Source organism: Streptomyces sp. NPDC079141 (genome assembly GCF_040686775.1).
In the GTDB taxonomy this organism is placed as follows: Bacteria; Actinomycetota; Actinomycetes; order Streptomycetales; family Streptomycetaceae; genus Streptomyces.
In genome coordinates this window covers 1-55,868 of the sequence record NZ_JBFBLP010000009.1, presented here as the reverse complement: position 1 = coordinate 55,868, position 55,868 = coordinate 1, and the positions used below count along the sequence as shown (strand labels likewise).

Genomic DNA, 55,868 nt, shown 5'->3' with positions numbered 1-55,868 from the left:
CCGCCGAGGTGTACTTCGGCCACGCCGACCAGGACCCGGCACTCCCCCGGGAACAGATCGACCGCCTCGACGACGCCCTGACCGCGGCGGGCGTACGCCACCGCTGCGAGGTCTATGCGGGAGCACCCCACGGCTTCACCCAGGCCGACACCGCCGCGTACGACCGGGAGGCGGACGAGCGGCACTGGGTGGCGCTGCTGGATCTGCTCAAGCGCACGTTCTGACGTCAACAGTGCAGAATGTCCCCCTGAGGGCAGATCCGTTGGGGGGTCTTTGTGCTGTTGCTCGATCTGGAAAGCGTGCCGCCACGTGAGCGGCCGGAGGCGTTTCGCCATGCGCTCACGGACAAGTCGGTGCCCAACGACGTCACCGTGGAGGAGCCGGAGACGGGTGTCCACGCGCGCGTGGAGCGCTGGCAGGTGAGTGATCTTGATCTCTTCGCCATCCGCAACTCGGGTCTTGAGGTGCGGCGCACCGAGCGTCATGTGCACCACCACCGCAGCCGTCCGGTGGTCTCCGTCTCGCTCCAGACGGAGGGCGTGCACCGGGCCGAGGTCGCGGACCGGCGCACGCTCCTGGGCGCCGAGGACATCTGTGTCTTCCACGAGTTGTCGCCCCGCACCTACGGCTGGTCCGGGGACGGGGCCTCGCAGTCCGTCCTGTTCGACATCGGCCGTCTCGGCGTTCCCGTGGACACGGTGGTGAAGGCCTCCCTGCAACTGCGCGCCAGCCCGATGCACGACCTGGTGCTGGGCCATCTGCGGGGCATGTTCCGCGATCCGGAGCGCATGGCGGACGATCCCGGCGCGCAGGCCCTGGCGAACGCGACCACCGAACTCGTACGGGCGCTGCTGCTGTCCGCGGCGCACGCCGTAGAGTCCGACACGGTCCGGTCGGTCATGGACGACACCCTGCTGACCCGGGTCCTGGCGCACGCCCGACGGCATCTCGCGGACCGCGACCTGACCCCCGAGCGGATCGCGGCTGAGCACGCCGTCTCGGTCCGCAGGCTCTACCTTCTGCTGAGCGAGGCGGGCATCAGCCTGGAACAGTGGCTCATCACCGAACGCCTGGCGAAGGCACGGAAGATGCTGGCCTCCCCGCGCTACGACCGCCTCACCGTCGCGGCCGTCGCGGCCCGGTGCGGGTTCAGCAGCCCGAGCCACTTCAGCCGCCGCTTCCAGAGCGCGTACGGGGTGACGCCGAGCGAGTGGCGGCGGCACCGCGAGCACCGGTGACGTCAGGCGGCTCTACCTTCTTGATCGGGTTGATCGAGCCATTCGTAGGGTTGGGTCACCCAGGGGTGCTGGGTGTGGCTATCAGGCGGCTGCCGTCTCGTGGCTGAGCACGCTTCGCCGCCCGGCACCCCACGACGACTCGGCCGCCGATTAGGAAATGCGAACATGTCGCTGAGTAGAGCAATGCCGGCGAGGTCGTCCGTGGTACGAACGGAACGAACGAGCACGCCAGGAGCATGATGAGCCGGATATGGGCGGGGATCGACAGCGGCAAGGGTCACCATCACGGGCTCGCGCTGGACGCAGACGGCAAGACACTGCTGTCGCGGCGGGTCGCCAACGATGAGCCCGAGCTGCTGAAGCTGATCGGCGATGTCCTGGACCTGGCCGACGGCCGTGAGGTCACCTGGGCCATCGACATGACCGGCGGCGAGCCTGCGCTGCTGCTGGCCCTGCTGGTCAATCACGGCCAGGAGGTCCTCTACATTCCCGGCCGCCTGGTCAACCGGGCCTCGGACGGCTACCGCGGCGAGGGCAAGACCGACGCCCGCGACGCCTACGTGATCGCAGACCAGGTCCGGATGCGCCGCGACCTGCGGCCCATCCACCCCGGCGACGAAGCGGCCATCGAGCTGAAGCTGCTGACCGGACGCCGGTCCGACCTAGTCGAGGACCGCACCCGTTCGGTCAACCGCCTGCGTTCCACTCTGATGAGCATGTTCCCGGCCCTGGAACGGGCCCTGGACGTCACCAACACCGGCCCACTCCGACTGCTGACGGGTTACCAGACCCCGGCCGCGATCCGCCGCGCCGGCGTCGCGCGGCTGACGAAGTGGCTGGCCAACCGCAAGGTCCGCAACGCCAGAGCCCTGGCCGAGGCTGCGGTCGAGGCCGCCGAGCGGCAGCACACCGCCGTCCCCGGCGAGAAGACCACCGCCCGGCTGGTCCACACCCTGGCCGGGGAGGTGATGGCCCTCAACGAGCAGATCACCGAGATGGACAAGCTCATCGAGGGCCGGTTTCGCGAGCACGAACTCGCCGACATCGTCCTGAGCGTCCCGGGCATCGGCGCGACGCTCGGAGCCGAATTCCTCGCCGCCGTCGGCGGCAGCCTGGACGAGTTCGACTCCCCGGACGCCCTGGCGGCCTTCGCCGGCGTCGCCCCCGCACCGCGCGACTCGGGCAAGGTCAGCGGCAACCTCCACCGGCCGGTCACCTACCACCGCAGGTTGCAGCGGGTCTTCTACACCTCCGCGCTGGTCAGCGTCCGATGCGACCCGAACTCGCGGAAGTTCTACGACCGCAAACGCGCCGAGGGGAAGAAGCACGTCCAGGCCGTTCTCGCCCTCGCCCGTCGACGCGTCAACGTCATCTGGGCCCCGATCCGTGACCGACGGCGCTACGAAGTCACGCCTCCAGTGATCGCAACCGCTTGACAACAGCATTAGGAAGCGTGCAGGGCCGCGTGCAGGGTGTCGGTCATCTGGATGCGGGCCGCCCTGGAGGCGTCCGTGCCGCGCAGCAGGTCGAACAGGACGAAGCCGTGGATGGTGCCGTGGTAGCGGACCGACACCACCGGAACGTCCGCCTCCCTCAGCCGCGCCGCGTACGCCTCGCCCTCGTCGCGCAGGACGTCGGCCTCCGCGGTGAGGACGAGCGCGGGCGGCAGGCCCCGTAGCCGCCGGACCGTGGCGCGCAGCGGGGAGACGGTGGCCTGGTCACGCGTCTTGAGATCCGGCGCGTACTGCTGCCAGTAGCCCCGCATGGCGCCGCGGCTGAGGAAGTACCCGTGCGCGAACCGGCGGTAGGACGGGGTGTCCATCCCCGCGTCGGTCACCGGGCAGACCAGCACCTGATGGCGGAAGCCCGGACCGCCGCGCTCCCCCGCCACCAGGGTGAGCCCTGCGGCCTGCTGGGCGCCCGCGCTGACGCCGACCACCGCCATCCGGCTGCCGTCCAGCCGCCAGTGCGCGCCGTGGCGGGCGATCCAGCGAGCAACGGTGTACGCCCGCTCGACGGCGCCCGGGTGGCGGGCGTCGGCCGGCCCGTCGTACTCGGGGACGACGACGGCCGCGTCCGTGCCGAGGACGAGGTCGGCCACCAGCTGACGGTGCGCGTAGGCATCGGTCAGCATCCAGCCGAGCCCGTGCAGATAGAGCACCACCGGCAGGGCCTCGGCGCTGCCGGCCGGGCGCAGGATCCGTACCCGAATGCGCCGGCCGTCAGCTCCGGGCAGGGCCAGCCACTCCTCCTCCACGTCGGGCTCGTTACGGCCGCCGCCGTCCCACAGGGCCGCCATGCGGGCCTTGGACACGGTGGCGCCGGCGTCCGGCGAGACGAGCCAGTTGTGTGCCGCGACGAAGTCCCGCGTCCGCCGCTCCAGCACAGGCGTTCGCCGAAGGGCTGGTACGTCTTCTTCCACCGGGAACTCCTGCGCATGGGGGGACCATCACGGGGCCGCCGGTCGGAGCGGCTCCGCACCGCGGCCGGGCAGGCAGACGCTCGGTGCGGCAGGCGGCTCCCACCCTAGGGGCCCGGGCACGGCGGGCGGACGGCGGCACGGCACGGATACGTGCCGCTGAGTGCACACTTCGGCGACCGCCGGGGCCGGTGCGCCGGTACCCGCGGCGAAGTGCAGTCATTTGACCTAATGCCTCCTCGGAAGGCCGCCGGAGACTCGGACCGTGCACCGACTCCGGACAGCAGAAGGGAGCCGTCGTGAGCACTCGAACCCGCGCGGCCGTTCCACTGGGCGCCGAGGCGTCCACCGAGGTAATCGCCGCCCTGTCGACGTGGCTGGCACCGATGGTGGAGCGCACGGACCGGGCGGGCCGCGACGGCGAGTTCGTGACCCTGCATCACTTCGGGTACGTGCGCATGATCACCTGTGCGGCCGGGCCGCTGCGGCTGGCACGTGACGCGGGGCCGGACGGCGGAGCCTCGGTGGCGCTGCTGCTGCCGCGCGAGGGGACCGTGCAGCTGGCTCAGGACGGCCGGACGGCCCGGGCGGGGAGCGGGCAGCCGGTCCTCGTCGACCTGCGGCGGCCCTTCTCGGTCGAGCACGACAGCCAGGCCCGGGTGCTCTACTTCCGGCTGCCCGCCCACGCGTTGCACGTTCCGGCGGCCTCCCTGCAGTCCGCCACCGCCCGCGTGCTCACGCCGTCGGGCACCGTGGCCGCCCTCCTGGCGGCCGTGCTCCGGTACCTGGACGAGTCGGCGCTCCGGCTGCCCGCCGCGGTCGGCGAGCGGCTCGGGGGGCTGGTCACCGACCTGGCGGCCGCGCTGGTCGACGATCTCGCCGAGGACGCGGGCGGGCCGTCGACGCAAGGAGGGCATCATCTGGTCGCCGCGATCCGCCAGTACGTCGAACAGCACCTGGGCGACCCGGAGCTGTGCGCGGAAGGCATCGCCCGGGCGCATCTGATCTCGGTGCGCTATCTGCACCGCCTGTTCGAGGGCGAGGACGTCACCGTGGGCCGGCTCATCCTGCGCCTGCGGGTCGAGCAGTGCGCCAGGGAGCTGTCCAGGCGCGGACGGGTGACCCCGTCCATCGCCGTGGTGGCGTCCCGCTGGGGCTTTCGCAGCGCGGCGCACTTCAGCCGCTCCTTCAAAGCGGTTCACGGGTGTTCGCCGCTGCAGTGGCGCCGCTCGGGGAGCGTGGCGCCCGCCGCGGACTGACCGGCCGCGGCCGTGGTCCGGGCAGGCTCCCTGCTGTCGCGCCAGTCGCTGGGCGACATGCCGTACGCCGCGCGGAAGCTGCGGCTGAAGTGGGTGGCGCTGGCGAAGCCCCAGCGCCGGGCGACCGCCGACACCGTGATGTCGCCGCGGCCCGGGCGGGCGAGTTCACGCCGGGCCTCCTCCAGCCGGCGGTGCTGAATCCAGCGGCCGACCGTGCTGCCCTGGCCCTCGAAGAGCCGGTGCAGATAGCGGATCGAGATGTGCAGCGCCTCGGCAATGCCGGCCGGGGTCAGCCCGCGGTCCCACAGGTGGGCGTCGACGTGCGCGCGCACCCGCCGGACCAAGGCCTCGCGGTCCTGTCCGGCCCGCGGCCCGGGGTCGGCGTCCCCGGCGGCCAGCAGGGCGACCAGGTCGGCGACGCCGCCGGCCAGATGACGGGCCGTGTACGGCGAGGTTGCGGGCGGTGCCGCGGCGATCTCCCGCAGCACGGAGGCGAGCAGCGGCGCGACCGGCCCGTCGGCGCACGGCGCACGGCCGCAGAGAGCCGCCACCTGCTGATCGGTGAGGGTCAGGGCGCGCCGCGGGATCCGCACCAGGTGCAGGGTGAACTCCTCGGTCTCGCGCAGGACGAAGGGCTCGGCCGCGTCGTGGAGGAAGACGGCGTTCGGAGGGCAGGCCGCGCCGGTCCCCCGGCGGACGAGGGTGGCCCGGCCGACGGTGTGCAGTCCGAGGAGCACGGCGTCGCCGTCGGGGTCGTGGACGACGTCCTGGGCAGCTCCCCCGAAGGTGCTCACCCGCAGGAATCCGAAGGTACGGCGGTCGGCGGGTGTGGGCGGCGAGGTCATGCGGCTCCCTGGTCGAGCGTTTGGTGCGGGTGGTTCCCGATCAGCCTGCGGCGCCGGAACCCGCAGGTGAGAGGGGTGTCCGGCATCGCTGCGGGCAGGGGCAAGAGCCGTGCACGCTGGGGCAACGCGGCGGTGGCACCGTGTTCCTTGAGCACACGGCGAAGGAGCAGCCATGGGGAACGCACCGGCCGGCACGGCGTTGGTGGGCCGGCGACGCGAGCGCCTGCTGCTGGAACGGCGCCTGGACGACGCCCGGTCCGCGGCGGGCGGTTCGGCGACCGTGCTGCGGGGCGACGCCGGTATCGGGAAGACCGCGCTGCTGGACTGGACGGCCGCGCAGGCCGAGCGCCGCGGGTTCACCGTGCTGCGGGCGGCGGGTGCCGAGTCGGAGACCGGTGTCGCCTTCGGCGCGCTGCGGCAGGTGCTCCGGCCGCTGCAGGACAGCTCGGGGGCGCTGCCGGGACAGCAGCAGGCCGCTCTCGAAAGGGCACTTGGCCTGCGGGAGGGGTTGCCTCCGAGCGGCTTCATGGTCGGTGCGTCCGTGCTGGCCCTCGTCTCGCAGGAGGCACGCCGTCGCCCGCTTCTGATCCTCGTGGACGACCTGCACTGGGTGGACTCCTCCAGCACCGCCGTCCTCGTCTTCCTCCACCAGCGGCTGGCGTCCCTGCGTGCGGTCATGGTGTGCGCGAGCCGGCCGGAGGGCCCGGCGCTGGAGGGCTGGCCCGCGCACCCGGTGCAGGTGGAGGCGCTGTCGGGCGAGGACTCCCGGGCTCTGCTGCGGCACTGGCATCCGACGCTGGCCGCCGCCACGGCTCACCGGGTGATGGACGAGGCCGCGGGCAACCCCCTGGCGCTGGCCGAGTTGCCGGACCAGTTGGCGCACGAACAGCGCACGGGTGCCCTGCCGCTGCCGGAGCGGCTGCCGCTCGGGCAGCGGCTGGAGGCGCTGTACGCGCGGCGGCTGCGCTCACTGCCGGCCAAGGCCACGCGGATGCTGCTGCTGACCGCGCTGGACAGCGCCGGGAGCGGTGTCGTGCGGGAGCGCACGGAATCGGTCCTCGACCGTATCGAGGCCGGTGGGCTGGCCCACCTGGACGACACGGGACGGCTGGTCTTCCGGCATCCCCTGGTGCGCAGCGCCGTGATCGCCTCCGCGTCCGAGGCGGAGCGGCGGGACGCCCACCGGACGCTGGCGGAGCGGCTGCCCACGGACGACCCGCGCCGGCTGATGCACGAGGCCGCCGCGGCGCAGGGCCCGGACGAGGCGCTGGCCGCCCGGTTGCAGGAGGCCGGCACCCGCATCGCCCTGCGCGGCGGTGACGCGGAGGGCGCGCTGCTGCTGGACCGAGCGGCCGCGCTCAGCGCCGACGCCGGCAACCGGGCGCGCCGGCTGACCTGGGCGGCCGTGATGTCGGCACGGGGCGGGCGCCTGGCGTACGCGGCCGAGCTGGTGCGGGAGTTGCGGCGCGCGCCGGTTCCGGAGGACATCGCCCCGTTGTTCTCGTACACGGTGGTGTACGTGGACCAGAGCCACCACGTCGACTTCGCGTCGTCGTTCGCGCTGCTGCCCCGGGCCCTGGAGGCCCTGACCGCGCCCGGCGCCCCGGTCTTCGGTGACCTGGTCGAGCAGATGGCCTTCAAGTTGCTGCTGGCCTGCACGTACACGGGCGACGCCCGCGGCTGGGAGGTGCTGGAGCGGCATCGGGAGCGGCTGGCCCCCGTCGCCCGGCTGTGCATGCGTGCCTGGGCGGACCCGCCGCGCACGGCACACGGGGCGGAGGCGGAGCTGCGTGCGCTGGTGGCGCGTACGACGGCGGGGCAGGAGGCCGGCAAGGCCTGGCTGGTGCTGTGGGCGGCGTCGGCGGTGGACGCGGCCGACGCGGAGCTGCGCCGCCTGTTCGGTCAGGACCACGCCTACGCCACGCAGGGCTCGGTCGCGAAGGCGCGCTGCCACCAGGCGTTCCTGCGGGGCGACTGGAGTGCCGCCGAGGACTGCGTGCGCGAGGCGGAGACGGCGGACGAGCTGGGCTATCACTGCAACGCCCTGCTCTTTCGGCACTATCACGCGCACTTCCTGGCGGGCCGCGGCGACGAGCGGGGGTTTCGCGGGGTGCGGGCGCGGATCGGGCCGACGGCGGCGCGGGCCCGGATGCGGTTCGTGACGGACCATCTGGACCGGCTTGAGGCGCTCGTGGACCTGGCGCACGGGCGGCACGGGCAGGCCTACGCGCGGCTGCGCCGGCTGATGGCTCCGGGCGAGCTGCCGCGCGGTCTGTCCTGGTTCCATCTGCCGTTCTTCGACTTCGTCGTCGCGAGCCTCGGCGTCGGCCGCCGGGCGGAGGCGTGCGCCCATGTGGCGGCCGGGCGGGCGGCGCGCATGGACGAGATCTCCGCGCATCACGCCTTTCTGCTGGCCGCGGCGACCGCGGTGACGGCCACGGACGAGGCGGACGCGGCCTACGCGGCGGCCTATGCCGTGCCGGGATCGGGCCAGTGGGTGTTCGATCTGGCGCGGCTGCGGCTGGCGCACGGTTCCTGGCTGCGCCGGCAAGGGCGGTACGCCGAGGCGGACGACGTGCTGCGGGCCGCCCACCGCGCCTTCCTGGAATTGGGGGCCGCTCCCTGGGCGGAGCAGTGCCGGGCCGAGCTGTGCGCCCTGGACCAGGGGCCCCTCACGGCGCAGGAGCTGCGCATCGCCCGCCTGGTCGCGACGGGCCTGACGAACAAGGAGGTCGGCGCCGTGCTGGGCCTGTCCCCGCGCACGGTCGCGGCCCACCTGTACCGGATCTTCCCCAAGCTGGAGATCACCTCGCGTGCGGGTCTGGCGCGGGCGCTGGCAGGTGACGGGTCTCCTCCAGTGCCCGAGCCACTCCGGCACGGGTCGTGATGCCCAGCTTCGGGAAGATCCGGTACAGGTGCGCGCCGACGGTACGGGGTGACAGCCCGAGCCGCTCGCCGATCTGACGGTTGGTCAGGCCCTGGGCGGCGAGTTCGGCGATCCGTGTCTCCTGGGCGGACAGCAACGGGTGCTGTCCGGCTGTGGCCGAGCGGAGTTCCGCGGCGGCCTGTTCGGCCCACGGCCCGGCGTCCAGGCGGGCGAAGGCCGTGCGGGCGGCCCGGAGCCGGTCGGCCGCCTGTTCGGCGCGGCCGTGGCGGCGGAGCCATCGGCCGTGCGCGAGGTGGGCCCGGGCCAGTGGGAAGGGCCAGGTGTGCGCGCCAGGAAGGGCGTAGACGGCCTCGTAGCGACGGTCGGCCTCGTCGTCGGTGGCGGCGAGCGCCTCGGCGACGGCCACGAGGAAGGTGTGGTGGGCGGAGACGCGGGCGAGTCCGGCCGCAGCTACGGCTGTCAGGTGGCGCCGGGCCTCCGCGTGCCGCCCGCTGTCGACCGCGGCCTGCACCCAGTCGACGAGCGACAGATGGAACCAGGGCGTGCGCGAGGGGACCGCGCCGGGCGGGGCGAGGGCCCGCGCGTGGTGCCAGGCCTCGTCGGCCCGGCCGTGGGCGAGCGCGCACAGCGCCTTCAGGGCGTGCAGCCGCTCGGCGACCAGGCGCAGGTGGCATTCCCGGGCCGCCGTGCCGAGGACGGGTTCCAGCGCGGCGAGTCCGGGGCGGTCCCCGCGGGCGGCGAGGACCTGCCCGGCGTTGTGCAGGAAGAGGATCTCGTTGAGCGTGTGGTGGTAGGCGGCGGAGGTGTCCGCGCCCCGGCGGGACACGGCGAGGGACTCGTCCCAGCGCCCGTGCAGGAAGTCGTCGTGGGCGCAAAGGGCTTCGACGAAGGCCTGGGGGACGTGCGGGCCGCCGCGAGCGAGGGAGCGCAGTGCGTCGTGCTCGCCCACGGCGTCCACGGCGACGGCGGCCCACAGCAGGAGCCATACGGCGGCGGTCTCCTGGCCCTTGGGCAGGTCGGCGACCGCCTCGCGCAGCCGCGTCGGCACCTCGTGCACCGTCCGGGGCGGCCCGGACCACGCCCGTACGGCGATGTCGGCCGCCTCGGAAACGTCCGCCGCATGCTGGGCCACGGCCGCCCACGCCCGCTCGTCGCCGGTGTGGACGGCGGCGAGGAGGAGCAGGAAGAGCATCGGCTCGCGCAGTCGCTCGTGCGGTCCCCCGGCCAGGGCCCGGGGGATCAGCTCGATCGAGGGCATCGGGTCGCCGTCCAGCTGGAGGGTGGTGCAGGCGACGGCGTAGGCGTACGGGGCGGCGGGTTCGGGCCGTCCCGGGCGGGCCTCGGTCTCGGCCCGGGCGAGGAGTTCGGCGGCCAGGTTCAGCCGTGCGCCGCGTGCGGCGAGCGCCGCCGCGGTGACCAGGCGCGCGGTCCGGGTCGTGCTGTCCGGGCTGAGGCCGGCCGCGCGCGCCATCATCCGGGCCGCCTCGGCGTCCTTGCCCCGGGCGGCCGTCCGGTCGGCCTCGGTGTGCAGCAGTTCGGCCAGTGCGCTGTCGGTGCCGACGGCAGCGCTCGCCAGATGCAGGATCCGCGCGGGGCTGCTCGCGGGCAGGACGTCCGCGAGCAGCCGGTGCGCGGCCCGGTGTTCGGCCGGGGAGGCGATGTGCAGCAGACCGGCGCGCACCAGTGGATGCCGGAACTCCACCAGATCCTGGGCGGGATCGACCTGGGCCAGCGCCGAGTCCTCGATGCTCTTCCGGGCGGCGGTCCACGACATCCGCGCGTCCCGTTCCGCCATGTCCCGCAGCACGCGGACGCGTTGGGCCGACGGGCCGCCGAGGGCCGCCGCCAGCAACAGGCTCCGGGCCGGGTCCGGCAGGGCGCGCAGCCTGTCCTCGTACAGGCGTCCGAGGCGTTCGCCCAGGGCCAGTTCGTCGAAGAGGTCGGCGATGGCGGTCGCCCCCGGGGTCGGCGGGTGCGTGGCCGCTCTGCGTATCTGCTCGGGCAGCTCGTGCAGGGCGAGCGGATTGCCACCGGCCACCCGCAGCACCCGCCGGCGCGCCCCTTCGGGCAGCCAGGGGTGAAGGGTGCGCAGCAGCCGCTCGGCCTGCGGCTCCTCCAGAGGCGGGAGGTCGATCACGGGGCCGGGAAGGCCCGCCACGGCTCCAGTGTGCCGGGTCGTGGCGATGACGACGACGGGCAGCGGGGCCAGGTGCCGGCACAGGTGCACAAAGACGGCGAGGCTGGCCGGGTCGGCCCAGTGCAGGTCGTCCTGGAGCACGACGACGGGCTGCCGTCGCGAGGCGCGGGCGAGCAGCGCCAGGGCGGCGTCGGCGACCAGGGCCGACTCGGGCGGTGTGCCGTCGCGGACGCCCAACGCGACCTCCAGGGCGTGCCGTTGTACGCCCGGGAGGGCCGGTATGTCGTCGAGGAGCGGCCAGAGCACCTGGTGCAGTGCCGCGTACGGCAGTCGGGACTCGGCCTTCGCGCCGGTCATCCGCAGGACGTACAGCCCCGCACGGCGCGCCGCCGACTCGGCCGCCGCCAGCAATGCGCTCTTGCCCATGCCGGGGTCGCCCCGCAGAACCACGGAGGTACCACTGGCCGCGATGCCCGCCAGCGCCGCGTCGACGGCCGCGCTCTGAACGTCGCGTCCCACCAGCCTGGCCTCGGTCATTCCGCTCTCTTCCCCACCTGCGCGCCCGTGCCGCGCCCCCGCACGGCCCAGTAGACCAGAGAGCGCTCCCGGATCACGCCGACGCCAGGATCCGGACAGCAACGGAGTGGATCAGCGCCGACCGTGCGCTTGCCGCGCTTTCCATGCACTGTGGGGTAAGAGCCGGTGCACTGGCGGTCGGCCTCTCGCGTCCCGAGGTTCCTAACGTGGAGAACCGCGCCGCCCCAAGACCCCGGCGCACCCCCGAGCTCAGGAGAAACTCATGACCGACGCCGTCGAGCCGGTCCAGCCGGTCCTGGAACCGGCGGCCGCCGCTTTCGCCGAGGCGACCGCGAACCCGCCGTACCTGTTCGAGCTGCCGCCCGCGGAGGGCCGCAAGGCGGTCGACGAGGTGCAGTCGGGCGACATCGCAAAGCCCGCGGTCGACGAGGAGTGGATCACCGTCTCGGGCGGTCCGACGGGCAGTGTCCGCGCCCGTATCGTCAAGCCCGCGGGTGCCGAGGGCCCCCTGCCGGTGATCGTCTACATTCACGGCGCGGGCTGGGTGTTCGGCAACGCCCACACCCATGACCGCCTGGTGCGCGAACTCGCCGTCGGCGCGGGTACCGCCGTCGTCTTCCCCGAGTACGACCTCTCCCCCGAGGTGCGCTACCCGGTGGCCATCGAGCAGAACTTCACCGTGGCGCAGTGGGTCGTGGAGCAGGGCGCGACGAAGGGGCTGGACGCCGCGCGCATCGCGGTCGCCGGTGACTCGGTCGGCGGGAACATGTCGGCCGCGCTGACCTTGATGGCCAAGCAGCGTGGTGGCATCCCCCTGGTGCAGCAGGTGCTGTTCTACCCGGTCACCGACGCGAGCTTCGACACCGGTTCCTACCGGCAGTTCGCCACCGGCTACTTCCTGCGCCGCGACGGCATGCAGTGGTTCTGGGACCAGTACACGACCGACGAGGCCGAACGCGCCCAGATCACCGCCTCCCCGCTGCGCGCCACCACCGAGCAGCTCGCGGGCCTGCCTCCGGCGCTGGTCATCACCGGCGAGGCCGACGTGCTGCGCGACGAGGGCGAGGCCTACGCGGCCAAGCTGCGCGCAGCGGGCGTTGCGGTCACCGCCGTCCGCTTCCAGGGCATCATCCACGACTTCGTCATGCTCAACGCCCTGCGCGAGACCCACGCCGCCGAAGCCGCGATCAACCTCGCCGTCGCCACCCTGCGCACCGCGCTGCACGGCAACTGACGAGACGCGCCCCGGAGTTCACGCGCCCCGTACGGCCGTACGGGGCGCGTGGCGTGGCCGGAATTCATCCCTTGGCGATCGGAGTACACGCATGGTGACCAAGTGTTAACCGTGGACTTCTGGTAACGACTTGCTTTACGCGTTCCTTACACGTAGACCTTGCACCACAACCCGCGATGACTCTGGGGGGAGTTGGCGCATGCAAGGCACGGTGGACGGATTCCGCTACGGAGCGGTGACCCTGGTGGCGGCCTACTTGATGGCCTGCCTGGGAGGGGCTCTGGGACTGCGGTGCGTGGTCCGCTCCCTCCTCAACGAGCAGTCATGGAAGCCCGGTTGGCTGGCGCTGGGCGCCGCCTCGATCGGTACCGGCATCTGGACGATGCACTTCATCGCCATGATCGGTTTCCAGGTCGAGGAGACCCGGATCCGCTACGACGCGAGCCTGACGGTGCTGAGCCTGATCGTGGCGATCCTCGTCGTCGGCATCGGTGTGTTCATGGTCGGCTACCGCGGCGCGGGCGCAACCACGCTGACCCTGGCGGGCATCATCACCGGACTCGGCGTCGCGGCCATGCACTACCTCGGCATGGCGGCGATGCAGCTCAACGGCGACATCCAGTACGACGACCTCACCGTCGCCCTGTCGCTGCTGATCGCGGTCGCCGCGGCCACCGCCGCTCTGTGGGCGGCCGTCTCCGTCCGCGGCTTCCTGATGAGCCTCGGGGCCAGCCTGATCATGGGCGTGGCGGTGTCCGGGATGCACTACACCGCCATGGCCGCCGTCGACGTCCATGTGCACAGCGCGGCAAACTCCGCCTGGTCGGGAGACTCGCCCACCTCACTGCTGCTGCCCATGCTCCTCGGCCCAGTCATCTTCCTGCTGCTGGCCGGCGTCGTGGTCATGTTCGACCCGCTCCTGGTGCTCGGCGACGGCGAGTGGAACCGGCCCACGGGCGCCGGCCGCGCACTGCCCGCCGAACCGGCGACGCCCGGATCGCTCTTCGACGCAGCGCCCCGCTCCACGGGCACCGGACCCCGTTGGCAGCAGCCGGGACCGTCGGGGGACGCGGCACCCACGCGCGAGTGGTGACACCGGTGAGGTGAGGGACGGTCCTCGCGCCCGGCCGGAACGTCACCCGTTCGGCCGCGGCCCCGCATGCGCCGCACGCGGGCCCACCGTCCAATGGGACGGGGCGTCGCACCAGCGCGCCTGTCGCCGGTTTCGCGCCAAGGAGAAGACATGATCAGGCAGTTGGAGAACATGCCGGCCGGTGTCGTCGGTTTCGAGGCGTCCGGGAAGCTCTCCGCGGAGGACTACCGCGATGTCGTGCTGCCCGCGCTCGTCGGCGCCGCCGGGACGGGCGAGGTGCGCTTCCTGCTCGTCGTACGCGACTTCGAGGGCATGACGAGCGGAGCGGTCTGGGAGGACCTCAAGGTCGGCGTCGAGCATCTGCGGGCGTGGAAGCGCGTCGCTCTGGTGACCGACATCGAGTGGATGAGCCACCTCACCTCCCTCTTCGGCTGGATGACCCCCGGCGAGACGAAGACCTTCGCGCTCGACGCGCGGGAGCAGGCCCTGGCCTGGGTCTCCGGCTGACCGGGGCGCCGCACCTCAGGGGGCGGCCGGCGGCCCGGCGTCGTCGCTCGCACCGTCCAGCACCTGTTCGCACCAGATGGTCTTGCCCCGGCGCCCGAAGCGCGTCCCCCAGCGCGCGGCGAGCCCGGCGATGATGCACAGTCCGCGTCCGCCCTCGTCGCTCTCACCGGCGTGCCGCAGGTGCGGGGCCGTACTGCTGCCGTCGGAGACCTCGCAGCCCAGGGACCTGTCGCGGATCATGCGGAGCCGGATGGGCGGAGTGCCGTAGCGGATGGCGTTGGTGACCAGCTCGCTGACGATGAGCTCGGTGGTGAAGGCGAGGTCGTCCAGCCCCCAGGCCGCCAGTTGCCGTTCGGCGAGGTGCCGTGCGGTGGAGACCACGGCCGGATCGCCGGGCAGGGTCCATTCGGCGACGTGGCGCTCGTCCAGCCCGCGGGTCCGGGCGAGCAGCAGGACCGCGTCGTCCTCGCCCTGCTCGCGCATCAGGGCGTACACGGCATCGTCGACCAGTTGCTGCAGCGCACGGTCGGGATGCCGCAGCACGCGGTGCAGGGTCTGCGCGGTGGCCGCGAGGCCGGTTCCCGACGCCGAGGCGAGCCCGTCGGTGAAGAGCGCCAGGACCGCGCCGTCGGGCAGGTCGGCACACGCGGACTCGTAATCGCCCGTGCCGGTGCCGAGCAGGGGGCCGACCGGGATGTCGAACGCGAGGCGTTCCCCGTGCGGCGAGACGGTCACCGGCGGCGGGTGTCCGGCGCTGGCGGCCGTGCAGGTGCGGGTCACCGGATCGAAGACCGCGTACAGACAGGAGGCGGTCACCGGCTCACCGGGCTCGCGGGGCAGCGCGGCGGCGGTCTCGTCCAGGCCGGACAGCAGCTCCTCCGGCGCAAGGTCGCGCACCGCCAGTGCCAGCAGGGCCGTCCGGAGCTGGCCCATGGCGGCCGCGGCCTCGATGCCGCTGCCACTGACGTCGCCCACGGTGAGGGCGACGCGGGCACCCGAGAGCGGGATGACGTCGTACCAGTCGCCGCCCGCGCCCACGGTGCCGGGCAGATGGAGAGGCACCGTGTCCATGACGGTCGACGCGGGCGGGGTACGGGGCAGCAGGTGCCGTTGCAGGGTGGTGGCGACGGTGCGTTCGCGGGCGTAGCTGCGGGCGTTGTCGATGCTCAGTGCCGTGCGCTGGGCGAGCTGCGCGGCCAGCTCCAGGTCCTCCTCGTCGTAGGGTTCCGGATTCCTGTGGCGGTAGTGGCCGAGGATGCCGAGGACGGTGCCGCGCACCACGAGCGGCGTGACGATCAGGGAGTGGACGCCGGCCTGCGTGAGCTGTCGGGCGCGTTCGGCGTCGGCGGTCAGCCACGGCTCGTCCGCGGTGAGACGGGCGACGAGGCGGGGCCGGGCGTCGTGCAGGCTCTGGGTGAAGGGGGTCGGGAAGGGGAAGGTGATCAGTCCGCCCGGTTCGATCGGTCCCGCCGCCCCGGTGACCGAGCGGAACGCGGCACGCCGCAGCGGTACGTCGGCACCCACCGGGCCCTCGCGCGGGCCGGTTCCCCGAACCGCCTCGTCGAGGATGTCCACGGTCACGGCGTCCGCGAACCGGCCGACCACCACCGCGGTCAGCGCCTCCGCCGTGGCCCGCACGTCCAGGCTGGTGCCGATCCGCCGGTGGGCGTCGTGCAGGATGTCCAGCCGGTCCGCGGCGCGCCGGCGCGCGGTGACGTCCTGCACCACGGCCACGCCGCGCACGGTGCCGCTGTCGAGCCGGACCCGGAACATCGACAGGGAAACGGTCATCCCGTGCCGGGGATCGTCCGGGGTACGCCCGCCGAGCAGCAGGTCCCGCACCTGGGCGCCGCCCGTGAGCACCTGCCGTGCCAGCACGGTGAGTTCGGGGTCGTCGAAGTCCTCGGCGAAATCTCCGAGCCGGTGTCCGATCACCGCATCGGGGCGGAGCCCCCGCACGCCGCGCGCCGCGGAGTTGTAGCGGACCACCCGCAGCTCCTCGTCGAAGACGAAGAGCCCCACGGGCGCCTGGGTGAACAGGGCCTCCAGCACAGCGGCGTCCAGCTCACTGCCGTCGGGTCCGGACACGGGTGCACCTCCGGGCTGGCGCGGTCGTTCATGAGCGGCGCCGGGCCCCGTTCCTTCCCGGTCGGCGGCATCTCCCGCGGGACGACGGCATCCCTTCCAGCTTCGGGCACACAGCGCCGGGGGACCACGCGGAATGGGCCGCTGAGGTGAGACGAGGCGGTCCGGCACCGAGGGTCGCCAGTGCGAACCGTGTCTGGTCTACTCGGGGCACAAGATCCGATGAGCGACGGGGGCGGGCCATGGGCGTGCTGTACGACTACTTCCACGCGACCGACCACACCACGGCGGTGAACCAGGCCGTCGGCCCCGGCGGCGACTGGCACCGAGGGACATCGCTGGAGGAGACGGGCGCGGACTGGATCGACGCCAAGGGCCTGGACCCGGACGTCGTCCTGGCCCAGCTCGTCGCCTACGCCGAGGCCGTCCCCTTCCCCGATCAGCCGGACCAGCCGGAGCTGGTCTGGCCCGAGTCGCCGTACCCCGAGGGCGAGCCCGTGGACGCCGGCTCCCCCTGGGCCACGGGGTTGATACTCCAGCAGCTGCCCGACCGCTGGCGTGACGTCCTGGCCGCCCTCCCCGAGTACGCCGAGCCGATGGTCGCCGCCCAGTGGTACGACATCGAGGAGGTCGACTTCGCGGAGTACCGCGACGCCAAGGAGGCAGTGGGGGTGTTCGTGGCTCTGGCGCGCCGGGCGCTGGCCGCGGACGCCCATCTGTACTGCCGGTCCAGCCTGTGAAGCGGGCCCCCGCTACGACGGAGGCTTCGTCTGGCCCTGCGCCGCCTTGAGGTCGGCGAGCAGTTCGGCCTGGCCCGCCAGGACGCCGGAGAGGATGGTGCGGGCGACCCGGAGGAGCTCGGCGACGTGCGGGCTGGTGAGCGAGTAGTAGACGGTCGAGCCCTCCTTGCGGGTCACGACCAGGTTCGCGCGGCGCAGGACGGCCAGCTGCTGGGACAGGTGGGCGGGCTCGATGCCCACCTCGGGCAGCATCTCGGCGACCGCGTGCTCGCGCTCGCTCAGGAGCTCCAGGACCCGGATACGGGCGGGATGACCGAGCGTCTTGAAGAACTCGGCCTTCAGTTGGTAGAGCGGCGTACTCATCGTGCCGTCCCCTTCCCGACACAACAGTGACGACCTCAGGAGTTGCCGACATTAGCAATTCCCGAGGTCATGCGTGTGAGAGGGGGGTAGGCAGGCGCCGTACCGGCGGAATCAGTCCTCGGCGGGCCAGCCGGTGGTGCGCCACTCCTGGCGGCCCTCCACGGGCTCCGCGCAGCCCGCGCCGTGCGCCGCGAGCGCGGCCCGTAGGTCGGTGTGCACGGGGATCGGCGGGCCGTCTCCGGTCGGGACGAGGGAGCCGTCGGCGGGGATGGCTGCCAGCTCCAGGCTGCGGCCGGCCTCCAGCAGCCGGAGTGCGGCGGCGGCGATCGCCATCTGTCCCTCGGTCGACCAGTTGCGCAGCTCGGTCAGGTCGACGATCACCGGCCCGGTGCCGCGTGCCAGGGCCCAGCCGACCGCGCCGGTGAAGCGGCGGGCCGCGTCCGGGCCGAGGTAACCGGCGACGGAGAGGATGCCGAGGTTCTCCTCGACGGTGTAGCGCCAGTCGATCGTCATGGGGGTGTACTTCCTTGTGCGGGTCGGCCTGTCGGGATGTGCTGTCCGGTCAGAGGGGAAGGGTGATCCAGATGCTCTTGCCCCCGCCGTCGGCATCCGCGCGGACGACCGCGGTGCCGCTCAGGGCGAGGACCAGTTCCATGACGGTGGCCAGGCCACCGGTGCCGCCGGCCACCCGGTACAGCGGGGGCAGACAGGGATGGCGGTCGTGCACGGCGAGGGCCAGGCAGTCGGTACCCGCCGCGTAGACCACGGTCAGCTGCGGGGAGACGGCGGCGGCGTGCCGGACGCTGTTGGTGACCAGCTCGCCGAGGATGAGCAGGGCCGGGTCCACCGTGGGGTGGCGCAGCCCGATCCCCCATTCGACCAGGGCGTGCTCGGCCGTCTCACGGGCGATCCGGACGGCGGACGGCTTCGTGGGCAGTGTGAGCACGTGCCTGCGGGTGAGGGCTTCGCCGTGCGTGGACATCACGCCTCCGCGCGGCCGGCGCTGTGAGCGCTCATCGCGGGGTTTCCTCGGCGGCGGTCACGGACTTCTGCGAGGGAAGGGCGGGCAGCAGGCCGGACGTCTCCAGGTGGTCGCGGGCGGCGCGGATCGCCTCGGGGGTGGTGGCGTACTCGCGGCCGTCGAGACGCAGCAGCTCCAGCGCGCCGACGGAATCGAGGACCTGGCGCTGACCGGGGCGTATGCCGGAGCTCATGACCACGATGCCGCGCCGGTTGAGCTTCTCCACGGCGTCCTTGAGGACGAGGGCGCCGGTGGCGTCCATGGTCGAGACGCGGGACATGCGCAGGATGACCACGCGTACGTCGGCGACCTCGGTCAGCTCCAGCAGGAAGCGGTGGGCGGCGGCGAAGAACAGCGGGCCGTCGATGCGGTACGCCACGATGTGCTCGGCCAGCAGGGCGTGTTCCTCGGCGCTGTGGTCGCCGCGGTCGAGCGGCACCTGGTCGAGCCGGGCCTGCTTGGCGACGGCGCGCAGGGCGAGGGCGGCGGCGACGGCCAGGCCGATGATGACGGCGTACACGAGGTCCAGGGCCAGGGTCGCGACGGCGGTCAGGATCAGGATCAGGGCGTCGGAGCGGGTGGCCTTGGCCATGGCCCGCAGCGAGCCGACCTCGACCATGCGGATCGCGGTGGCGAGCAGGACGCCGGCGAGGGCGGCGAGCGGGATCTTGGAGACCAGCGGGGCGGCCGCGAAGACGATCACGGCGAGGATCGCGGCGTGGGTGAGGGCGGCGAGCCGGGAGCTCGCTCCGGTGCGGACGTTGACCGCGGTGCGGGCGATCGCGCCGGTGGCGGGGACGCCGCCGAAGAGCGGGGCGGCGATGTTGGCGAGGCCCTGCCCGAACAGTTCGCGGTCGGGGTCGTGCTGCTGGCCGACCGTCATGCCGTCGGCGACCGACGCCGAGAGGAGGGACTCCAGGGCGGCCAGCGCCGCGACCGCCACCGCGGGGGCGAGCAGGGTGCCCAGCGAGCCGAGATCGAGGAAGGACAGCGAAGGAGCGGGCAGGCCGGAGGGCAGGTCGCCGATCGGCTGCGCCGCGTCCAGCCCCGCGGCCTGCGCGACGAGCGTCGCGGCGATCACCGCCACGATCGAGAACGGCACGGTCGGCCGCCACCGCGCACCGGCCAGCATGACCGCGGCCACCGCGACCGCGAGACCGACCGCGGTCCAGTTCGGGGCCTTGGCGAACTCCTCGATCGCCCGCCAGGTCACCGGCAGGACGCGATCGCCCTCGGGTTTGGGCACGCCGAGGGCGTTGGGGATCTGCTGGAGCCCGATCACGCAGGCGATGCCCAGGGTGAAGCCCTCCACCACGGGGGCGGGGATGTAGCGCATGTAGCGGCCGGCCTTCAGCGCGGCCAGCGCCACCAGCATGACGCCGGCCATCAGACCGACGGTGAGGACGCCCGCCGGTCCGTGGGCGCCCACGATGGGGAGGAGGACGACCGTCATGGCGCCGGTCGGCCCCGACACCTGCAGATTCGATCCGCCGAAGAGCGCGGCGAGCGCACCGGCGATCACGGCGGTCGCCAGTCCCGCCTCCGCGCCGAGGCCGGAGGAGACGCCGAAGCCGAGGGCGAGCGGGAGCGCCACGATGGCCACGGTCAGCCCGGCCAGCAGGTCCCGGCGGGGGTCTCGGCGCATCTCCGCCAGGTCGGCGCGGGCGGGCAGCAGCGAGGTGAGGCGGGCGAGCAGGTCGCTCATCGCTCGGCGACCTCGGCTCCGCGCAGCTCGGCGAGGAGTGCGCCGCGCCCGGACAGCATCTCCGTCAGGATCCGCCGGGCGGCCTTCATCAGGTCGGCGACGTCGCCGCCGGCCAGTTCGTACACGACGGTCGAGCCCTCGCGGGTCGCGGTGACGATCCCCGAGCGGCGCAGCACCGCCAGCTGCTGGGACAGGCCGGAGGGCTCCACCTCGATGGCGGCCAGCAGGTCCCGTACCGGCATCGGCCCGTCCTGGAGGAGCTCCAGCACCCGGATTCGTACGGGGTGCCCGAGCATCCGGAAGAACTCGGCCTTGGCCTGGTACAGCGGAACGGACACGGTCCCTCGGCTTCCCTGCGGGCCCCACCTCGGGAGCGAACGCGAAGGCTGTGCCCGCGGCTACCTGCGAGCACAGCCAACACAGCATCTAACCAATTGCGAAATTTTGCAATTCCGCATCAGCTCGTGGCTCCGGCGTTCCGCCGAGGAGGGGGTCAGGCCTTCTTGACCACGCTGGACTTCAGCTGCATCGCCCCGAAACCGTCGACCTTGCAGTCGATGTCGTGCCCGTCGACCCCGTCGACCAGCCGGATGTTGCGCACCTTGGTGCCGGCCTTGATCCCCGAGGGGCTGCCCTTGACCTTGAGCGCCTTGACGACAACCACGCTGTCGCCGTCCTGGAGCACATTGCCCACGGAGTCCTTCACGACGCGCTCACCGGCGGTGCCTTCGCCGTCGGTGGCGCCCTCGGCGGGCACCCATTCGTGGCCGCACTCGGGGCAGACCACGAGGGCGTTCATCTCGTACGTGTACTCACAGGAGCACTTCGGGCAGGGGGGAAGGTTCTCGATCATCCTTCCAGCGTACCCAGCGCCGGGAGCGGTGGGCTGCGCCCCGAGGACCGCTCCGCGACCGCGGGCGGGGCTTCGCGCCCCAACTCCTTTGCCCGGCAAGGCACTCCCGCCGTAAAGGCGTTCGTAGATCATTGTTACGGTTCACCGATGCCCGACTCTTCACGCGACACCGCCGAAGGCGCCGGCTGGGGCTCCGCAGAACGCGGTGAGTACCACCGGCTCATGCCCACCGAGGTCCAGAAGATCTCCTGGCTCGATCCGAGGATGCTGTGGGCCGCCCGCAACGGCGTGCTGGCCTCCTGGTTCGGGGACCCCACCGGACGGACCCGCAGCCGCTGGGTGGCCCAGCGGGCGGCCGCGGGTGCGCCCGCCGACAAGGTCGTCCGGCGCGAGGAGGCGGACCGGTTCTCCTTCCTCGTCATCGGTGACACGGGCGAGGGCGATGATCCGCAGTACGCCGTCGTGCCGGGGTTCTTGAAGGTGGGCCAGGACACCAGCTTCGCGGTGCTCGCCAGTGATGTGATCTACCCGGTGGGCAGCGCCGACGACTACGCCGGCAAGTTCTTCCGCCCGTATCAGGACTACCGGGCGCCGATCTACGCGATACCCGGCAACCACGACTGGTACGAGGATCTGGGCGCGTTCATGCGCGTCTTCTGCGGCGACGCCCCGCCGCTGCCGGCCGAGGCGAAGCCGCGCCCGCTCACCCGGGCCTGGCTGCGCTCGCTGCTGTGGCACCGGCCGCGCACCGGGGACGGCGCGCGGCTCGCCGAGGCGCGGCAGTTGCGGGCCGAGCCCGCCCAGCAGGCCGTCCAGCCCGGCCCCTACTGGGCCGTCGACGCCGGACCGGTGCGGATCGTCGGGATCGACACCGGTCTGCTGGGCACCCTCGACGCCGAGCAGGGCGCGTGGCTGCGCGAGGTCTCCCGGGACCCGCGCCCGAAGATCCTGATCACGGGCAGGCCGCTGTACGTGGACGGCGAGTACCACCCGTGCGCCATCGAGGGCGGCGGCACCGTCGACGACATCGTCCGCGACCCCGCCCACCGCTATGTCGCGGCGATCGGCGGCGACATCCACAACTACCAGCGCTATCCGGTGCAGGTGGACGGCCGCACCATCCAGTACGTCGTCTCGGGCGGCGGCGGCGCGTTCATGCACGCCACGCACACGATTCCGCGCGTCGACGTGGCGAACGTGACCGAGCAGGACTTCCGCTGCTATCCGCTGCGCGGCGACTCCCTGGCCTTCTACAGCGGCGTGTACGGCCGCCGGCTGCGGCTGCGCCGCTTCTTCACCCTCACCGAGGACGAGGCCACCGCCGTCGTCGCCGAGCGCCTGGGCATCCGGCCCGGCCGCGCCCCGGGTCCCGAGGCCCGGATCACCCGCCGCACCCGGCTGGTCGCGAGCCTGCTCGGCGCGGGCCGCCGTCCCGACCGCAGCGCACGCTTCCGGCTCCCCGTGCGCAAGATCTACACGCAGTTGTTCTCGCCGGGTTCGGCGACCTACAGCCCGCCCTTCTTCAAGTGCTTCCTGCGTGTGGACGTCTCACCGGAGGCGGTCCGGCTGCGCTGCTACGCCGCCACCGGCAACCGGGCCCAGGAGGTCGACCCGCCCGTCGAGGACGAGATCACCATTCCCCTGGTGTGAGGGAACAGCACCGGCGGGCGCGGGGTTGGCCCCGACAGAGACTCTTGAAAGTTGGAGGAACTGTGTCGTCGACTCCGCGTCCGCTGCGCAAGCTGGGCTTTGTGACCATCGGGCTGTTCGACGGGGCGGATCCGCGCGCCGGTCACGAGTCCACGCTCGGCATCATCGAGCTGGGCGAGCGGCTGGGTTTCGACAGCGCATGGCTCCGCCACCGGCATCTGCAGTACGGCATCTCCTCCCCCATAGCCGTGCTCGCCGCGGCCTCGCAGCGCACCAGCCGCATCGAGCTGGGCACGGCGGTCACCCCGCTCGGCTGGGAGAACCCGCTGCGGCTGGCCGAGGACCTGGCCACCGTCGACGTCCTGTCCGGCGGCCGGCTCAACCCGGGGGTGAGCGTCGGCCCGCCGATGCACTTCGACCGGGTCAAGGACGCGCTCTACCCGGACACCGCGGACGCGGAGGAGTTCGGGTACGAGCGGGTGCGGCGGCTGCTGGACCTCGTACGGGGCAAGCCGGCCACCGACTTCAGCGGCGTGGAAGGATTCGAGGTCTTCTCCGACCGCGTCCAGCCGCACTCCCCCGGCCTGGGCCGCCGTATGTGGTACGGCGGCGGCAGCCTCAACTCGGCGCGGTGGGCCGGTGAGCACGGCATGAACTTCCTGACCAGCAGCGTCGTCAAGGCGGAGGACGCCGAGGGCCCGTACGACTTCGCGGAGATCCAGCTGTCCCACATCCGCGCCTTCCGCGCCGCCCACCCCGACGGCGAGGCGGCCCGTGTCTCCCAGGGCCTCGTCGTCATCCCCACCGACTCCGCCACCCCCGCTCAGCGCGCCAAGTACGAGGAGTACGCCGCCCGGCGCACCCCTCGTACCGCCGCACCGCAGGGTCCGGCGCGGCTGCTGTTCGCGCCGGACATCGTCGGCACCTCCGAGCAGATCGCCGAACGCCTGCACGCGCACGCTGCGTTCCGTGAGGTGGACGAGGTGGCGTTCGCGCTGCCGTTCACCTTCGAGCACGAGGACTACGTGCAGATCCTGACCGACATGGCGACCGTGCTCGGCCCGGCACTGGGCCGGCGGCCGGTCGTCTGACGCGAGGGGATCCCCGCGAACGGTGTGGACCGAGCCGTCCACTACGATGCCGTGCGATCAGAGGGGGAATCGTGGACGAGATACACCGGCCGGAGCAGCCCACCGCCAGACAGGGGCCGAGCCCGGCCTACCTCGTCGTGGCGATCATTCTCGCTGTCGCACTCGCGGGCGGGGGCTTCCTCGTTGGCAGGGCATCCGTCTCACCGCCGGCTCAGACGTCGGACCGGGCCGGCAGCACATGTGATGACGCAACAGCAGCCGCGGACGAGCAGCTGGAGGTGGCCGAGGAAGCATCGGTCGACGCCGCCACGATTCCCGGCGAGGCGGATCGGCAGCACGCCGCGCTCAAGCAGGCAGCCGTGGTCATCGGCCAGAACCCCAGCTGTTTCAGCGCCGCCGAGCGCGCGACGGCACAGACCTTCCTCGACAACGACGAGCAGGAAGCCCTCCGGTCGGCAGCGCAGTGCGCCGCGGCCCAGGACGTCATGGAGCGCTCCCTCTACTGCTGAGGCACCGAACACCGGTTGCCCGCACGGCCGGGAGCACGTCCGCAAGGCCCCTCCTCACCACCTCCCCGGCTCGCTCCCCACGATCGGCTCCGACGGCTTGCCGTTCACCCCGACCGGTACGTCGCCGGCGAGCATCACGCGGTGCATGGTGCGCGGGAAGTCGAGGTGGGCGTTGTCGCTGGGGGCCAGGTGGATCGTGGCGCGGTTGTCCCAGAAGGCGACGCTGCCGGGTTCCCAGCGGAAGCGGACCGTGTACTCGGGGCGCACGGCCTGGTCCAGCAGCAGTTCCAGCAGGGCCTGGCTCTCGGCGCGGGAGACATCGGCGATCTGCTCGACGTAGTAGCCGTTGACGTAGAGGATCCGCTCGCCCGTCTCGGGATGGACCCGGACCAGCGGGTGCAGGGTGGCCACCTGGTGGTCGAGGAGGTGGCGGACGTAGGCGTCGTCGCCGGGGCGGGGCTGGTAGCCGACGCCGAGGCGGTGTTCGGCGCTGAGGCCGTCCACGAACTGACGTACCGGTGCGGACAGTCCGGCGTAGGCGGCGGCGAGGTTGGACCAGGTCGTGTCGCCGCCGTAGGGCGGGACCGTCTCGGCGCGCAGGATGGTCGCCGCGGGCGGGTCGACGCGGGCGCCGTGGTCGCAGTGCCAGCCGCGCAGCAGGGTGTGGCGGCGGCGTTGCAGCCACTCGTCGTGCGCCATGCCGAACCGGCCGCCCAGTTCGAGGCGGTCCGCGGTCGTCTCCACCTCGGGGAAGTCCGGCGGCGACGCCTTCCCTCGGTGCGGCAGGAGGACGAGCTCGCCGAAGCGGCGTGCGAACGCCACGTGCCCGGCGTGGTCCAGCCGCTGCCCCCGGAAGAACACCACCTTCCAGCGCAGCACCGCCGCCCTGATGGCCGCGATCACCGAGTCGTCGAGCTCGCCCGCCAGGTCCACGCCGGTGATCTCCGCCCCGATGTGTCCGGCGACCGGCTTCACCTCGATGCCCGCCGCCTGCTCGCTGCCCCTGTCCGTCGTCATGCGCACTCCGTCGTTCGTCGGCGACTCCGGCCCCGGTGAGCGCCGGTTCTCCGAAGATCGTGACAGTCGTCGGCGCCGGTGGCGACAGGGCCCTGCCGCAAATCCCGTTGTGGCCGGGGTGATTGGCCGCTTACGGTCCCGGTCATGCTGCCCGTGGTGGAGACGGACGAGGAGTGGGACGCGGTCGTCCCCGACGAGACGGTGATGCGTCCCGGAGTCGAGGACCTGTGCGCGCGCCTCGGGCTCGCCGGGGCGCCCCTGACCCGTTTCGCGGACGGTTCGCAGCCGGTCTACGCGGTCGGCGACGAGCATGTGCTGAAGCTGTTCCCCGCGGCCGCCGCCGGGGACGGGGTCGCGGAGGGCCGTGTGCTGTCCTTCCTTGAGGGGCGGCTGCCCGTGCCGACGCCGCGGGTGCGGGACTGCGGCGCGTACGAGAACGGCTGGCGGTACGTCCTGATGTCCCGTCTGCGCGGGGAGAATCTGGCCCGGTCCTGGGAGCGGGTGCCGAGGGCCGACCGGGAGCGGCTCGTCGCCGAGGTCGGCGAGAGCCTCGCGGTGCTGCACTCGCTCCCCGCCGATCCTCTGCGGGATGTGCTCGGTCCCGGCGACTGGGGCGCCTTCGTGGACCGGCAGCGCGCCGGGGCGGTGCCCCAGCAGCGTGCATGCGGGCTGGCGGAGGTGTGGCTGGAACAGATCCCGGACTTCCTGGACTCCGTCGCCCTGCCCCGTACACCGCGGAAGTCACTGCTGCACACCGAGGTGATGCAGCAGCACTTCCTCGTCGATCCCGACGGGTGGCGGCTGACCGGGCTGTTCGACTTCGAGCCCGCCATGATCGGCGACCGCGCCTATGACTTCGTGGGCGTGGGCCTGTTCGTCACGCGGGGTGATCCGGAGCTGCTGGCCCGGCTCGCCGGGGCCTACGGCCATTCCTTCGAGCCGTCGGTCCTGCTCGCGTACACGCTGCTGCACGTCTACAGCAGTCTCCCCTGGTACCTGCGGGAGCTGGGCGAGCCGGCCGAGCGGAGGCTGCCCGCGCTTGCCGAGGCGTGGTTCGGTCTCACACCGTGAACTCGCGGATCACCGTGTTGCGGAACACGGCCGTGCCGTCGATCGAGAACAGCGCGACCCTGTTGTCGATCAAGTACGGGAAGACCTCGGTGGTGTGCACGTACCGGCCGTCGTCGACGAACATCTCCACGGACGTGCGGTCGACCAGGATGCGCAGCTTCACCTTGCGGGCGGCCGGGTCGAAGGGGCTCTTGCTCTCCTGCCAGCGGCCGGAGGCGTCGGGGTTCACGGTGGGGCGGCGGTTGAGGAAGGCGTAGTCGTTGTAGACCCCGAGGTCGATGTGGCGCAGGCCGTCGGGTGAGCGGCGCACCTGGACGCCGGCTCCGGTGAGCTGGTCCCAGGTGATCTCGCAGGTGAGTTCGTAGGCGGTGCCCCGGTAGTCGAGCACGCGGGTGCCGTTGACCTCCACATCGCCCAGGTTCACCGTCCGCGAGACGTAGGAGTCCAGCGCGGCGACCGGGCGCGAGGCGAGGTGGTAGGCGCCCGAGGAGCCGCGCTTCAGGGTGACCTCGCGGACGATCGAGTCGGTGCCGTTGAAGCCGTCGGAGTCGATCGTGGGCGTGGTGTTGGCGTAGTCCCAGTTGTTCAGCCAGCCGATCGCGTACCGGGTGCTCTCGTCGAGGGTGCCGCCCGCGTCGCGCTTGTCGAAGGTGACGGCGCCGTACCAGTCCCAGCCGTGGTCGAGCCACTGCGGGTCGCCCGCGTCGGCGGTGAACGTGGTGCCGTCGAAGGAGCCGGTCCAGTAGGCGTAGGTGTTGGGCAGCCCGGACGCCTTGGCGTTGGCGCTCACGCCCAGCACCCACTTCGCGGTGCCGTCGTCCGCGGTGATGCGGAACAGGTCGGGGCACTCCAGGACGCCGATGCCGTCCTTGACGAAGCCGCTGGCGTACGTCCAGGACTTCAGGTCGGCCGAGTGGTAGAAGCCGACCTTGTTCCGTTCGGCCAGCGTCATCACCCACCGGCCGCGTTCCTCGTCCCGGATCACCTTGGGGTCGCGGAAATCGGCCACGCCGGGGTTGGGCAGGACGGCGGCGGTGCCGTGCGGGGCGAAGGTGCGGCCGTCGTCGGTGGAGTAGTACAGGAACTGCTCCTGGTGGTCGGTGCCGCCTCCGGGCGACATGGTGACGAGCACGATCACGGCACCGGCGCCGAAGCCCGCGGTGTTGTCGGTGTCGACCACCGCCGAGCCCGACCAGACATCGCCGTTGACGGTGGTGTCCTTGGGCACCGCGATGCCCCGGTCGGTGAAGGAAACCAGGTCACGGCTGGTGGCCAGCCGCCAGGCGGTGCCCGCCTCGGTGCCGCCCGCGAAGTAGTCCGGGTTGTACAGGTAGTAGTAGTGGTACTCGCCGTCGATCCACACCGGTCGCTGCGGGTCGTTCTTCCACTGGTCGGGGACCGTGAAGTGGTACGCGGCCCGGTAACGGCCGCACGCGGCGGCGGACTTGGGCCTCGCGGCGGCCGGTCCGGCGGCCGGCAGCAGTACGGCTGCCGCGCCCGCCGTCGACCCGGCGAACAGGGCTCTCCTGGACAGCCCACGCATCACACATCGTTCCTTTCCTCGGAGACGGCGGCTCATGTGGGTCAGGACTCTGCGACCTAACTCGTTAAAGGTCAAGGGTGCACAAGGCTTGACAGGGACGTAACACGCTTCACATCATCTGGGACATCAACCCTGATCTAACACGAGTTAGGCCCGTTAGATGACCGACTCGCACGTCACCCGCCGCGCACTGCTGCGGTACGGCGCCTACGGGGCGGGAGCCGCCGCCCTGGCCGGCACCGCCGCGAGCTGGGACCGGCTCACCGGAGCCGACATCCCCGGCCGCGACGACGACTCCCTCGTCGTCGCCACCCTCGGCCCCGCCTACGGCCCCGATGCCGTCAAGGCGCTGTCCGAGGGCTTCAAGAAGGTCCACCCCGACATCAAGCTGCGCGTCAACGCCGTGCAGGCCGTCGACTGGTCGGACTTCTTCGCGAAGATCCTCACGCAGATCGCCGCGGGCACCGCTCCCGACCTGGTCTACGTCGCCACCGAGGGCGTCCAGCTGTTCGCGGAGCGGCTCGGTGTCGCCCTGGACCACTGGGTCAAGCGGGACGCCGAGGAGCTGCGCGAGTACTTCGCCGACGTCCACCCCTCGCTGGTGGAGTCGATGATGTACGAGGGCAGCCTCTACCAGCTGCCGATCGAGTTCAACGCGGCCGACATGTATCTGAACAACCAGGTGCTGAAGCGTGCGGGCGCGAGCTTCCCGGCCGCCGACTGGACCCGCGACGACTTCACCGGCCTGCTGCGGGACATGAAGAAGTCGAGCGGCTCGCAGTTCACGCCGTACTTCTGGACCAACCGGCTGTGGGGCGGCGTGGTGCCCTGGCTGTTCGCCAACGACACGAACCTGCTCTCGGAGTCCAAGGCGCCGGGCGGCTCGTGGCTGTGGGACAGCTTCTACCCGGCCGCCGACCGGACCGGGCGCGGCGGCGGCTTCCGGTGGACGACCCCGCAGGCCACCGACGCGCGCGTGGAGGAGGCCTACGACTACCTCGCCTCCCTCATCCAGGAGGGCCTGTGCTCCCGCCCGGAGGGCGGCAACGGCCAGAACCTCGTCGGCGTGTTCTCCACCGGCCGGGTCGGCGTCACCCCCGCGGGCGGCTTCTGGGCGGGCGGTCTGCACCTGGCCGGCATGCAGTCCGAGGACTACGACGTGCAGTACTTCCCGCGCTGGCGCACCCAGCGCATGCAGTACGGCGCCGCCGGCTACGCGCTGCTGCGCACCTCGAAGAAGCAGGACGAGGCCTGGGAGTTCATCAAGTACGCGGCCCGCAGGGAAACCCTCGACGAGCTCTTCGTCACCAACCAGACCACCCCGGCCCGCCGCTCGATGCTCACCGCGGACCGCTACCGGGAGACCGGCCCGAACCACTGGCAGGTCTTCTACGACACCCTCGACAAGTTCCCCGACACCGGGCCGATCCCGGCCCCGCCGCAGGTCGCCGAGGTCGAGCAGGTGCTGCTCAAGCACACCGGCACGGCGCTTGCCTCCCGGCGCGCGGTGGGTCCCGCGCTGCGCCGGATGCAGAGCGACCTGGAGAAGGCCATGGAGCGTGACGTATGACCACGAACACCCAAGCACCGGCCGCACGGCCGCAGCCGAAGGCACCGGCCGCCGCCGCCCCGCAGCCCTCCGCGCGCGACCGCGGCTCCCGGCTGCTGGCCACGCTGTTCCTGACGCCGACGATCGTCGGCATCGTGGTCTTCACCGTCGTACCGATCATCGGCTCGGTCGTGCTCAGCCTGTTCCACTGGAACGTGATCGACGACCCGAGCTTCGCGGGGACCGACAACTACCGGGAGATCTTCAGCGACTCGACGGTCCTGGTCTCCTTCCGCAACACCCTGGTGTTCATGGTGTTCGCCGTCGCGCTGCAACTGCTGATCGCGCTGGTGCTGGCGCTCGCGATCAACGGGCGGATGCCGGTGTGGCTGCGCTCGGTGTTCCGCTCGGCGTTCTTCTTCCCGCTGGTGCTGTCCGCCGCCTCGATCTCGGTGGTGATGAAGTACCTGTTCAACCAGGACTTCGGGGTGGTGAACTGGCTGATCGGGCTGTTCGGGATCGCGCCGGTGCCCTGGCTGACATCTGAGAACGCGGCGATGACGACGGTCGTCCTGGTCTACGTCTGGCAGCAGTTCGGGTTCTCGTTCCTGCTGTTCGTCGGCGGCCTGAACAACATCCCCAAGGAGATCCACGAGGCGGCTTCCCTGGACGGCGCGACCGGTCTGCGCAAGCACCTCACGGTGACGCTGCCGCTGCTGTCGCCCACGCTGCTGGTCGCCTCCGTGGTCGGCATCATCAACGCCCTCCAGGTCTTCGAGCAGCCCTACGTCCTCACAGACGGCGGGCCCGGCGACTCCACCCGCACGGTGGTGATGGTCATCTACGAGAGGGCGTTCGAGCAGCTCCGCTTCGGCGAGGCGTCCGCGGTGGGCGTGCTGCTGTTCGTGCTGATCATGGCGGTGACCGCCCTCCAGTTCCGGCTCAGCCGGCGTTTCGTCCACTACCAGTGAGCCGGGTGAGTCCCTTGAGCCAAGCAACCCTGTCCCTGAGCCGCGCCCGGTACTCGCTGGCGCCGTGGGCGCGGATCGCCGCTCTGACGGTGTGCGCGCTGCTCACCCTCGGGCCGGTCATCTGGACCGTCTCCACGTCGCTGCGCACCCCGGCGGAGTCCTTCGACCTGCCCCCGAAGATCATCCCGACCAGCCCGACGACCGAGGCGTACTCCGGGGTCTTCGACCAGATCGACGTCTGGCTGCTCGCCCTCAACTCGACGCTGGTGACCGCGCTGATCGCGGTCGGCCAGATGATCACGGCGGGGCTCGCCGGATACGCCTTCGCGCGGCTCGAATTCCGGTTCAAGAAGCCGCTGTTCGGGCTGGTCCTGGCGACCATGATGGTGCCGCTGCAGGTCACCATCGTGCCGGTGTTCCTCGTGCTGAAGTCGATGAGCCTGACCGACACCCTGCTCGGGCTGATCATCCCGGCCTTCCCGACCGCCTTCGGCACCTTCCTGATGCGCCAGTACTTCCTCGGCATGCCCAAGGACCTGGGCGAGGCGGCGATGCTGGACGGCTGCAGCCCCTGGCGGACGTTCCGGTCGGTGTACGCGCCGCTGGCCACGCCCGGGCTCGCGATCGTCGGCGTGCTGGCGTTCAACTACCACTGGAACGAGTTCTTCCGGCCGCTGATCCTGGAGACCTCCGGCCAGAACTACACGCTGCCGCTGGGCCTGGTCTCGCTCCAGGGCAACCTCGGAACCGGCTCGATCTCGGTCGTGCTCGCCGGTGTCGTCCTCTCCATGATCCCCGCCGTCGCCGTGTTCGTCGTAGGACAGCGTCCTCTCCGTGAGGGCATCACCTCCGCAGGAGTCAACCGTTGAGCAGCGCCCTGCCGTCCCTGGACCCCAACGCCCCCCGCTTCCGGGTCCGTCCGCCCGCCAACTGGATCAACGACCCCAACGGTCCCTTCCGTTGGCGCGGCCGGTACCACCTGTTCTACCAGCACAACCCGGACGCTCCCGTCCACACGAACGTCCACTGGGGCCATGTCTCCAGCCCTGATCTCGCCGACTGGGAGCACCACCCGATCGCGCTCACGCCGACGCCGGGCGGCCCGGACGAGGCGGGCTGCTGGTCGGGTTGCATGGTCGACGACGACGGCGTACCGACGGCCGTCTACACGGGTATCGACCACCACCACATGGGCCTCGGCACGATCTGCCTGGCCCGGGCCGCCGACCCCGACGACCCCGCGCTCGCGGAGTGGAAGCCGCTGCCGACCCCGGTGGTGACCGGCCCGCCCGCCGACCTCGACGTGGTGATGTTCCGCGACCCGTTCGTCTTCCGCAGCGGCGGCCGGCGCTGGGCGCTGGTCGGCGCGGGCCACGCCGACGGCACCCCGTCGGTCCTGCTCTACGACTGCGACGACCTCGCCGACTGGCGCTTCGCCGGCGTCCTGCTGGACGGCAACGACCCCGTGGCCGCCGATGTGCTGGGCGACCGGTCCGTCGGCTGGGAGTGCCCGCAGATGTATGTGACGCCGGGCGGCGACTGGGTCCTCGTGCTCTCGCTGTGGGACGGCGACCCGTGGGCCACCGGCTATCTGACGGGCCGTCTGGCCCCGGACGACGAGGGCGGGTTGCGCTTCGAGGCGCGTTCGGGCGGTCACCTGGACCACGGGCGGGACTGCTACGCCCCCGCCGTACTCCAGGAGGACGACCGCGCCCTGCTGTGGGGCTGGTCCTGGGAGGCGCGGGGGCAGGACGAGGTGGACGCCGCCGGATGGGCGGGGGTCCTCACCGCACCCAGGGTGGTCGACGTGCACCCGGACGGCTCACTGCGCGTCTCGCCCGCCCCGGAGCTGGAACTGCTGCGCGCTGCCTCGCCGTTCGTGACCGCTCCCGGCACCGTGCCGCTGCCCGAGGCCTACGACCTGACGGTCACCGCGCACGGCCCGACGGCGGTGACCCTGCTGCGCGCCACCTCGGGCGCCGAGCTGACGGTCCGGGTGGACCCGGCCGCCGGCATCGTGCTGCTCGACCGCACCGACTGGCCCCGCACGGGGCGGGAGGATTCCGCGCCGATCGAGGTACGGGTACCGGGCGTCCCGCGCCTGGACGTACGCGTCCTGGCCGACGGCTCCCTCCTGGAGCTGTACGTCGCCGACCGGGCGACGGTCACCGAACGCGTCTACCGACGCCCGGACGACGTGTCCGAGCTCGCGGTGACGGGGGCCGGGGCGGCCGTCACCGGGTGGGAACTGGTCCAGCCGACGCCGCACTGAACCGACCGCCTCACAGGCCGGACGCCGCCTCTCGCGAGAGGCGGCGTCCGGCCTGCGTCTATGAGCCCTGTTCCGAACGTCGGCCGTGATGGCGCCCCGGCTCCGGGCTTCACGAACCGCTGGTATGCGCACCCGAGCCGATGGCAGCCGGGAGCGGCCCGGCGCCTCTCCGTCACCCCGCGCGAACCGGCCCCACCGACGCCCGGCTGACCACCTCGCAGGCCAGGCGCCGGGTTGTGGCGGGCGGTGTCCGGCCCGTGTCGATGGCGTCCAGCAGGAGGCGGGCGGCGGTCTCGCCCATCGCCCGGTGCGGGAGGGCGACCGTGGTGAGCGGCGGTGCGAGGAACGCGGCCATGTGCTCCTGGTCGTCGTAGCCGACCACAGACAGGTCGTCGGGGACGGTGATGCCGAGCCGGGTCGCGGCGTGCAGGACGCCCGCCGCGACGCGGTCGTTGTAGCAGAAGACGCCGGTCGGGCGGCGGTCGGCAGGGGCGCCGTCGAAGATGCGCAGGGCGCCCTCGTAGCCGCCGGAGATCTCGCCGCCGGCCCGCACGACCCATTCCTTGGGGACGGTGATGCCCTCGGCCCGCAGGGCGTCGCGGAAGCCGCGCAGGCGTTCGATGGAGGCGATGTCGTCGAGGCCGCCGATGTGGGCGATCCGGCGGTGGCCCTGGTCGAGGAGGAGTCTCGCGGCCGTGCGTCCCCCGGCGCGCTCGGCCGGGATCACGGCGGGCAGGGAGTCGTCCTCGGGCAGGCAGTTGGCCAGCACGGAGTGGGTGCGGTGCAGGCCCTCGGGGACGCGGACCCGGCGCAGGGACATCGCGGCGTAGATGATGCCGTCCACGCGGCGGTCGAGGAGTTCGGCGACCGCCGCGTCCTCCTTGGCCGGGTCGCCCCCGGAGTCCACGGTCAGCACGAGGTGGTCGTTGTCCCAGGCGGTCTCCATGGCGCCGCGCAGCAGCCTGCCCGCGAACGGCGAGGACGCGATCTCGTCGGTGACCAGGCCGATCACGGCCGTACGGCGGCGGCGCAGACCGCGGGCGACGGGGTCGGGGCGGTAGCCGAGCTGGGCGGCGGCCTGCCGGATGCGCTCCTGGGTGGCGGGCGAGAGGTTGCCCTCGGCCCGTCCGTTGAACACGAAGGACACGGCCGTGTGCGAGACGCCGGCCAGCCGTGCCACGTCCCGCGACGTGGGACGCCCGGTTCCCGTCGTCCGCTTCTCCTCGGCTGTGCCCATGTCCGTCCGCCGCCCTCGTCCCCGCCCCGTCGGTTGATCACTCTCACCCTAGTCGCGCGGGGCGGCGCGGGGACATCCGGCGCCGTGTTGATCGCCGCACGTGAGGGGTACCCGGGCCTGCTCGGGAGGACCATGGAGCCCCGGTTCGTCGTGCGGGGCCGGCAAGCCCGCTGGAGCGGATCTTGCGGTTCCGGCCCCAAGCCGGCTGTCCCGCCTCTATGTTCACGGCGGGTTCGACACTGTCCGCTCTCCGCCGGGAGGCTCCTCGTATGCGCTGCGCTCTCCGCACCGCCGTCACCGGATCGGTGGCCGCCGCCGCCCTTCTCGTCGGCGGCACCGCCCAGGCCACTCCCGCGGGCCCCGGGGTCACCGCACGGACCATCAGCCAGACCACGGTCGGCGGCACCGACTACATCCTGCGGGAGATAACCGTGCCGCCCGGCCAGGCGACCGGCTGGCACTACCACGACGGTCCGCTGTACGCCGTCGTGCAGCAGGGCACGCTGAGCCACTTCGACTCCACGTGCGCCTCCGACGGTGTCTATCCGAAGGGGAGTTTCATCGAGGAGCCGGCCGGGCCGGGCAATGTGCACATCGGGCGCAATCTCGGGGACAGCCCGATCGTCCTCGACGTGCTGTACGTGCTGCCGCACGGTGCGCCGTTCTCGCAGGACGCGCCGAACCCGGGCTGCCCCTTCGAGTGATCAGGGCAGCGGCTGCTCCGCCCAGATGGTCTTGCCGCGGCCCGTCTGCCTGCTGCCCCAGCGCCGGGTGAGCTGGGCGACCAGCAGCAGTCCGCGGCCGCCCTCGTCGAAGGCGTGGGCGCGGCGCAGGTGCGGCGAGGTGGAACTGCCGTCGGACACCTCGCAGATGAGGCTGCGGTCGCGGATCAGCCGGAGCTGGACGGGTGGTTCGCCGTACCGGATGGCGTTGGTGACCAGTTCGCTGACGACGAGTTCGGTGACGAACGCGGCCTCGTCCAGGCCCCAGGCGGCCAGTTGCTCGGTGGCCCACTGCCGGGCGGCTGCCACCTCGGCCGGGTCCGAGGGCACGTCCCGGCGCGCGACCTGGTCGCTGCCCAGGGTGCGGGTGCGGGCCAGCAGCAGGGCGACGTCGTCGCTGGGCTCCTCCGGCAGGACGGCCTTGAGCACGGTGTCGCACAGGGCGTCCAGCGAGTCGGCGGGGGTGGCCAGCGCCCGGCACAGTTCGGCGCCGGCGTGGTCGAGGTCGCGGTCCCGGTCCTCGATCAGGCCGTCGGTGTACAGGGCGACCAAGGCGCCCTCGGGCAGCTCCAGTTCGGTTGCCTCGAAGGGCAGTCCGCCGACGCCGAGCGGCGGTCCGGCGGAGACCGGGACGAGGTGTGCGGTGCCGTCGGGCAGGACGACGGCCGGCGGCGGGTGGCCCGCGGCGGCCAGGGTGAGTCGGCGCGAGACGGGGTCGTAGACGGAGTACAGGCAGGTGGCGCCCAGTTCCGCGACCTCGTCGCCGTCGCCGTTGGAGGCGAGGTGGATGACCAGGTCGTCGAGGTGGGTGAGGAGCTCGTCGGGTGGCAGGTCCACGTCGGCGAGGGTGCGCACGGCAGTGCACAGGCGTCCCATGGTCGCCGAGGACGGTATGCCGTGGCCGACCACGTCGCCGACGACCAGGGCGACCCGGCTGCCGGACAGCGGGATCACGTCGAACCAGTCGCCGCCGATCCCGGCCGGGGCCCCGGACGGCAGATAGCGGTGCGCCACCTCGACCGCCGCCTGTCCGGGCAGCCCCCGGGGCAGCAGGGCGTGCTGGAGGGTGAGCGCGGTGATGCGTTCGCGGGCGAAGCGGCGCGCGTTGTCGATGCAGACGGCGGCCCGGCCGGCCAGTTCCTCTACGAGTACGAGGTCGTCGGCGCCGTAGTCGTCGGGGTGTGCGATGCGGACGCCCACCGCGACGCCCAGCATGGTGCCGCGGGCCCTGAGCGGCACCGCGAGCATCGAGTGGGCGCCCTGTCGGTGCGGCCGGCCGGCGGGTGCGCGGGCGCCCAGTTCCGCGAACCAGCGCACGAAGTCCGGCTCGCCCGCCTGGCTGAGGACCGCGCGCCCGGCGCGCAGCGCCCGCGCCGACGGGGAGAACTCCGGGTGCACCTCGCTCGCGCCCAGCCGGACGGCGGCTTCGGGGGTGCCTTCGTGGCCGGAGCCGTGGGCCACGCGCCGCAGCAGGATGTCGCCGTTCGGCACGGCCGGGGGTTCGTCGGCGCCGAGGACCCATTCCAGCAGGTCGACGGCGGCGAAGTCGGCGTAGCGCGGCACCAGGACCTCGACCAGTTCCTCGGCGGTGCGCACGACGTCCAGGGTGGTGCCGATGGCGTCGGCGGCCTCGTTGAGCAGGGCCAGGCGCTGCCGGGCCCAGTACTGCTCGCTGCTGTCGAAGGCCGCGAGGGCGACCCCGGCCAGGTCGCCCGTGTCGTCCCGTACGGGCCACATCTCGATGTTCCAGGCGTGCTCCCGGTTGAGGGAGGGCTCGCCGGTGAAGCTCTCGTAGTGCACGGGGCGGCCGGTCTCGGCGACCTGGCGCAGGTTGCGGTGGAAGCCGCGGCTGTGTTCGGCGTCCTCGACGGTCTCCGGGAAGGGGCGGCCGAGCAGGGTCTCCTCGGGGACGCCCATCACCCGGCAGGCTGTCTCGTTCAGGCGCAGATAGCGCTGCCGGGTGTCGAAGACGGACATCGACAGGGAGGCCTGTTCGAAGGCCCGTGCCGCCAGGTCGGCCTCCGGGCCCTCCCGGGCGCGGTCGGTGGCGATCACGAAGCCCGCGTCCGTGCTGTCCGGGCCGAGCAGCGGGCATGCCATCACGCTGACGGCGACGGTGCCGCCGTCGCGGTGGTGCAGGACGACCCGCCCGGACCGCGCGACGAGGGTCCGGGCCGGCACCTGTTCGGCGAGGAAGTCGGCCGCCGGCCGCCCCACGGCTTCTTCGGCGGGGTATCCGGTCAGCAGCCGGGCACCTTCGCTCCAGCCCGTCACCCTGCCCCGGGTGTCTGTGGTCGCCACCGCGGCGACATGCTCCATGCTGTCCAGAATGGTCCTGTTGCCGCGGTGCATCAACCGAGGCAGAAGGCTCCCGGCGCCTCAGCCCCGCCGGGTCCGCAGTGCGGCGAGCGCCCGGTCGGCGTGGGTGTTCATGCGCAGCTCGCTGCGGACGACCTCCAGGACCGTGCGGTCCTGCCCTATGACGAAGGTGCTCCGCTTGGTGGGCGCCAGCGAGAAGCCGCGCTTCACGCCGAACCGCTCACGGACCGTGCCGTCGGTGTCGGAGAGCAGCGGCATGCCGAGCGTGTGCCGGCCGGCGAACTCCTGCTGGCGCTCCACCGGGTCGCCGCTGACGCCGACGGGCCGGGCGCCCACGGCGGCGAACTCGGCGGCCAGGTCGCGGAAGTGGCAGGCCTGGGCAGTGCAGCCGGGCGTCAGGGCGGCGGGGTAGAAGAACAGCACGACCGGCCCCTCGGCCAGCAGTTCCGACAGCCGGCGGGTGGTGCCGGTCTCGTCGGGCAGCGCGAAGTCCTCGACCGTGTCACCGATCTCCACACGAGTGCTCATGCCTGTCCCTCCCCGTTCCGGGCGACGCTGCGGGCCCACAGCACGAGCGGCAGCTGGAGCGGCAGCCGGCCGAGGGCGGCCGCCCGGGCCGGGGCGGGGCGGTGCCGGTAGTCGACGGCCATCTTCACGTTGGCCGGGAACACCCCGACGAAGAAGGCCGCCGCGGCCAGGGCAGCGGTCTTCCGGGTCCGCGGCAGGGCGATGCCGGCTGCCAGCGCCAGCTCGGCGGCGCCGCTGACGTACGTCCAGGTCCTGGGCGTGCCCGGCAGCGCGCGGGGCACGATCGCGTCGAACTGGCGTGGGGTGGCGAAGTGAGCGACGCCTGCGGTGGCCAGCAGGCCGGCGAGCAGCAGGGGTGAGCGTTCGGACCGTGACACGGTTCCTCCTCCGGTGACTGCGGCGCGATGTTACCGGACGGTAGAAGGGAGGGGTACGGTCAGGCTGTGGTCGTCCGGGGGTCCGGCTCGTCGTCGGCGGCGCGGGCGGGGAACGGGGAAGCGCGGTCAGTTCGCGGTCACCCGGGGGCCCGGCCCCTCGTCGGCGCCGCAGGCCGGGAACCGGACGACAGAACGGCGAAGCACGGTCAGCCCGCGGTCGACTGCCGTTCCGGATCCTCGTCGGCCGCGTACGCGAGGAAGTCGTCGACCATGCGATGGAACAGGCCCGCCAGTTGCCGGAGTTCGTCCGGTGACCAGTCGGCCAGGGCCAGCTGCATGCCACGGGCGCCGACCTCGCGCACACGGGCGATGGCACTCCGGCCCGCCTCGGTCAGTTCGATGCGCTGGGCACGGCGGTCGTCCGGGTCGGGTACGCGGGAGACGTACCCGGACCTCTCCAACTGCTGCACCGTGCGCGTGACGTGCGAGGCCTCCACTCCCAGCCGGTTGGCCAGCTCCCCCGGGCGCTGCGGCTCGCCGTCGGCGATCTGGCGCAGCAGTGCGACCGCCGCGCGGTCCAGCGGTACGCCTGCCAGGGCCATCAGCCGTTCGTGCTGACGGGCGCGCGTGCTCAGGTAGGTGATGCGACTCAGCGCGCGCTCGATCTCGATCACTTCAGCGGCGGCGGGGCCGTCGGGGAGCGGTGGGGTGGACATACCGGCGACATTACCAGCTCGTTGCCTAAGTCAATTAATTTGCCGGCCCACACCCGCCCCGCCCGGCGCTCGCCGCGCAGCAGCGGGTCGGCGCGGCGTCGGCTGCGCAGCCAGGGCCAGTACGCGGGGGTGCCCGGGTCTGGCCGTCGCCCTCGTCGACGTAGAAGTCGTAGGTGCCGCGCCAGTCGCGGCGCAGGCGGAGCGCCCAGTGCCAGACGTCCGTACCGGGGACGTGCCGCATGAGGTTGCCCTCGGGGTCGCGCGGGTCGCCGAGCTTGTTCGGCAGGATCTGCACGGCTCGGGTCGTGGGGCCGCCGCGCCACAGGAACGTGACCGCCAGATGGTCGGCGGCGCCCTCGGGGTCGGGGCCGACCAGGGGGGTGCCCCGGCGACCGGCCTCGGCCCAGAACTCCTCGGTCCCGTCCGGCACGGGCAGTGCGCAGACCGGTTCCGCGAGCCGCGGCACCGGATGGGGCCGGGCCAGGCGGGGCGGGTGGTGCGGGGCGTTCTCGGGTGGCGCGGGCACGGTCGTCGAGACGATCACCACCGGCGCCAACCCCAACCACGTCGAGCTGGACGGCCGTAGCGCGTACGTGGTCGACAAGTCCGGCGCGGGCGGTGAGGACCAGCTCACCCGCATCCGCCTCGCCCGCTGACGGGAGGCCGGGGCCCGGTTCGCCGGGCCCCGGCCGAGAACCCTCGTGAACTCCTCAGGGCAGGGCGTCGTACGAGTAGACGCTGCTCGCGTCGAGAACCGTCCTCGGCGTGGCCGACCCGCCCAGCGGCGAGACGATCGCGTCGTCGATGCGATGGCCCTTCAGCGTGGCCGGCGCCGTCATGTCGGGCAGGTAGGTGCGACCGTGGCGCTCCATCCAGCCCTCCCAGATCCGGTCCACGTTGCAGTGGTGCAGATAGAAGACCGGGTCGTTGGGGGACGAGGCGAGCCCCATGTCGCGGCCGATCCAGGCGTGCACCGAGTTGTGCAGGCCGTACGGATTCCATCCTTCGACACGGTTGCGGAAGCCGACGGACGTGACGTCCCACGGGGAGAAGTCGTACGTCTTCACGCTCGGATCGCTTCCCGGCTGCGCCGTGTCCAGGGCTGCCAGCACGTGGTCGCCGGTGGGAAGGGTGCCCGAACCCGCCCCGCGTGCCCGCCGGAGACCGCGATCGGTCTGGATCAGCTGCAGGTTCTGGCTGGTGGTGATCCGCACCCGGAAGCTGTCGGGGTCGGCCTGGTCGAAGGCGAACGGCCCGTCCGTCACCGTGGGGGCGGCCGCGGTTCCGGTCGTGCCCATGCAGTCCGGCTGCCAGAAGGCGGAGTTCTTGGGGTGGTCCAGCTCGCCGTCCGCCGCCCAGTCCCAGTACGGCAGCCCGAAGTTCGGATCACCCAGAACGCGCCGCAGGTTGGCCTCGAACACCGCGAGCATCACGCGATGCCAGGGCAGGAAGACCGGGCCCATGTGCGCGGCGTTGCGTTCATCGGGGTCCCCGCCCGGAGGGATGGGGGTACGCATGGCCCGGACGTGCCAGATCACGAACAGGTCGTACGTGCGCACCGGCACCGGTACACCGCCGATCCCCAAGTTCGCCGTGGTGGACGCCGAGTTCTCCTGCTTGAGCAGTCGGACGCCTTCGATGTAGGCGTCCCGGGCCGCCGCGTCGGTCACGATGTTCTTGCGCACCACAGCCATCTCAACCGCCTCCGTGGTGGTGCGCTCCGTCGTGGCCCGCACCGGGCGATTCGCCGTATCCCTCGGGGTAGTTGTCGATCAGGGCCCGGACCGTGTCGAGGGCGGAGGCGAACTGGTAGGCGGGCAGGGCGTGACAGTGCACCTGGCCGTTGTTGTCCACGCCGACGTGGGCCGGTACCGGTCTGCCGTCGACGGTGACCTCGTAGGTCGTGGTGACGACGATCCGATGCCCCTCGTACAGGTCCGTGCGGACGGTCCTGGCGGGACCGTGGTGATGGACCGCCGGGGGCTGCGGCAGGCCGTTCAGATAGGCGCCCAGCTGCTCGGGGGCAGCGGCGGCTGTCAGTTCGGTTGGGTCCACGGGAAGCTCCTGGAACGTCAGGATCCGGCAGTCTGGAGCCGTACCTCCAGATCTCCACCGTCCCGCCAAAGCCGGCCTGCCGCATCTCGGATCGCTGCCGACGTCACCGCGCCGGGATCACCGCGTCGGTGTGACCGGCGCCTGCCACACGGCGACCAGTGCGTCCACGACGCCCGTCGCCGTGTCCTGCCAGCCGGCGCGGGGAGTGGGGGTGCCCTCGGCGAGGGCGCGTTCGCGCTCGGCGGCGATGTGCACGATCAGATGGCGTGCCATGTCGCCGCGTTCGGCGCGCACCTCGTCCGGGAGGTCGGGCAGCGAGCGGTTCAGGCCCTCGACGATCTCCCGCATGGCCGGGGAGCCGAGGGCCTCCTCGACCGTGATCCGGTGCAGTGCGGGGTCGGTCATCACCTGGGCGCAGAAGCGGGCGTACCAGGTGGGGCTGCCGAGGGCGGCGAGGTGTTCGAAGACGGGCCGGACCAGGCAGTCCACCCAGTCGCGTACGTCGGTGGAGCCGACGGTCCCTTCGACCAGCCGGGACCTGATGTCCTCGATGGGCGCGGCATGCTTGCGGACGATCGCGCGGACCAGGTCGGGCTTGGTGCCGAAGTGGTAGCCGACGGCGGTGTTGTTGCCCTGTCCGGCGGCCTCGCCGACCTGCCGGTTGGAGACCGCGTACACACCGCGCTCGGCGAACAGCCGCTCGGCCGCGGTCAGGATCAGCTCCCGGGTCGCGCCGGCCTGTTCCGCCCGTACCGACCTGCCTGCCATGCTCACCACCGCACCGGGACTTCACAGCCGTCCGCGACGGCCCGTCCCGTCGGCCGCCGCGGATCCGCCGCGCGGCGGCACGTTCCTCGACGAAAAGCCTACGCAATGCCGCTCCCGCCGGATGTGCGGGCCGCCGATCAGGCGAAACCCGGGGCCCGGGCGCGTGGGCCGGGACCGGGCCGTCGACAACTCACCCGTGAGCCTGCCGCTGATCCCCCCGATGCTCGCCACGCCCGGCACCCTTCCACCCGCCGCGCAGGACGCGCGCTGGGCGTACGAGACCAAGCAGGACGGCCAGCGGGTGGTGGTCTATCTCGCCGGGGACGGCACCCTGCTGTTGCGGGCCCGCTCGGGGGAGGACGTCACGGCCGCCTATCCGGAGCTGCGTCCTCTGGGCGGCGCGCTCGGGGCCACGCCCGCCGTGCTGGACGGGGAGGTGCTGGCCCTCGACGAACGGGGGCGGGCCGACTTCCAGTTGCTCCAGTCCCGGATGGGGCTCGCCCACGCCCCGGCCAAGGCCGCCCGCCGGGCCGCGCAGGCCCCGGTCCATCTGGTGCTGTTCGACGTGATGCACCTGGCCGGCCGTCTGCTCGTACCGCTGCCCTACAGCCGGCGGCGCGAGCAGTTGACGGGGCTCGGCCTCGACGGACCGTACTGGTCGACGCCCGCGGCCCTCGTCGGCCATGGCGAGCAGGCGCTGCGGGCCACGCGTGAGCACGGTCTGGAGGGCCTGGTGTGCAAGCGGCTGGACTCGGTGTACGAACCCGGCGTCCGCGCCCGCACCTGGATCAAGATCCGCAACATGCACGCCGAGGACGTCGTCGTGGGCGGCTGGCTCCCCGGCAAGGGGCGGCTCACGGGCCTGCCCGGCGCGCTGCTGGTCGGCCAGCGCGCGAGCGGGCGGCTGCGGTACGTCGGCGGGGTGGGCACCGGCTGGAGCGAGAAGGAGCGCGAGGAACTCGCCGCCCTGCTCAGGGCCGCCGAGACGAACGTGTGCCCCTTCGATCCGGTGCCCTCGGTCCCGGGCGCGCACTGGGTGGTTCCCCGGCTGGTCGGCGAGGTGCGGTTCAGCACCCGTACCCGGGCCGGAATGCTGCGTCAGCCGTCCTGGCTGCGGCTGCGGCCCGATCTCACACCGGAGGAGTCGGCGGCCGACATGCCCGACGCACAGCCATGATCCGAATATTGGCGCAGCCGTCATCGAAGAGTCGCCTGCCCCCTCTTGGCGCGGACATGAAAAGTGGGGAAGCTGAACTTCCCTTTCCCCCACAGCCGTTGGGCTGCGCCCGAAGAGGAGGACGCAGTGTCGTCACCGTCGTTCAAGAAGCACCGCAGGAGATGGCTCACCGGACTCGCCGGAGCCGCCGCGCTCGTCATCGCCTTCCCCTCCGTGGCCTTCGCCGCCCCGCCGCCGGCGCTGCCCGCCAACGCCGAGGCCGCCGAGTTCACTTACCAGCCGGCCTTCGACTACGACACGGACGGCTGCTACTCCACGCCCGCGATCGGCCCCGACGGCACGGTCAACGGCGGCCTCAACCCGACCGGCGCCCTCAACGGCAGCTGCCGCGACGCCTCGGACCTGGACAACACCAACAGCTACTCGCGCTACAAGTGCAACAACGGCTGGTGCGCCTATATGTACGGCCTGTACTTCGAGAAGGACCAGGCGATCGCGGGCAGCAGCATCGGCGGGCACCGGCACGACTGGGAGCACGTCGTGATCTGGGTGCAGAACGGCGCCGCCCAGTACGTCTCCACGTCCAACCACGGCTCGTTCACCGTCAGCGCGGCCTCGGGCGTCCGGTTCGACGGCACTCACGCGAAGATCGTCTACCACAAGGACGGCATCAGCACGCACTGCTTCCGGCTGGCGAACTCCAACGACGAGCCGCCGGAGAACCACAAGGGCACCTGGCAGTACCCGCCGCTGGTCGGCTGGAACGGGTACCCCGCGGGTGTGCGCGACAAGCTGACCGCGTACAACTTCGGCAGCGCCAACTTCGGCCTGAAGGACAGCAGTTTCGGCAACCATCTCGCGTCGGCGAAGCCGTCGGGCATCACCTTCGACCCATACGCCTGATCCGGCCGTAGGGCCCGGGGACTAGGACCTGCGCCGCGCCAGGCCTCCTCCCCGGGCCCGATCCGGTGCCACGGACCGCTCTCTACCGTGATCGGCATGGAGACGAGAGACACGAGCGGGCAGCTCGAAGAGGCCCTGGAACGCCTGCACGCCTCCGGCCCGGAGTTCGAGGGCTGGCTGACCAACCACGCCCCCATGGTCGTCGAGGCGCTCGCCGCGCACGGGCACGCCGGGGCGGTGCACCACTGGGTGGACCTCTACCGGGACCGGCTGGACGTCCTGCCCGACCGCGTGGCCCCGGTCACGGACGACAACTGGTCATCGGCGCTGGGTGATCCGCGCCGGATCACGGACTGGACCGACCACTTCTCCCGCTCCCTCACCGAGCGCCCCTGGCGGGACGTCCTCGCCGAGTGGTGGCCGCGGCTGCTGCCAGGCATGTACGGCGGCGCCACGCACGTCGTCATCCGGCTCGGCCACGCCGTACGCGCCCTCGAAGCCGCCGAGAACGCACCCCGGCTCGCCGAACTCGCCCACGGGCTGGGCTACTGGGCGGCCCGGCACCAGCCGGTGACCGGATTCGTCGTACTGCCGGATGCCGCAACCACCGCCGCCGAGGCCCTGGACGCCGTACCCGGCATCGGCAAAGGGCACGTGGGATTCCTCAACCGCCTGGCCGCGGTGCGGCAACTGCCGCTGTGGGCCCAGGAGGTGACCGACCCGGACACCGCGCGGCAGAAGCTGACGGAGCTCGTTCGTGCCACGACCCACCGCTACGCCACCCACGGCCACGGCGAGCCGACCATGCTCGTCCACGCGGCGACGGCCCCCAACGCCGTGCTGCGGACACTGGATTCGCTGCCGCGCGACCTGTGGGCGCCCAGCCTGCACGCGGCCTGGACGGCGTCCGCCGCCGTCACCGCGATGTACGCCCCCGAGGAACCGGTCGCGTACGAGCCGCCCGCGCGCCTGACGGCCGAGGAGGTCATGGAGCGCGCCCTCGCCCACGGCGACGAACACGTCATCAAGCTGGCCGACACCGCCCTGGACGTCGGCGACGACCTCGCGCTTGCCGCGGCCGTGCGCGCGGTGGAGATGAGCGAACCCCTGGTCGCCTGAGTCAGCCCCCGTTCACCATCGCGTCGCCGAGGCCGGTGCGCCCGTACAGGACGTAGAGGCCCTGGCGTCGCGAGGTGAGCAGCCCCGTCTCCCGCAGCACCGACAGGTGCGCCGACACGGTCGACGGGGCCAGTCCGTGCCGGGCGGCGAGTTCGGTGGTCGAGGCGGGGGCGGTGAGGCCGGTGAGGACGGCCGCGCGCTGGTGGCCCAGCAGCCGGGCGAGGCCCTCGGACGGGCTCGGCACGGCGGCCTCGTGCACCCGGCCCATCCCGCGGGCCGGGTAGATGACGGTGGGCTGCCAGGGCCGGGCGAAGCCGCTGACCACGTCCGGCCACACGAACACGCTCGGCATCAGCAGCACGCCCCGCCCGTCGGCCCGCTGCGCGTCCGCGACCTCGCCGTACATGCCCAGGGTGAGCGTCCCCTCGGTCCAGCCGATGCCGGGGTGCAGGTCGGTGAGCAGCGCGTCGAGTCCGCCGTCGGCGGCCTGCCGGGAGCGGTGGGCGATGTCCGCCTCCAGGACGGCACGATGGCGCGGCCAGTCCGCCGCGAGCAGGGCATGCCAGGCCCGTTCGGTGAGCTCGGCGAGCTGCCGCACGGTGCCGGCCGGGTCGTCGAGCGCCGCGCGCCCCCGGGGCGACTCGGCGAGCCCCGGGGTGCAGGCGAGCGAGCGGGCCATCTCCGCGTGGGCGAGGGCGGGATCGGTGGCCCGCATCCGCGCCAGTTCGTCCTCGAAGGAGGGGTACGGCTCCGGCGGGGGCGGGCCGAGGAAGTCGGGCGTGTAGCCGCCGGGTGGCGGGATGAACATCAGCAGCGGGTCGAGGCCGAGCCCTGCGACCGTACGGCGGACCCGGCGCAGCCAGCCCTGGTGGTAGCCGTGCCGGCCGGGGCGGCGCAGCAGACGCAGCGCCTCGTGCGTCTGGCACAGCGGCGAGATCGCGAACCGGCAGCGTGTCAGGTCGTCGGTGCCCAGGTGGAAGCTCAGGGGCAAGGCGGCCTCCCTCGTCGACACGGCCGGATCGGGCGAGTGATTCGGCCTCGGACGAAAGAGTAGAAGCCTCCTGCCGGGCCCAGCAGGCTGCCTGCAATGACCGACCAACAATCACCGGCCCGGGAACGCTCCGGGATGGCCCCCGCGCGTCCGGCCGCCTGGCGCAGGGCCACCGTCGTCGCGGCGCTGATGCTCGCGGCGTTCACCTTCAACACAGCCGAGAACCTCCCCGTCGGCCTGCTGCCCCTCATGGCGGACGACCTCGGGGTGTCGCTCCAGGCGGTGGGCGTGCTGGTCACCGGCTACGCGCTCACCGTGGTGGTGGTGTCCCTGCCGCTCGCCCACCTCACCCGGTCCGTGCCCCGCCGGTACCTGATGGTCGTGCTGCTCGGGCTGCTCGCCGCGGCCAGCTGGATCTCCGCCCTCGGCTTCGTCTCGTACGGCCCGCTGCTGGCGGCGCGCGCGGCAACCGCGCTCGCGCAGGCGCTGTTCTGGGCGGTGATGGGCCCGGTCGCGGTGGGTCTGTTCGCGCCCGAGCGGCGCGGCCGCATCATCGGCCTGCTGTCGGTCGGGGGCTCGGCGGCCACGGTCCTCGGCGTGCCGGCCGGGACCTGGCTGGGCGTGCACACCGAGTGGCGGACCCCGTTCTCGGTGCTCGGCGCGCTCGCCCTGGTCTCGCTCGTCGCCGTCGCCGTGCTGCTGCCGACGTCCCGCCCGCAGGAGAGCCACTCCGCGTACGGTGCCGCCCCCGACCGGCGCCGCTTCCTCGTCGTCCTCGCCACGACCGCCCTGTCGGTGACGGGCGTGTTCACCGGGTTCACCTATGTCGCCACCTTCCTCGACGAGGTGAGCGGGTTCGGCGAGGACTCGGTGGGCGCCGTGCTGCTGGCGTTCGGCGCGGCGGGCCTTGCCGGGGTCACCGTGAACGGCCCGCTGCTGGACCGCTTCCCGCGCGCGACGCTCACCGTGCCGGTGACGACACAGGCCGTCGCCCTGCTCGGCCTGTACGCGGCCGGGGACAGCAAGGCGGCGACCGTTGTGCTGCTGATGCTGCTCGGCGCGTCGGTCGGTCCGGTGTTCATGGCGACACAGAGCCAGGTGCTCCAGGTGGCGCCGGGGCGCACCGAGTCGGCGCTCGCCGCCAACTCGGTGGCGTTCAACGTGGGGGTGGCCGCGGGCGCCTTCCTGGGCGGCATCCTGCTGCCCGCCGTGGACGTGCGCGGCACCTTCCTCGTCGGGGGCCTTCTCACCGTGGTGGCACTCGCGGTCCTCACCTGGCCCGCACGCGCGCGTACGGCGGCGTAAAACGCGTGGATCATGCGCGCCCGCCGCGGCTACGGTGCGCGCATGAACACGGAAGACACCTGGGTCGACGCGCGGGAACTGTTCTCCGAGTTGCGCGGCCACACCGGCCCGGACGCGTTCACGGCAGTGGTTCTGCCGTGGATCCGGCGGGCCGAGAAGGAGTACGGCAAGGACCTCGCCGAGGGCGTGGGCCTGCTGCCCCGGTCGCCGGGTGAGGACCTCCACGAGCGGTGCGGCGACCTGCTGTGGGAGCTGTACGCGCTCAGCCGGGTCAGCGACGTGCTGCTGCTGTCGTTCCAGCCGCCCGCCGACCCGGCCCCCGAGCAGCCGTGGCCGCCCCACCGCGAGTTTCCGGTCGAGGAGTGGCCGACGGTGACGGACGGTCAGTACCGGGAGCTGTTCACCCGGCTGGGCATGACGCCGTTCGAGGAGGCCGGCGCCTTCGATCCGTTCCTCCACGAGATCGTCGAGGTCGAGCAGGCCGAGGACCCGGACGAGCCCATACGCGTCACCGAGGTCGTCTGGCCCGGACTGTGGTTCGGGCACGTGCTGTTCGGCCGCGCCGGAGTGCGGGTGCGCGCGGGCGTCCGGCATGCCGAACGCGGTGTCGCCGACCGCTCGCCGCTGTACTGGACCTTCCTGCGCCGCCACCGCCCCACCGAGGACCTCTCCCAGGGCTGGGGACACAACTCGCAGTGGCGCACGGACTTCCGCGTCGACGTGCGCACCCCCACGGGCGACCACCTCAACGTGTGCGGGGACAACAAGGACATCGACGCCGACCTCGTCACCGAGGCCGACGCGCTGCTGACCCCGGCCGAGCGGCGTGACCTGCTGCGGCACCGCACTCTGGTGCGCACGCCGGACAACATCGACGCGCTGGCCGCCTGGAGCGCCGAGCACTGGCAGGTGAACTTCTACCCCTACGACTGGCGCCCGCGCTGATCGACGCGAATCGAGCGGTACCGCACGGACGCTGTGGCCGGAAGGTCTATCGTGTCCCGCATGTCCGTCCCGGAACTGATCCGTATCGTCTCCCGCGACTCGCCCATGGCGCTCGCCCAAGTGGAGCGTGTCCGCGCCGAGTTGGCGGCCCTGCACCCCGGTGTGCGCACCGAGGTCGTGCCGGTGAAGACGACCGGTGACAAGTGGCTCGGCGATCTGTCGAAGGTCGAGGGCAAGGGGGCGTTCACCAAGGAGGTGGACGCCGCTCTGCTGGCGGGCGAGGCGGACCTGGCGGTGCACTGCGTCAAGGACGTGCCCGCCGACCGGCCGCTGCCCGCGGGCACGACGTTCGCGGCGTTCCTGAAGCGGGACGACATCCGGGACGCCCTGGTGCATCCGGGCGGGCTCACCCTGGACGAACTCCCGGCCGGAACCCGCATCGGCACCTCCTCGGTGCGCCGGGTCGCCCAACTGGCCGCCACGCACCCGCATCTTCAGTGCGTGCCGTTCCGCGGCAACGCCAACCGGCGGCTGGCGAAGCTGGCGGCCGGCGACGCGGACGCGCTGCTGCTCGCCGTCTCCGGCCTGGAGCGCATCGGACGGCGTGAGGTGATCAGCGAGGTCCTCTCCCCCGAGACGATGATGCCGCCGATCGGCGCGGGCATCCTCGCCCTGCAGTGCCGGGAGGGCGACACCGAGCTCATCGACGCGGTCAGCGGCCTCGGCGACCCGGACACCCACCGGGAGGCCACCGCCGAGCGCATGTTCCTGCATGTGCTCCAGGGCCACTGCAACAGCCCGATCGCCGGGTACGCGCGCGTGGACCACGGTGGTGAACTCTCGCTGCGGGCGTGCGTGTTCACCCCGGACGGCAAGACGCGGCTCAACGCCCACGAGTGGGCCGGCCGGCTCGACCCGGCCACCCTCGGCACATCGGTCGCCGTGGCTCTGCTGCGTCAGGGCGCCCGCGAGGTCATCGACGGCATCCCCCACTGATCCGGCAGCGGATCAGGCGGTGCCCTCTTCGGCCTGCTCCCGCAGGAAGGTGTCCAGCTGGTGCGCCAGGCTCTCCCGCCCGGCGGCGGGATGGGTCTGTCCCTCGTCGAGCCCGATGCCGCCCGCCCACAGCCGGCGCTCGGTCCACTCCTCGTCGACGCGCAGCTGGATCTGGATGTCGACCAGGCTCAGGCTCGCGTCCGGTCCGGCCGCGTAGAGCACGGCGGTGGCCCGGCGCAGCGGGTAGACGTCGAAGCCCTCAATGAACTGCGTGTTGCGCCAGTCCAGGAAGGCGCTCTCGCCGTCGGGCCCGATCCGCACATCGATCTGGCCGTCCTCCAGGTGAATGCCGAAGTGCCGCTCGCCGCGGTTCTCGACGGTCACGCGGACGCTGAAGTACGTCATGCCCTCGGCGGCGTCGTCACGTCCGCGCGGGGGTTCCGACTTCTCCAGACGGTGGACGCGGACCCGCAGACCGGCATGCTCGTCGTACTCCTGCCAGTCCCCGACCACGTTCGGCTCGCACACACTGCACCTCTTCGACCTCAGAGAGCTGCTTCCTATCTGTGCGCCGAGTGCACTGTCAAATGAGCGGAATGCGCTGTGGCCAGCGCATTCCGCCCGTCTGATCGCTGATCAAGCGCTGCCCAGGCACAATCCGCCCGCCGCCCGGACGGGCGGGGGCGCGAGCGTGCCGCACATCACGTCCGCCGGCTTGATCGCCGGGACCGCACAGGGCGGGCGCCGCGACGTGCGGCGGGCGCACCGGCGGCGCGCCCGAGGAACGGCGAAAGGGCCCGCGACTTTCACTCACCGAATTCTTCCGATTCCGGAATGTACCGGCGGCCCGGATTTCCCTCCACGAAATTCCGCGAATTGTTTCGAAGCCCCCGGTACCGGGAATTCTCCCAGATGTGCTTCGGACCGGAGGCACGTCCGTGGGAGCCCTTTCCGACCGGCTCCGGACGTCTTCCATGAGTCCATGATCGCGCGCCTCCCACGGTGTCCCAGCCAGCATCTGCTGAGGGAGGCGCACTACATGCGTACCGCCGGCAGAACCAAGCACCCCCATCACGACGCTCCCGACACCGCCGCGGACTTCGAACGACTCACGCGGCTGCCGGAGGGCGCGGAACGCAAGGCACTCCGTGACGAACTGGTCCGGGCCTGGCTGCCCATGGCGGAGCGGATCGCGGTCCGCTTCAAGGGCCGCGGCGAGTCCCTGGAGGATCTCTACCAGGTGGCCGCGCTGGGCCTCGTCAAGGCCGTCGACCACTACGACCCGGCGCGCGGCTGCGCCTTCGAGGCGTACGCCGTGCCCACGGTCACCGGCGAGATCAAGCGGCACTTCCGCGACCACATGTGGACGCTGCACGTGCCACGGCGGGTCCAGGACCTGCGCAACAGAGTGCGGCACGCGGTGAAGGAACTGTCGCAGACGACACCGGGACGGGCCCCGACCGTGCAGGAGATCGCCCAGTACGCGCAGCTGAGCGAGAGCGAGGTACGGACCGGGATGGAGGCGCTGGAGTGCTTCTCCGCGCTGTCGCTGGAGGCCGAGATGCCCGGCACCGACGGCTACGCCCTGGGCGACGCGATCGGCGGACCCGACCCGGGCTACGACCTCGTCGTCGACCGGGTGGCCGTCAAACCCTGTCTGGACGCGCTGCCCGAGCGCGAGCGGACCATTCTCTATCTGCGGTTCTTCGGCGGGATGACACAGAGCCGCATCGCCCAGCAGCTGGGCATCTCGCAGATGCATGTCTCCCGACTGCTCAGCGGCTGCTTCGCACAGCTGCGCGAGGACCTGCTCGCCGGGGCCCGCTGAGGCCCCGCGGGCGGCTCACTCCTCGGGCCCCGGGATCTGCGTCGGACCGAGCCGGTCGAGGGCGTCCTCCAGTTCGGCGCGGATCTCGGGGGGCAGCTCGCCGTTGCGGCCCCAGATGAGGATCAGATCGGCGACGTTGCGGAGCTTGATGTTGGTGTGCTGGGAGACCTCCTTCAGCACCGCCCAGCCCTGTTCGGGGGCGACCCGGCCCAACGCGACGATCATCCCGATCGCCTGGTCCACGACGGCATGCGACTCGACGGCCTCCTTGAGCTGCTGGACTTCTTCCTGAAGCTCGGAGATCCGTTCGGTCTCGTCGGCGGGTTCGTGCGGTGCCCGGGTCACGCCTCCATCGTGTCACTCGTGCAGCGGTATGCCAGTGGGCGCAGGGTGGGAATCATCATTGTTTCGGCGCGACGCGCGGGGTACTCGGCGAGCGCCCGTAGGGGTAACGGCCGGACACTGGGAAGAGAAGCCGGTGGCCGCCGGCCGGCGAGACCAGGACGCGTACTGCCATGAACCACGACACGACAGGCCCCAGCGGCACGACGAACACCGTCTCCACACACTCCGTGTTCGGCGCACCCTGCTGGGTGAGCCTGACCAGCCGCGATCTGGAGGCCACCGAGGAGTTCTACAGCGCCGTCCTGGGCTGGCAGTGGCGCACGGGCAAACTCGGGGAACGTTTCCGGATCGCCCTGGCGGACGGGGTGCCCGTCGCCGGGATCGCCGCCGTCGCCGCGATGTGGCAGATGGCGGTCGCCTGGACGCCGTACTTCGCCGTGCCGAGCGCCGACGAGGCCGTGGCGCGGGTGCAGGAGCGCGGCGGTACGGCGGCCGTCGGGCCGATCTCCTTCCCGCCGGGGCGGGCGGCCCTGCTCGCCGACCGGGACGGCGCCACCTTCGGGATCTGGGAGGGGGAGCTGGAAAGCGACTGGGAGACCTGGCGCCGCTCCAGCCCGGCCTTCATCCGGCTGCACACCCGCGACGCCTTCGACTCCGCGATCTTCTACGGCGAGGTCCTCGACTGGGCGACGGAGCGGCCCGGCTGCTGCGAGGTGCACTACGAGGGCGGCGAGGTCGTGCTGCGCAGCCACGGCGATGTGGTGGCCCGGATCGAGTCGGGAGCGCTGGGAGCCGCTCCCGACCCCACCATCCGGCCGCACTGGCAGATCCACTTCGCCGTCGGGGACGTGGCGGCCTGCGCGCGTGCGGCGGAACTGCACGGCGGCAGCGTGCTGACGAAGTCGGGCGAGGAGGCCGTCCTGCGGGACCAGGACGGCGCCCAGTTCACGGTGACTTCACACCGGCAGCGGTAGCGCGCGACGGCCTCGACAACAGCACCAAGGACCGGGCCTCCACCGTCATACCCGTACCCGCCTTGTGCTCGGCCTCGTCGGGCGCGCCCTGCGCCTCCGCGGTGTCGATCAGCGTCGTCCAGCGTTCGCCGTAGGTGACGTCCGGCAGCAGGAACTCCACCGGCTCCCAGTAGCTGTTGAGCAGCAGCAGGAAGGAGTCGTCCACCAGGGGCCTGCCGCACGGGTCGGGTTCGGCGATGGCGTCGCCGTTGAGGAAGACCCCGACGCAGTGCGCGTCCGAGCGCTGCCAGTCCTCCTCCGTCATCTCGCGCGCGTCCGGCAGCAGCCACACCAGGTCGGGCAGCGGCTGGCCGGCGTGGGTCACCGTCTCGCCGCGGAAGAAGCGGCGGCGGCGCAGCACGGGATGGGCGGAGCGCAGTGCGATGACGTACCGCGTGAAGTCGGCGAGTTCGCGTTGCTCCTCGCTCAGCCGCCAGTCGATCCAGGACACTTCGTTGTCCTGGCAGTAGGCGTTGTTGTTGCCGCGCTGGGTGCGGCCGAGTTCGTCGCCGTGGCAGAGCATGGGGATGCCCTGCGACAGCAGCAGCGTGGCGAGGAAGTTGCGCTGCTGGCGGGCGCGGAGTTCGAGGACGGCCGCGTCGTGGGTGTCGCCCTCGGCGCCGCAGTTCCAGGACCGGTTGGTGCTCTCGCCGTCCCGGTTGCCCTCGCCGTTGGCCTCGTTGTGCTTGTCGTTGTAGGAGACCAGGTCGCGCAGGGTGAAGCCGTCGTGCGCGGTGACGAAGTTGACGCTGGCGCGCGGGCGCCGTCTGCTGTGCTGGTACAGGTCGGAGGAGCCGGTGAGCCGGGAGGCGAACTCGCCCAGCGTGTGCGGCTCGGTGCGCCAGAAGTCCCGTACGGCGTCCCGGTACTTGCCGTTCCACTCCGACCACAGCGGCGGGAAGTTGCCCACCTGGTAGCCGCCCTCGCCCACGTCCCACGGCTCCGCGATCAGCTTGACGCGGCTGATCACCGGGTCCTGCTGGATCAGGTCGAAGAACGCCGAGAGCCGGTCCACCTCGTGGAACTGGCGGGCCAGCGTGGCCGCGAGGTCGAAGCGGAAGCCGTCAACGTGCATCTCGGTCACCCAGTACCGCAGCGAGTCCATGATCAGCTGAAGGACGTACGGGTGGCGCATGAGCAGGCTGTTGCCGGTGCCGGTGGTGTCGTAGTAGTGGGACCAGTCGCCGTCCACCAGGCGGTAGTAGGAGGCGTTGTCGATGCCGCGGAAGGAGAGGGTGGGGCCCTTCTCGTTGCCCTCGGCGGTGTGGTTGTAGACGACGTCCAGGATCACTTCGAGGCCGGCCGCGTGCAGCGCCTTCACCATCGACTTGAACTCGGCGACCTGCTGTCCGCGGGTGCCGTGGGCGGCGTAGGCGTTGTGCGGCGCGAAGAAGCCGATCGTGTTGTAGCCCCAGTAGTTGGACAGACCGCGGTCCTTGAGCACGCCGTCCTGGACGAACTGGTGCACCGGCATCAGCTCGACGGCCGTGACGCCCAGCGAGGTCAGGTGCTCGACGACCGCGGGGTGCGCGAGGGCGGCGTAGGTGCCGCGCAGCTCGGCGGGGACGTCGGGGTGGGTGCGGGTCAGGCCGCGGACGTGGGCCTCGTAGATGACCGTGTCGGCGTACGGCCGCCGCGGCGGGCGGTCGTCGCCCCAGTCGAAGTACGGGTCGGTCACCACGCCGAGCATGGTGTGCCCGGCGCTGTCGGCCGGGGAGGGGCCGCCGGGGGCGCGCTCGAACAGGGAGGCGTGGTTGTCCATCTGCCCGTCGACCGCGCGGGTGTACGGGTCCAGGAGCAGCTTCGCCGGATTGCACCGGTGGCCGAGCGCCGGGTGCCACGGACCGTGCACCCGGTAGCCGTAGCGCTGGCCCGGCCCTACGCCCGGCAGGAAGCAGTGCCACACGAAGCCGTCGACCTCGGTCAGCGGAACGCTGGTGTGTCTGCCGTCGTCGCCGACGAGGACCAGCTCGACGCGCTCGGCGACCTCGCTGAACAGGGCGAAGTTGGTGCCCTGTCCGTCGTAGGCGGCGCCCAGCGGGTAGGGGTGCCCGCTCCAGGCGGGCACCCCTTTCCGGTGCTTGCGCGCGGTCACCGCGCCTCCTCCAGCACCCCGTCCGGGGCGCTCGCCGGACCGGCCAGCAGGGCGGCCGGCACCTCGCGCGGCACCTGAAGCACCTCGCGCAGGCTCGGCGCCGGGGCCGTCGGGACCAGCGGGATGCGCTGGTCGGCGCGGGCCCGCTGGGAGAACCAGATGACCTTGCTGCCGGTGTCCGTGGCGCAGCAGCCCCAGCCGTCGCTCATGGCCGCGATGTGCTCCAGGCAGCCGCGCAGGTCCTGGTCCGGGCGCAGATCGCGGTCGTTGCCCCCCACGGCGGTGATGAGGTGCTGGCCGTTCCACCACATCTCGATCGAGGTGCTCTTGTCCGTCGCGTGCTCGTCGATGGCCTTCAGCAGCAGTTCGGCGCCGCCGCAGACGGGCTGTACGAGGTTGTCCAGGTTCCAGTACCGGAGGTGAGCGGCCAGGATGCGCCTGACCTGTCCGACCCGTTCCGGACTGACTTCCACGTCGAGGTGGTAGTAGCAGGGCACTGCGGTCTTCATCGTCGTTGGCTCCTCACCGGCGAGACTCGGCGCTTCCCCGTCCCCGCGGGACGGGCCCCGAACGCGAAGCGTGAGCATTGATCGCTTCTGAGTCACCTCAAGGGTGGGAGTGCTACGCCATTCGTGCAACACGAGAGCGACACGCCAAGTCGTTGAAGCTCTAACAAGACGCTGGGTCGTCACACGTGCACCATGAGTGAAGACCTCGATGCCCCGTAACGGTGTCGTGTGTCCGCATCCCCGCCACCGCCCGACCGTCGGGACGCGTGCCGATCGAACCCGGAAGGTGAACGGCGTCATGCTGCTACCGGCCAAAGCCGAAGTCGCACGGCAACTGCGGCGCTACCGTGCCTGGGAACGTCTCATGCTCGCGGCCCCGACCGACCGCAACGTGCGGGCCACGTTCGAGGACTCGGGGTACACGCTGTGCGTGCTGATGGGCAAGCGGTGCGCGCGCGAGGCCGCGGACGCCGCCGAGCGCTATCTGCGCACCACTCTCGGCACCTACCTGCGGGAACAGAACCAGCGCGCCCGTCCGGGCGTCGCCGCCCGACGGGGACCGTCGGCCGCGAAACGGCGTTCCCCGGCGGGCACATAGGCCCCTCCGGCACAGCATGGATTCCTTGGCCGGGCCCTCCTGGGCCCGGCCACCGGCACGGCGGAGAGGCGAGACCATGAAGACAACCGCGGCCATCGGCCGTATCCCCGTACGGAACGTTCAGCCGTCCCTGGAGGGCGGCGGGCGTCCGGCCAAGGCGGTGGTGGGTGAGACGTTCGAGGTCTCGGCCACCGTGTTCCGCGAGGGCCATGACGCCGTGGCCGCCAATGTGGTGCTGCGGGATCCCGAGGGCCGTGCGGGCCCGTGGACGCCGATGCGCGAGCTGGCCCCGGGCACCGACCGCTGGGGTGCCGAGGTCACCCCCACCGCGCCCGGCCACTGGACGTTCCACGTCGAGGCCTGGAGCGACCCGGTCTCCACCTGGCGGCACCACGCCCGCATCAAGATCCCGGCCGGGATCGACACCGGGCTGGTGCTGGAGGAGGGCGCGGACATCCACGAGCGGGCGGCTGCTTCGGTGCCCCGCAAGGAGCGGCGGGTGATCCGCGCCGCCGTCGAGACGCTGCGCGACGACTCCCTGCCGGTCGTGACCCGCCTGGCGGCCGCTTTCCGGCCCGAGGTGGATGAGGTGCTGTCCCGGTATCCGCTGCGGGAGCTGGTCACCGCCTCGGACCCGTTGCCGCTGCTGGTGGAGCGCGAACGCGCCCTGTACGGCGCCTGGTACGAGTTCTTCCCCCGCTCCGAGGGCACCCCCGAGCAGCCGCA

The 55,868-nt window shown here is 72.3% G+C and carries 53 protein-coding genes and 1 pseudogene (1 of these 54 running past the window's edge); 28 read left to right on the top strand and 26 right to left on the bottom strand.

The window, feature by feature from the left end; translation table 11 throughout:
- From AB0Q90_RS24240 to AB0Q90_RS24230, 3 genes are all read left to right on the top strand, one after another.
- Positions 1-224, top strand: partial view of a dienelactone hydrolase family protein gene (locus AB0Q90_RS24240; RefSeq protein ID WP_363161446.1) — the final stretch only. 538 nt of this gene lie to the left of the window's left edge; 224 of the gene's 762 nt are visible here — the last part of the coding sequence; its start codon lies off the left edge, out of view; its stop codon occupies positions 222-224.
- Positions 225-275: 51 nt separating this feature from the next.
- Positions 276-1,238, top strand: coding sequence for an AraC family transcriptional regulator (locus tag AB0Q90_RS24235; protein ID WP_363161445.1), 963 nt, complete (start codon positions 276-278; stop codon positions 1,236-1,238).
- 236 nt (positions 1,239-1,474) lie between these two features.
- Positions 1,475-2,674: an IS110 family transposase gene (locus AB0Q90_RS24230; protein WP_363161443.1), complete on the top strand. Its 1,200-nt coding sequence runs from the start codon at positions 1,475-1,477 to the stop codon at positions 2,672-2,674.
- Positions 2,675-2,682: 8 nt separating this feature from the next.
- Here AB0Q90_RS24230 and AB0Q90_RS24225 read toward each other — a convergent pair whose 3' ends face one another.
- Positions 2,683-3,660, bottom strand: a complete 978-nt coding sequence (locus AB0Q90_RS24225) for an alpha/beta hydrolase (RefSeq protein ID WP_363161442.1) — start codon at positions 3,658-3,660, stop codon at positions 2,683-2,685.
- Positions 3,661-3,956: 296 nt separating this feature from the next.
- Here AB0Q90_RS24225 and AB0Q90_RS24220 point away from each other — a divergent pair, with 296 nt between their 5' ends.
- Positions 3,957-4,916, top strand: a complete 960-nt coding sequence (locus tag AB0Q90_RS24220; RefSeq protein WP_363161441.1) for a helix-turn-helix domain-containing protein — start codon at positions 3,957-3,959, stop codon at positions 4,914-4,916.
- Here AB0Q90_RS24220 and AB0Q90_RS24215 read toward each other — a convergent pair.
- A complete protein-coding gene (locus AB0Q90_RS24215) occupies positions 4,856-5,761 on the bottom strand; it encodes a helix-turn-helix domain-containing protein (RefSeq protein WP_363161440.1) in 906 nt (301 codons plus the stop codon). The two genes, AB0Q90_RS24220 and AB0Q90_RS24215, sit on opposite strands and share 61 nt — an antisense overlap.
- Before the next feature lie 172 nt (positions 5,762-5,933).
- On the opposite strand from AB0Q90_RS24215, the gene AB0Q90_RS24210 reads away from it, so the two are divergent.
- Positions 5,934-8,648 (top strand): AAA family ATPase, encoded by a 2,715-nt coding sequence (locus AB0Q90_RS24210; RefSeq protein WP_363161439.1) that lies wholly within the window; start codon positions 5,934-5,936, stop codon positions 8,646-8,648.
- Here the strand turns inward: AB0Q90_RS24210 and AB0Q90_RS24205 are convergent.
- The gene (locus AB0Q90_RS24205) at positions 8,566-11,322 is read right to left on the bottom strand and encodes an AAA family ATPase (RefSeq protein ID WP_363161438.1); all 2,757 of its coding nucleotides are present in this window, start codon (positions 11,320-11,322) and stop codon (positions 8,566-8,568) included. The genes AB0Q90_RS24210 and AB0Q90_RS24205 overlap by 83 nt on opposite strands.
- A 262-nt stretch (positions 11,323-11,584) precedes the next feature.
- Here AB0Q90_RS24205 and AB0Q90_RS24200 point away from each other — a divergent pair, with 262 nt between their 5' ends.
- From AB0Q90_RS24200 to AB0Q90_RS24190, 3 genes are all read left to right on the top strand, one after another.
- The gene (locus AB0Q90_RS24200) at positions 11,585-12,556 is read left to right on the top strand and encodes an alpha/beta hydrolase (RefSeq protein ID WP_363161437.1); all 972 of its coding nucleotides are present in this window, start codon (positions 11,585-11,587) and stop codon (positions 12,554-12,556) included.
- Between the two features lie 199 nt (positions 12,557-12,755).
- Positions 12,756-13,649, top strand: coding sequence for an MHYT domain-containing protein (locus AB0Q90_RS24195; protein ID WP_363161436.1), 894 nt, complete (start codon positions 12,756-12,758; stop codon positions 13,647-13,649).
- Positions 13,650-13,799: 150 nt separating this feature from the next.
- Positions 13,800-14,156 (top strand): STAS/SEC14 domain-containing protein, encoded by a 357-nt coding sequence (locus tag AB0Q90_RS24190; protein ID WP_363161435.1) that lies wholly within the window; start codon positions 13,800-13,802, stop codon positions 14,154-14,156.
- A gap of 15 nt (positions 14,157-14,171) precedes the next feature.
- Here AB0Q90_RS24190 and AB0Q90_RS24185 read toward each other — a convergent pair whose 3' ends face one another.
- The gene (locus AB0Q90_RS24185; protein WP_363161434.1) at positions 14,172-16,244 is read right to left on the bottom strand and encodes a SpoIIE family protein phosphatase; all 2,073 of its coding nucleotides are present in this window, start codon (positions 16,242-16,244) and stop codon (positions 14,172-14,174) included.
- Between the two features lie 239 nt (positions 16,245-16,483).
- Here AB0Q90_RS24185 and AB0Q90_RS24180 point away from each other — a divergent pair, with 239 nt between their 5' ends.
- A complete protein-coding gene (locus AB0Q90_RS24180) occupies positions 16,484-16,981 on the top strand; it encodes a hypothetical protein (protein WP_363161433.1) in 498 nt (165 codons plus the stop codon).
- 12 nt (positions 16,982-16,993) lie between these two features.
- Here AB0Q90_RS24180 and AB0Q90_RS24175 read toward each other — a convergent pair whose 3' ends face one another.
- The 6 genes from AB0Q90_RS24175 to AB0Q90_RS24150 all read right to left on the bottom strand — a co-directional run bounded on the left by AB0Q90_RS24175 (position 16,994) and on the right by AB0Q90_RS24150 (position 20,923).
- The gene (locus tag AB0Q90_RS24175) at positions 16,994-17,344 is read right to left on the bottom strand and encodes a metalloregulator ArsR/SmtB family transcription factor (protein ID WP_363161432.1); all 351 of its coding nucleotides are present in this window, start codon (positions 17,342-17,344) and stop codon (positions 16,994-16,996) included.
- 111 nt (positions 17,345-17,455) lie between these two features.
- Complete coding sequence (locus AB0Q90_RS24170; protein ID WP_363161431.1) at positions 17,456-17,857, bottom strand: anti-sigma factor antagonist; 402 nt, start codon at positions 17,855-17,857, stop codon at positions 17,456-17,458.
- 49 nt (positions 17,858-17,906) lie between these two features.
- Positions 17,907-18,326, bottom strand: a complete 420-nt coding sequence (locus AB0Q90_RS24165) for an ATP-binding protein (protein WP_363161430.1) — start codon at positions 18,324-18,326, stop codon at positions 17,907-17,909.
- Positions 18,327-18,357: 31 nt separating this feature from the next.
- Positions 18,358-20,070: a SulP family inorganic anion transporter gene (locus AB0Q90_RS24160; protein ID WP_365733598.1), complete on the bottom strand. Its 1,713-nt coding sequence runs from the start codon at positions 20,068-20,070 to the stop codon at positions 18,358-18,360.
- The gene (locus AB0Q90_RS24155) at positions 20,067-20,408 is read right to left on the bottom strand and encodes a metalloregulator ArsR/SmtB family transcription factor (RefSeq protein ID WP_363165785.1); all 342 of its coding nucleotides are present in this window, start codon (positions 20,406-20,408) and stop codon (positions 20,067-20,069) included. The genes AB0Q90_RS24160 and AB0Q90_RS24155 overlap by 4 nt, the downstream gene beginning before the upstream one ends.
- Before the next feature lie 155 nt (positions 20,409-20,563).
- Positions 20,564-20,923, bottom strand: a complete 360-nt coding sequence (locus AB0Q90_RS24150) for a zinc ribbon domain-containing protein YjdM (protein WP_363165786.1) — start codon at positions 20,921-20,923, stop codon at positions 20,564-20,566.
- 147 nt (positions 20,924-21,070) lie between these two features.
- Between AB0Q90_RS24150 and AB0Q90_RS24145 the strand changes: the two genes are divergently transcribed.
- The 3 genes from AB0Q90_RS24145 (at position 21,071) to AB0Q90_RS24135 (ending at position 24,173) form a co-directional block, all read left to right on the top strand.
- On the top strand, positions 21,071-22,573 hold the full coding sequence (locus AB0Q90_RS24145; RefSeq protein WP_363165787.1) for a metallophosphoesterase: 1,503 nt from the start codon (positions 21,071-21,073) through the stop codon (positions 22,571-22,573).
- Positions 22,574-22,635: 62 nt separating this feature from the next.
- Positions 22,636-23,664 (top strand): LLM class flavin-dependent oxidoreductase, encoded by a 1,029-nt coding sequence (locus tag AB0Q90_RS24140; RefSeq protein ID WP_363165788.1) that lies wholly within the window; start codon positions 22,636-22,638, stop codon positions 23,662-23,664.
- Positions 23,665-23,735: 71 nt separating this feature from the next.
- Positions 23,736-24,173, top strand: coding sequence for a hypothetical protein (locus AB0Q90_RS24135; protein ID WP_363165789.1), 438 nt, complete (start codon positions 23,736-23,738; stop codon positions 24,171-24,173).
- Between the two features lie 54 nt (positions 24,174-24,227).
- Here the strand turns inward: AB0Q90_RS24135 and AB0Q90_RS24130 are convergent, their stop codons facing one another.
- Complete coding sequence (locus AB0Q90_RS24130) at positions 24,228-25,190, bottom strand: TauD/TfdA family dioxygenase (protein ID WP_363165790.1); 963 nt, start codon at positions 25,188-25,190, stop codon at positions 24,228-24,230.
- A 144-nt stretch (positions 25,191-25,334) separates the two neighbouring features.
- Here AB0Q90_RS24130 and AB0Q90_RS24125 point away from each other — a divergent pair, with 144 nt between their 5' ends.
- Positions 25,335-26,261: an aminoglycoside 3'-phosphotransferase/choline kinase family protein gene (locus AB0Q90_RS24125; RefSeq protein ID WP_363165791.1), complete on the top strand. Its 927-nt coding sequence runs from the start codon at positions 25,335-25,337 to the stop codon at positions 26,259-26,261.
- Here AB0Q90_RS24125 and AB0Q90_RS24120 read toward each other — a convergent pair.
- A complete protein-coding gene (locus tag AB0Q90_RS24120) occupies positions 26,251-27,804 on the bottom strand; it encodes a glycoside hydrolase family 32 protein (RefSeq protein WP_363165792.1) in 1,554 nt (517 codons plus the stop codon). The two genes, AB0Q90_RS24125 and AB0Q90_RS24120, sit on opposite strands and share 11 nt — an antisense overlap.
- Positions 27,805-27,964: 160 nt before the next feature.
- On the opposite strand from AB0Q90_RS24120, the gene AB0Q90_RS24115 reads away from it, so the two are divergent.
- From AB0Q90_RS24115 to AB0Q90_RS24100, 4 genes are read left to right on the top strand one after another with little or no spacing between them, the layout of a single operon-like run.
- Entirely contained in the window at positions 27,965-29,374 is a 1,410-nt protein-coding gene (locus AB0Q90_RS24115; RefSeq protein ID WP_363165793.1) for an extracellular solute-binding protein, read from the top strand.
- Complete coding sequence (locus tag AB0Q90_RS24110) at positions 29,371-30,324, top strand: sugar ABC transporter permease (RefSeq protein WP_363165794.1); 954 nt, start codon at positions 29,371-29,373, stop codon at positions 30,322-30,324. The genes AB0Q90_RS24115 and AB0Q90_RS24110 overlap by 4 nt, the downstream gene beginning before the upstream one ends.
- Positions 30,325-30,338: 14 nt before the next feature.
- A complete protein-coding gene (locus AB0Q90_RS24105) occupies positions 30,339-31,193 on the top strand; it encodes a carbohydrate ABC transporter permease (RefSeq protein ID WP_363165795.1) in 855 nt (284 codons plus the stop codon).
- A complete protein-coding gene (locus tag AB0Q90_RS24100) occupies positions 31,190-32,596 on the top strand; it encodes a glycoside hydrolase family 32 protein (RefSeq protein WP_363165796.1) in 1,407 nt (468 codons plus the stop codon). The genes AB0Q90_RS24105 and AB0Q90_RS24100 overlap by 4 nt, the downstream gene beginning before the upstream one ends.
- A gap of 172 nt (positions 32,597-32,768) precedes the next feature.
- On the opposite strand, the gene AB0Q90_RS24095 is transcribed toward AB0Q90_RS24100, so the two are convergent.
- The gene (locus AB0Q90_RS24095) at positions 32,769-33,833 is read right to left on the bottom strand and encodes a LacI family DNA-binding transcriptional regulator (protein ID WP_363165797.1); all 1,065 of its coding nucleotides are present in this window, start codon (positions 33,831-33,833) and stop codon (positions 32,769-32,771) included.
- 269 nt (positions 33,834-34,102) lie between these two features.
- Here AB0Q90_RS24095 and AB0Q90_RS24090 point away from each other — a divergent pair, with 269 nt between their 5' ends.
- Positions 34,103-34,537: a cupin domain-containing protein gene (locus AB0Q90_RS24090; protein ID WP_363165798.1), complete on the top strand. Its 435-nt coding sequence runs from the start codon at positions 34,103-34,105 to the stop codon at positions 34,535-34,537.
- Here the strand turns inward: AB0Q90_RS24090 and AB0Q90_RS24085 are convergent, their stop codons facing one another.
- The 8 genes and pseudogenes from AB0Q90_RS24085 to AB0Q90_RS24050 all read right to left on the bottom strand — a co-directional run bounded on the left by AB0Q90_RS24085 (position 34,538) and on the right by AB0Q90_RS24050 (position 41,318).
- Positions 34,538-36,874: a SpoIIE family protein phosphatase gene (locus AB0Q90_RS24085; protein WP_363165799.1), complete on the bottom strand. Its 2,337-nt coding sequence runs from the start codon at positions 36,872-36,874 to the stop codon at positions 34,538-34,540. It lies immediately after the preceding gene.
- A 60-nt stretch (positions 36,875-36,934) separates the two neighbouring features.
- Complete coding sequence (locus AB0Q90_RS24080) at positions 36,935-37,402, bottom strand: peroxiredoxin (protein ID WP_363165800.1); 468 nt, start codon at positions 37,400-37,402, stop codon at positions 36,935-36,937.
- Positions 37,399-37,779: a DoxX family protein gene (locus AB0Q90_RS24075; RefSeq protein WP_363165801.1), complete on the bottom strand. Its 381-nt coding sequence runs from the start codon at positions 37,777-37,779 to the stop codon at positions 37,399-37,401. Before AB0Q90_RS24075 ends, AB0Q90_RS24080 begins: the two co-directional genes overlap by 4 nt.
- A gap of 206 nt (positions 37,780-37,985) precedes the next feature.
- The gene (locus AB0Q90_RS24070) at positions 37,986-38,495 is read right to left on the bottom strand and encodes a MarR family transcriptional regulator (protein ID WP_363165802.1); all 510 of its coding nucleotides are present in this window, start codon (positions 38,493-38,495) and stop codon (positions 37,986-37,988) included.
- A gap of 83 nt (positions 38,496-38,578) precedes the next feature.
- Positions 38,579-39,021 (bottom strand): annotated as a pseudogene (locus tag AB0Q90_RS24065) (enterochelin esterase domain-containing protein); the annotation flags it as partial.
- Between the two features lie 184 nt (positions 39,022-39,205).
- Positions 39,206-40,189: a tyrosinase family protein gene (locus AB0Q90_RS24060; RefSeq protein ID WP_363165803.1), complete on the bottom strand. Its 984-nt coding sequence runs from the start codon at positions 40,187-40,189 to the stop codon at positions 39,206-39,208.
- Between the two features lies 1 nt (position 40,190).
- Positions 40,191-40,550 carry a hypothetical protein gene (locus tag AB0Q90_RS24055; RefSeq protein ID WP_363165804.1) on the bottom strand — a complete coding sequence of 120 codons (360 nt, stop codon included), beginning with the start codon at positions 40,548-40,550 and terminating at the stop codon, positions 40,191-40,193.
- A gap of 117 nt (positions 40,551-40,667) precedes the next feature.
- Positions 40,668-41,318 (bottom strand): TetR/AcrR family transcriptional regulator, encoded by a 651-nt coding sequence (locus AB0Q90_RS24050; protein WP_363165805.1) that lies wholly within the window; start codon positions 41,316-41,318, stop codon positions 40,668-40,670.
- 196 nt (positions 41,319-41,514) lie between these two features.
- Here AB0Q90_RS24050 and AB0Q90_RS24045 point away from each other — a divergent pair, with 196 nt between their 5' ends.
- The 3 genes from AB0Q90_RS24045 (at position 41,515) to AB0Q90_RS24035 (ending at position 44,517) form a co-directional block, all read left to right on the top strand.
- On the top strand, positions 41,515-42,495 hold the full coding sequence (locus tag AB0Q90_RS24045; RefSeq protein ID WP_363165806.1) for an ATP-dependent DNA ligase: 981 nt from the start codon (positions 41,515-41,517) through the stop codon (positions 42,493-42,495).
- 126 nt (positions 42,496-42,621) lie between these two features.
- Positions 42,622-43,398 carry an NPP1 family protein gene (locus tag AB0Q90_RS24040; RefSeq protein ID WP_363165807.1) on the top strand — a complete coding sequence of 259 codons (777 nt, stop codon included), beginning with the start codon at positions 42,622-42,624 and terminating at the stop codon, positions 43,396-43,398.
- Between the two features lie 96 nt (positions 43,399-43,494).
- Positions 43,495-44,517 carry a questin oxidase family protein gene (locus AB0Q90_RS24035; protein ID WP_363165808.1) on the top strand — a complete coding sequence of 341 codons (1,023 nt, stop codon included), beginning with the start codon at positions 43,495-43,497 and terminating at the stop codon, positions 44,515-44,517.
- 1 nt (position 44,518) lies between these two features.
- Here AB0Q90_RS24035 and AB0Q90_RS24030 read toward each other — a convergent pair whose 3' ends face one another.
- Positions 44,519-45,508, bottom strand: coding sequence for a DUF5937 family protein (locus tag AB0Q90_RS24030; protein WP_363165809.1), 990 nt, complete (start codon positions 45,506-45,508; stop codon positions 44,519-44,521).
- Positions 45,509-45,643: 135 nt separating this feature from the next.
- Here AB0Q90_RS24030 and AB0Q90_RS24025 point away from each other — a divergent pair, with 135 nt between their 5' ends.
- The 3 genes from AB0Q90_RS24025 to hemC are packed head-to-tail and all read left to right on the top strand — an operon-like array spanning position 45,644 to position 48,754.
- A complete protein-coding gene (locus AB0Q90_RS24025) occupies positions 45,644-46,813 on the top strand; it encodes an MFS transporter (RefSeq protein WP_363165820.1) in 1,170 nt (389 codons plus the stop codon).
- Between the two features lie 42 nt (positions 46,814-46,855).
- On the top strand, positions 46,856-47,758 hold the full coding sequence (locus tag AB0Q90_RS24020) for a hypothetical protein (RefSeq protein WP_363165810.1): 903 nt from the start codon (positions 46,856-46,858) through the stop codon (positions 47,756-47,758).
- Between the two features lie 60 nt (positions 47,759-47,818).
- Complete coding sequence (hemC, locus tag AB0Q90_RS24015; RefSeq protein WP_363165811.1) at positions 47,819-48,754, top strand: hydroxymethylbilane synthase; 936 nt, start codon at positions 47,819-47,821, stop codon at positions 48,752-48,754.
- Positions 48,755-48,766: 12 nt separating this feature from the next.
- On the opposite strand, the gene AB0Q90_RS24010 is transcribed toward hemC, so the two are convergent.
- Positions 48,767-49,282 carry a hypothetical protein gene (locus AB0Q90_RS24010; protein ID WP_363165812.1) on the bottom strand — a complete coding sequence of 172 codons (516 nt, stop codon included), beginning with the start codon at positions 49,280-49,282 and terminating at the stop codon, positions 48,767-48,769.
- 511 nt (positions 49,283-49,793) lie between these two features.
- On the opposite strand from AB0Q90_RS24010, the gene AB0Q90_RS24005 reads away from it, so the two are divergent.
- Entirely contained in the window at positions 49,794-50,582 is a 789-nt protein-coding gene (locus tag AB0Q90_RS24005) for an RNA polymerase sigma factor SigF (RefSeq protein WP_363165813.1), read from the top strand.
- Between the two features lie 15 nt (positions 50,583-50,597).
- Here the strand turns inward: AB0Q90_RS24005 and AB0Q90_RS24000 are convergent, their stop codons facing one another.
- Positions 50,598-50,927 carry an ANTAR domain-containing protein gene (locus AB0Q90_RS24000; RefSeq protein ID WP_363165814.1) on the bottom strand — a complete coding sequence of 110 codons (330 nt, stop codon included), beginning with the start codon at positions 50,925-50,927 and terminating at the stop codon, positions 50,598-50,600.
- Positions 50,928-51,097: 170 nt separating this feature from the next.
- Between AB0Q90_RS24000 and AB0Q90_RS23995 the strand changes: the two genes are divergently transcribed.
- Complete coding sequence (locus tag AB0Q90_RS23995) at positions 51,098-51,901, top strand: VOC family protein (RefSeq protein WP_363165815.1); 804 nt, start codon at positions 51,098-51,100, stop codon at positions 51,899-51,901.
- Here AB0Q90_RS23995 and glgX read toward each other — a convergent pair.
- Complete coding sequence (gene glgX, locus AB0Q90_RS23990) at positions 51,873-54,035, bottom strand: glycogen debranching protein GlgX (RefSeq protein ID WP_363165816.1); 2,163 nt, start codon at positions 54,033-54,035, stop codon at positions 51,873-51,875. The two genes, AB0Q90_RS23995 and glgX, sit on opposite strands and share 29 nt — an antisense overlap.
- The gene (locus AB0Q90_RS23985; protein ID WP_363165817.1) at positions 54,032-54,544 is read right to left on the bottom strand and encodes a pep a2; all 513 of its coding nucleotides are present in this window, start codon (positions 54,542-54,544) and stop codon (positions 54,032-54,034) included. Before AB0Q90_RS23985 ends, glgX begins: the two co-directional genes overlap by 4 nt.
- Before the next feature lie 298 nt (positions 54,545-54,842).
- Between AB0Q90_RS23985 and AB0Q90_RS23980 the strand changes: the two genes are divergently transcribed.
- Both AB0Q90_RS23980 and AB0Q90_RS23975 read left to right on the top strand, forming a co-directional pair.
- Entirely contained in the window at positions 54,843-55,142 is a 300-nt protein-coding gene (locus AB0Q90_RS23980; RefSeq protein WP_363165818.1) for a DUF5133 domain-containing protein, read from the top strand.
- Between the two features lie 76 nt (positions 55,143-55,218).
- A partial coding sequence (locus AB0Q90_RS23975) for a maltotransferase domain-containing protein (protein WP_365733588.1) occupies positions 55,219-55,868 on the top strand: 650 nt, incomplete at its 3' end.

Coding starts and splice junctions, on each gene's coding strand:
- AB0Q90_RS24090 (WP_363165798.1), top strand. CDS start 34,103: ATGCGCTGCGCTCTCCGCACCGCCGTCACCGGATCGGTGGCCGCCGCC.
- AB0Q90_RS24050 (WP_363165805.1), bottom strand. CDS start 41,318: ATGGCAGGCAGGTCGGTACGGGCGGAACAGGCCGGCGCGACCCGGGAG.
- AB0Q90_RS24070 (WP_363165802.1), bottom strand. CDS start 38,495: ATGTCCACCCCACCGCTCCCCGACGGCCCCGCCGCCGCTGAAGTGATC.
- AB0Q90_RS24165 (WP_363161430.1), bottom strand. CDS start 18,326: ATGTCCACGCACGGCGAAGCCCTCACCCGCAGGCACGTGCTCACACTG.
- AB0Q90_RS24085 (WP_363165799.1), bottom strand. CDS start 36,874: ATGGAGCATGTCGCCGCGGTGGCGACCACAGACACCCGGGGCAGGGTG.
- AB0Q90_RS23995 (WP_363165815.1), top strand. CDS start 51,098: ATGAACCACGACACGACAGGCCCCAGCGGCACGACGAACACCGTCTCC.
- AB0Q90_RS24080 (WP_363165800.1), bottom strand. CDS start 37,402: ATGAGCACTCGTGTGGAGATCGGTGACACGGTCGAGGACTTCGCGCTG.
- AB0Q90_RS24175 (WP_363161432.1), bottom strand. CDS start 17,344: ATGAGTACGCCGCTCTACCAACTGAAGGCCGAGTTCTTCAAGACGCTC.
- AB0Q90_RS24115 (WP_363165793.1), top strand. CDS start 27,965: ATGACCGACTCGCACGTCACCCGCCGCGCACTGCTGCGGTACGGCGCC.
- AB0Q90_RS24125 (WP_363165791.1), top strand. CDS start 25,335: ATGCTGCCCGTGGTGGAGACGGACGAGGAGTGGGACGCGGTCGTCCCC.
- AB0Q90_RS23980 (WP_363165818.1), top strand. CDS start 54,843: ATGCTGCTACCGGCCAAAGCCGAAGTCGCACGGCAACTGCGGCGCTAC.
- AB0Q90_RS24060 (WP_363165803.1), bottom strand. CDS start 40,189: ATGGCTGTGGTGCGCAAGAACATCGTGACCGACGCGGCGGCCCGGGAC.
- AB0Q90_RS24150 (WP_363165786.1), bottom strand. CDS start 20,923: ATGATCGAGAACCTTCCCCCCTGCCCGAAGTGCTCCTGTGAGTACACG.
- AB0Q90_RS23985 (WP_363165817.1), bottom strand. CDS start 54,544: ATGAAGACCGCAGTGCCCTGCTACTACCACCTCGACGTGGAAGTCAGT.
- AB0Q90_RS24210 (WP_363161439.1), top strand. CDS start 5,934: ATGGGGAACGCACCGGCCGGCACGGCGTTGGTGGGCCGGCGACGCGAG.
- AB0Q90_RS24170 (WP_363161431.1), bottom strand. CDS start 17,857: ATGACGATCGACTGGCGCTACACCGTCGAGGAGAACCTCGGCATCCTC.
- AB0Q90_RS24120 (WP_363165792.1), bottom strand. CDS start 27,804: ATGCGTGGGCTGTCCAGGAGAGCCCTGTTCGCCGGGTCGACGGCGGGC.
- AB0Q90_RS24035 (WP_363165808.1), top strand. CDS start 43,495: ATGGAGACGAGAGACACGAGCGGGCAGCTCGAAGAGGCCCTGGAACGC.
- AB0Q90_RS24020 (WP_363165810.1), top strand. CDS start 46,856: ATGAACACGGAAGACACCTGGGTCGACGCGCGGGAACTGTTCTCCGAG.
- AB0Q90_RS24200 (WP_363161437.1), top strand. CDS start 11,585: ATGACCGACGCCGTCGAGCCGGTCCAGCCGGTCCTGGAACCGGCGGCC.
- AB0Q90_RS24130 (WP_363165790.1), bottom strand. CDS start 25,190: ATGACGACGGACAGGGGCAGCGAGCAGGCGGCGGGCATCGAGGTGAAG.
- AB0Q90_RS24025 (WP_363165820.1), top strand. CDS start 45,644: ATGGCCCCCGCGCGTCCGGCCGCCTGGCGCAGGGCCACCGTCGTCGCG.
- AB0Q90_RS24095 (WP_363165797.1), bottom strand. CDS start 33,833: ATGGGCACAGCCGAGGAGAAGCGGACGACGGGAACCGGGCGTCCCACG.
- AB0Q90_RS24230 (WP_363161443.1), top strand. CDS start 1,475: ATGATGAGCCGGATATGGGCGGGGATCGACAGCGGCAAGGGTCACCAT.
- AB0Q90_RS24195 (WP_363161436.1), top strand. CDS start 12,756: ATGCAAGGCACGGTGGACGGATTCCGCTACGGAGCGGTGACCCTGGTG.
- AB0Q90_RS24180 (WP_363161433.1), top strand. CDS start 16,484: ATGGGCGTGCTGTACGACTACTTCCACGCGACCGACCACACCACGGCG.
- AB0Q90_RS24145 (WP_363165787.1), top strand. CDS start 21,071: ATGCCCGACTCTTCACGCGACACCGCCGAAGGCGCCGGCTGGGGCTCC.
- AB0Q90_RS24005 (WP_363165813.1), top strand. CDS start 49,794: ATGCGTACCGCCGGCAGAACCAAGCACCCCCATCACGACGCTCCCGAC.
- AB0Q90_RS24215 (WP_363161440.1), bottom strand. CDS start 5,761: ATGACCTCGCCGCCCACACCCGCCGACCGCCGTACCTTCGGATTCCTG.
- AB0Q90_RS24205 (WP_363161438.1), bottom strand. CDS start 11,322: ATGACCGAGGCCAGGCTGGTGGGACGCGACGTTCAGAGCGCGGCCGTC.
- AB0Q90_RS24110 (WP_363165794.1), top strand. CDS start 29,371: ATGACCACGAACACCCAAGCACCGGCCGCACGGCCGCAGCCGAAGGCA.
- hemC (WP_363165811.1), top strand. CDS start 47,819: ATGTCCGTCCCGGAACTGATCCGTATCGTCTCCCGCGACTCGCCCATG.
- AB0Q90_RS24190 (WP_363161435.1), top strand. CDS start 13,800: ATGATCAGGCAGTTGGAGAACATGCCGGCCGGTGTCGTCGGTTTCGAG.
- AB0Q90_RS24160 (WP_365733598.1), bottom strand. CDS start 20,070: ATGAGCGACCTGCTCGCCCGCCTCACCTCGCTGCTGCCCGCCCGCGCC.